Source organism: Geodermatophilus sp. SYSU D00814 (assembly GCF_054050055.1).
In genome coordinates this window covers 1-56,653 of sequence record NZ_JBJGYP010000022.1, presented here as the reverse complement: position 1 = coordinate 56,653, position 56,653 = coordinate 1, and the positions used below count along the sequence as shown (strand labels likewise).

Annotated in this window: 54 protein-coding genes and 1 pseudogene (1 of these 55 cut by a window edge); 33 read left to right on the top strand and 22 right to left on the bottom strand. The window is 76.5% G+C overall.

Going from position 1 to position 56,653, the window contains the following annotated elements; translation table 11 throughout:
- Positions 1 to 1,053 carry the 5' portion of a HupE/UreJ family protein gene (locus ACI780_RS17550; RefSeq protein ID WP_457004546.1) on the bottom strand. It extends 219 nt beyond the left edge of the window, so only the first 1,053 of its 1,272 coding nucleotides appear in the window; the start codon lies at positions 1,051 to 1,053; the stop codon falls past the left edge of the window.
- A gap of 174 nt (positions 1,054 to 1,227) precedes the next feature.
- On the opposite strand from ACI780_RS17550, the gene ACI780_RS17545 reads away from it, so the two are divergent.
- Complete coding sequence (locus ACI780_RS17545; RefSeq protein WP_457004544.1) at positions 1,228 to 1,806, top strand: hypothetical protein; 579 nt, start codon at positions 1,228 to 1,230, stop codon at positions 1,804 to 1,806.
- A 31-nt stretch (positions 1,807 to 1,837) separates the two neighbouring features.
- Here the strand turns inward: ACI780_RS17545 and ACI780_RS17540 are convergent, their stop codons facing one another.
- From ACI780_RS17540 to ACI780_RS17530, 3 genes are all read right to left on the bottom strand, one after another.
- On the bottom strand, positions 1,838 to 3,103 hold the full coding sequence (locus tag ACI780_RS17540; RefSeq protein ID WP_457004542.1) for a multidrug effflux MFS transporter: 1,266 nt from the start codon (positions 3,101 to 3,103) through the stop codon (positions 1,838 to 1,840).
- Positions 3,104 to 3,541: 438 nt separating this feature from the next.
- Positions 3,542 to 3,994 carry a hypothetical protein gene (locus ACI780_RS17535; protein WP_457004540.1) on the bottom strand — a complete coding sequence of 151 codons (453 nt, stop codon included), beginning with the start codon at positions 3,992 to 3,994 and terminating at the stop codon, positions 3,542 to 3,544.
- 189 nt (positions 3,995 to 4,183) lie between these two features.
- On the bottom strand, positions 4,184 to 5,086 hold the full coding sequence (locus ACI780_RS17530) for an AraC family transcriptional regulator (protein WP_457004538.1): 903 nt from the start codon (positions 5,084 to 5,086) through the stop codon (positions 4,184 to 4,186).
- Positions 5,087 to 5,127: 41 nt separating this feature from the next.
- On the opposite strand from ACI780_RS17530, the gene ACI780_RS17525 reads away from it, so the two are divergent.
- Together ACI780_RS17525 and ftsH are read left to right on the top strand one after the other, a co-directional pair.
- Entirely contained in the window at positions 5,128 to 5,967 is an 840-nt protein-coding gene (locus ACI780_RS17525; protein WP_457004536.1) for a phytanoyl-CoA dioxygenase family protein, read from the top strand.
- Positions 5,968 to 6,239: 272 nt separating this feature from the next.
- Complete coding sequence (gene ftsH / locus ACI780_RS17520) at positions 6,240 to 8,330, top strand: ATP-dependent zinc metalloprotease FtsH (protein WP_457004534.1); 2,091 nt, start codon at positions 6,240 to 6,242, stop codon at positions 8,328 to 8,330.
- A 22-nt stretch (positions 8,331 to 8,352) separates the two neighbouring features.
- Here ftsH and ACI780_RS17515 read toward each other — a convergent pair whose 3' ends face one another.
- Positions 8,353 to 9,195, bottom strand: coding sequence for an ABC transporter permease (locus tag ACI780_RS17515; RefSeq protein WP_456871784.1), 843 nt, complete (start codon positions 9,193 to 9,195; stop codon positions 8,353 to 8,355).
- The gene (locus ACI780_RS17510; protein WP_456871783.1) at positions 9,192 to 10,187 is read right to left on the bottom strand and encodes an ATP-binding cassette domain-containing protein; all 996 of its coding nucleotides are present in this window, start codon (positions 10,185 to 10,187) and stop codon (positions 9,192 to 9,194) included. The genes ACI780_RS17515 and ACI780_RS17510 overlap by 4 nt, the downstream gene beginning before the upstream one ends.
- A gap of 190 nt (positions 10,188 to 10,377) precedes the next feature.
- On the opposite strand from ACI780_RS17510, the gene ACI780_RS17505 reads away from it, so the two are divergent.
- From ACI780_RS17505 to ACI780_RS17480, 6 genes are all read left to right on the top strand, one after another.
- Entirely contained in the window at positions 10,378 to 11,802 is a 1,425-nt protein-coding gene (locus ACI780_RS17505; protein WP_457004531.1) for a cytochrome ubiquinol oxidase subunit I, read from the top strand.
- A 2-nt stretch (positions 11,803 to 11,804) separates the two neighbouring features.
- On the top strand, positions 11,805 to 12,839 hold the full coding sequence (gene cydB / locus ACI780_RS17500; RefSeq protein WP_456871781.1) for a cytochrome d ubiquinol oxidase subunit II: 1,035 nt from the start codon (positions 11,805 to 11,807) through the stop codon (positions 12,837 to 12,839).
- A complete protein-coding gene (gene cydD, locus ACI780_RS17495; protein WP_457004527.1) occupies positions 12,839 to 14,497 on the top strand; it encodes a thiol reductant ABC exporter subunit CydD in 1,659 nt (552 codons plus the stop codon). The genes cydB and cydD overlap by 1 nt, the downstream gene beginning before the upstream one ends.
- Positions 14,494 to 16,113, top strand: coding sequence for a thiol reductant ABC exporter subunit CydC (gene cydC, locus ACI780_RS17490; protein WP_457004525.1), 1,620 nt, complete (start codon positions 14,494 to 14,496; stop codon positions 16,111 to 16,113). The genes cydD and cydC overlap by 4 nt, the downstream gene beginning before the upstream one ends.
- A 47-nt stretch (positions 16,114 to 16,160) precedes the next feature.
- Positions 16,161 to 16,589, top strand: coding sequence for an ester cyclase (locus ACI780_RS17485; protein ID WP_456871778.1), 429 nt, complete (start codon positions 16,161 to 16,163; stop codon positions 16,587 to 16,589).
- A gap of 149 nt (positions 16,590 to 16,738) precedes the next feature.
- Positions 16,739 to 18,322 carry a M28 family peptidase gene (locus tag ACI780_RS17480; protein ID WP_457004523.1) on the top strand — a complete coding sequence of 528 codons (1,584 nt, stop codon included), beginning with the start codon at positions 16,739 to 16,741 and terminating at the stop codon, positions 18,320 to 18,322.
- 111 nt (positions 18,323 to 18,433) lie between these two features.
- On the opposite strand, the gene ACI780_RS17475 is transcribed toward ACI780_RS17480, so the two are convergent.
- Positions 18,434 to 18,862: an ATP-binding protein gene (locus ACI780_RS17475; protein ID WP_456871776.1), complete on the bottom strand. Its 429-nt coding sequence runs from the start codon at positions 18,860 to 18,862 to the stop codon at positions 18,434 to 18,436.
- 97 nt (positions 18,863 to 18,959) lie between these two features.
- Entirely contained in the window at positions 18,960 to 19,922 is a 963-nt protein-coding gene (locus tag ACI780_RS17470; RefSeq protein ID WP_456871775.1) for an anti-sigma factor RsbA family regulatory protein, read from the bottom strand.
- A gap of 205 nt (positions 19,923 to 20,127) precedes the next feature.
- Between ACI780_RS17470 and ACI780_RS17465 the strand changes: the two genes are divergently transcribed.
- A complete protein-coding gene (locus tag ACI780_RS17465; RefSeq protein WP_457004520.1) occupies positions 20,128 to 20,964 on the top strand; it encodes an MEDS domain-containing protein in 837 nt (278 codons plus the stop codon).
- A gap of 5 nt (positions 20,965 to 20,969) precedes the next feature.
- Entirely contained in the window at positions 20,970 to 21,896 is a 927-nt protein-coding gene (locus ACI780_RS17460) for an anti-sigma factor RsbA family regulatory protein (protein ID WP_456871773.1), read from the top strand.
- 24 nt (positions 21,897 to 21,920) lie between these two features.
- Here the strand turns inward: ACI780_RS17460 and ACI780_RS17455 are convergent, their stop codons facing one another.
- The 7 genes from ACI780_RS17455 to ACI780_RS17425 form a co-directional block, all read right to left on the bottom strand.
- A complete protein-coding gene (locus tag ACI780_RS17455) occupies positions 21,921 to 22,763 on the bottom strand; it encodes an ABC transporter permease subunit (RefSeq protein ID WP_456871772.1) in 843 nt (280 codons plus the stop codon).
- Positions 22,760 to 23,656 carry an ABC transporter ATP-binding protein gene (locus ACI780_RS17450; RefSeq protein ID WP_457004517.1) on the bottom strand — a complete coding sequence of 299 codons (897 nt, stop codon included), beginning with the start codon at positions 23,654 to 23,656 and terminating at the stop codon, positions 22,760 to 22,762. The genes ACI780_RS17455 and ACI780_RS17450 overlap by 4 nt, the downstream gene beginning before the upstream one ends.
- Before the next feature lie 89 nt (positions 23,657 to 23,745).
- Complete coding sequence (locus tag ACI780_RS17445; RefSeq protein WP_457004515.1) at positions 23,746 to 24,846, bottom strand: hypothetical protein; 1,101 nt, start codon at positions 24,844 to 24,846, stop codon at positions 23,746 to 23,748.
- Entirely contained in the window at positions 24,830 to 25,342 is a 513-nt protein-coding gene (locus ACI780_RS17440; protein WP_457004513.1) for a sigma-70 family RNA polymerase sigma factor, read from the bottom strand. Before ACI780_RS17440 ends, ACI780_RS17445 begins: the two co-directional genes overlap by 17 nt.
- Positions 25,343 to 25,504: 162 nt before the next feature.
- Positions 25,505 to 27,064 carry a multicopper oxidase family protein gene (locus ACI780_RS17435; RefSeq protein WP_457004511.1) on the bottom strand — a complete coding sequence of 520 codons (1,560 nt, stop codon included), beginning with the start codon at positions 27,062 to 27,064 and terminating at the stop codon, positions 25,505 to 25,507.
- Positions 27,065 to 27,255: 191 nt separating this feature from the next.
- Positions 27,256 to 27,636: a hypothetical protein gene (locus ACI780_RS17430; RefSeq protein WP_456871767.1), complete on the bottom strand. Its 381-nt coding sequence runs from the start codon at positions 27,634 to 27,636 to the stop codon at positions 27,256 to 27,258.
- A 37-nt stretch (positions 27,637 to 27,673) separates the two neighbouring features.
- Complete coding sequence (locus ACI780_RS17425; RefSeq protein WP_456871766.1) at positions 27,674 to 29,272, bottom strand: fatty acyl-CoA synthetase; 1,599 nt, start codon at positions 29,270 to 29,272, stop codon at positions 27,674 to 27,676.
- Positions 29,273 to 29,537: 265 nt separating this feature from the next.
- On the opposite strand from ACI780_RS17425, the gene ACI780_RS17420 reads away from it, so the two are divergent.
- The 5 genes from ACI780_RS17420 to ACI780_RS17400 are packed head-to-tail and all read left to right on the top strand — an operon-like array spanning position 29,538 to position 34,599.
- The gene (locus ACI780_RS17420; RefSeq protein WP_457004508.1) at positions 29,538 to 30,329 is read left to right on the top strand and encodes an ABC transporter ATP-binding protein; all 792 of its coding nucleotides are present in this window, start codon (positions 29,538 to 29,540) and stop codon (positions 30,327 to 30,329) included.
- Entirely contained in the window at positions 30,317 to 31,210 is an 894-nt protein-coding gene (locus tag ACI780_RS17415; RefSeq protein ID WP_456871764.1) for an ABC transporter ATP-binding protein, read from the top strand. The genes ACI780_RS17420 and ACI780_RS17415 overlap by 13 nt, the downstream gene beginning before the upstream one ends.
- Positions 31,207 to 32,097 carry a branched-chain amino acid ABC transporter permease gene (locus ACI780_RS17410; protein WP_456871763.1) on the top strand — a complete coding sequence of 297 codons (891 nt, stop codon included), beginning with the start codon at positions 31,207 to 31,209 and terminating at the stop codon, positions 32,095 to 32,097. Before ACI780_RS17415 ends, ACI780_RS17410 begins: the two co-directional genes overlap by 4 nt.
- Positions 32,090 to 33,346 carry a branched-chain amino acid ABC transporter permease gene (locus tag ACI780_RS17405; RefSeq protein ID WP_456871762.1) on the top strand — a complete coding sequence of 419 codons (1,257 nt, stop codon included), beginning with the start codon at positions 32,090 to 32,092 and terminating at the stop codon, positions 33,344 to 33,346. The genes ACI780_RS17410 and ACI780_RS17405 overlap by 8 nt, the downstream gene beginning before the upstream one ends.
- Entirely contained in the window at positions 33,343 to 34,599 is a 1,257-nt protein-coding gene (locus ACI780_RS17400; protein WP_456871761.1) for an ABC transporter substrate-binding protein, read from the top strand. Before ACI780_RS17405 ends, ACI780_RS17400 begins: the two co-directional genes overlap by 4 nt.
- Positions 34,600 to 34,727: 128 nt before the next feature.
- Here the strand turns inward: ACI780_RS17400 and ACI780_RS17395 are convergent, their stop codons facing one another.
- Together ACI780_RS17395 and ACI780_RS17390 are read right to left on the bottom strand one after the other, a co-directional pair.
- Complete coding sequence (locus tag ACI780_RS17395) at positions 34,728 to 36,422, bottom strand: CocE/NonD family hydrolase (RefSeq protein ID WP_457004504.1); 1,695 nt, start codon at positions 36,420 to 36,422, stop codon at positions 34,728 to 34,730.
- Between the two features lie 74 nt (positions 36,423 to 36,496).
- Positions 36,497 to 36,679: a hypothetical protein gene (locus ACI780_RS17390; RefSeq protein WP_456871759.1), complete on the bottom strand. Its 183-nt coding sequence runs from the start codon at positions 36,677 to 36,679 to the stop codon at positions 36,497 to 36,499.
- 107 nt (positions 36,680 to 36,786) lie between these two features.
- Between ACI780_RS17390 and ACI780_RS17385 the strand changes: the two genes are divergently transcribed.
- The gene (locus tag ACI780_RS17385) at positions 36,787 to 37,671 is read left to right on the top strand and encodes an alpha/beta fold hydrolase (RefSeq protein WP_457004502.1); all 885 of its coding nucleotides are present in this window, start codon (positions 36,787 to 36,789) and stop codon (positions 37,669 to 37,671) included.
- Between the two features lie 95 nt (positions 37,672 to 37,766).
- On the opposite strand, the gene ACI780_RS17380 is transcribed toward ACI780_RS17385, so the two are convergent.
- From ACI780_RS17380 to ACI780_RS17370, 3 genes are all read right to left on the bottom strand, one after another.
- Positions 37,767 to 38,468: a PadR family transcriptional regulator gene (locus ACI780_RS17380; RefSeq protein WP_457004500.1), complete on the bottom strand. Its 702-nt coding sequence runs from the start codon at positions 38,466 to 38,468 to the stop codon at positions 37,767 to 37,769.
- Between the two features lie 64 nt (positions 38,469 to 38,532).
- A complete protein-coding gene (locus tag ACI780_RS17375) occupies positions 38,533 to 39,003 on the bottom strand; it encodes a hypothetical protein (RefSeq protein WP_457004498.1) in 471 nt (156 codons plus the stop codon).
- 64 nt (positions 39,004 to 39,067) lie between these two features.
- Positions 39,068 to 39,988: a serine hydrolase gene (locus ACI780_RS17370; protein WP_457004496.1), complete on the bottom strand. Its 921-nt coding sequence runs from the start codon at positions 39,986 to 39,988 to the stop codon at positions 39,068 to 39,070.
- Between the two features lie 225 nt (positions 39,989 to 40,213).
- On the opposite strand from ACI780_RS17370, the gene ACI780_RS17365 reads away from it, so the two are divergent.
- The 3 genes from ACI780_RS17365 to ACI780_RS17355 all read left to right on the top strand — a co-directional run bounded on the left by ACI780_RS17365 (position 40,214) and on the right by ACI780_RS17355 (position 41,999).
- Entirely contained in the window at positions 40,214 to 40,411 is a 198-nt protein-coding gene (locus ACI780_RS17365; RefSeq protein WP_456873160.1) for a DUF1918 domain-containing protein, read from the top strand.
- 122 nt (positions 40,412 to 40,533) lie between these two features.
- Positions 40,534 to 41,169: a hypothetical protein gene (locus tag ACI780_RS17360; protein ID WP_457004494.1), complete on the top strand. Its 636-nt coding sequence runs from the start codon at positions 40,534 to 40,536 to the stop codon at positions 41,167 to 41,169.
- A gap of 200 nt (positions 41,170 to 41,369) precedes the next feature.
- Positions 41,370 to 41,999, top strand: coding sequence for an AAA family ATPase (locus ACI780_RS17355; RefSeq protein WP_457004492.1), 630 nt, complete (start codon positions 41,370 to 41,372; stop codon positions 41,997 to 41,999).
- Here the strand turns inward: ACI780_RS17355 and ACI780_RS17350 are convergent.
- Positions 41,920 to 44,514 (bottom strand): HAD-IC family P-type ATPase, encoded by a 2,595-nt coding sequence (locus tag ACI780_RS17350; RefSeq protein WP_457004490.1) that lies wholly within the window; start codon positions 44,512 to 44,514, stop codon positions 41,920 to 41,922. The genes ACI780_RS17355 and ACI780_RS17350 overlap by 80 nt on opposite strands.
- Before the next feature lie 110 nt (positions 44,515 to 44,624).
- Here ACI780_RS17350 and ACI780_RS17345 point away from each other — a divergent pair, with 110 nt between their 5' ends.
- Complete coding sequence (locus ACI780_RS17345; RefSeq protein WP_456873164.1) at positions 44,625 to 46,139, top strand: sensor histidine kinase; 1,515 nt, start codon at positions 44,625 to 44,627, stop codon at positions 46,137 to 46,139.
- A gap of 108 nt (positions 46,140 to 46,247) precedes the next feature.
- Here ACI780_RS17345 and ACI780_RS17340 read toward each other — a convergent pair whose 3' ends face one another.
- The gene (locus tag ACI780_RS17340; RefSeq protein ID WP_457004488.1) at positions 46,248 to 46,457 is read right to left on the bottom strand and encodes a hypothetical protein; all 210 of its coding nucleotides are present in this window, start codon (positions 46,455 to 46,457) and stop codon (positions 46,248 to 46,250) included.
- Positions 46,458 to 46,643: 186 nt separating this feature from the next.
- Here ACI780_RS17340 and ACI780_RS17335 point away from each other — a divergent pair, with 186 nt between their 5' ends.
- The 12 genes and pseudogenes from ACI780_RS17335 to ACI780_RS17280 all read left to right on the top strand — a co-directional run bounded on the left by ACI780_RS17335 (position 46,644) and on the right by ACI780_RS17280 (position 56,540).
- Positions 46,644 to 47,624 (top strand): zinc metalloprotease, encoded by a 981-nt coding sequence (locus ACI780_RS17335; RefSeq protein WP_457004486.1) that lies wholly within the window; start codon positions 46,644 to 46,646, stop codon positions 47,622 to 47,624.
- A 214-nt stretch (positions 47,625 to 47,838) separates the two neighbouring features.
- On the top strand, positions 47,839 to 49,908 hold the full coding sequence (locus ACI780_RS17330) for an elongation factor G-like protein EF-G2 (RefSeq protein ID WP_456872814.1): 2,070 nt from the start codon (positions 47,839 to 47,841) through the stop codon (positions 49,906 to 49,908).
- 219 nt (positions 49,909 to 50,127) lie between these two features.
- Complete coding sequence (locus tag ACI780_RS17325; RefSeq protein WP_457004484.1) at positions 50,128 to 50,805, top strand: CDP-alcohol phosphatidyltransferase family protein; 678 nt, start codon at positions 50,128 to 50,130, stop codon at positions 50,803 to 50,805.
- Complete coding sequence (locus tag ACI780_RS17320) at positions 50,802 to 51,701, top strand: DUF881 domain-containing protein (protein WP_456872816.1); 900 nt, start codon at positions 50,802 to 50,804, stop codon at positions 51,699 to 51,701. The genes ACI780_RS17325 and ACI780_RS17320 overlap by 4 nt, the downstream gene beginning before the upstream one ends.
- Positions 51,702 to 51,704: 3 nt before the next feature.
- Complete coding sequence (locus ACI780_RS17315; RefSeq protein ID WP_456872817.1) at positions 51,705 to 52,037, top strand: small basic family protein; 333 nt, start codon at positions 51,705 to 51,707, stop codon at positions 52,035 to 52,037.
- Entirely contained in the window at positions 52,034 to 52,930 is an 897-nt protein-coding gene (locus ACI780_RS17310) for a DUF881 domain-containing protein (protein ID WP_457004481.1), read from the top strand. Before ACI780_RS17315 ends, ACI780_RS17310 begins: the two co-directional genes overlap by 4 nt.
- Before the next feature lie 52 nt (positions 52,931 to 52,982).
- Positions 52,983 to 53,387 carry a glycine cleavage system protein GcvH gene (gcvH, locus tag ACI780_RS17305; RefSeq protein ID WP_457004479.1) on the top strand — a complete coding sequence of 135 codons (405 nt, stop codon included), beginning with the start codon at positions 52,983 to 52,985 and terminating at the stop codon, positions 53,385 to 53,387.
- Positions 53,388 to 53,647: 260 nt separating this feature from the next.
- Positions 53,648 to 54,166 (top strand): oxoglutarate dehydrogenase inhibitor Odhl, encoded by a 519-nt coding sequence (odhI, locus tag ACI780_RS17300; protein ID WP_176449933.1) that lies wholly within the window; start codon positions 53,648 to 53,650, stop codon positions 54,164 to 54,166.
- A gap of 18 nt (positions 54,167 to 54,184) precedes the next feature.
- Positions 54,185 to 54,487 (top strand): annotated as a pseudogene (gene ftsR, locus ACI780_RS17295) (transcriptional regulator FtsR); the annotation flags it as partial.
- Positions 54,488 to 54,673: 186 nt separating this feature from the next.
- Positions 54,674 to 55,129, top strand: a complete 456-nt coding sequence (locus ACI780_RS17290) for a hypothetical protein (protein ID WP_457004573.1) — start codon at positions 54,674 to 54,676, stop codon at positions 55,127 to 55,129.
- Between the two features lie 92 nt (positions 55,130 to 55,221).
- The gene (locus ACI780_RS17285) at positions 55,222 to 55,707 is read left to right on the top strand and encodes a bifunctional nuclease family protein (RefSeq protein ID WP_456872820.1); all 486 of its coding nucleotides are present in this window, start codon (positions 55,222 to 55,224) and stop codon (positions 55,705 to 55,707) included.
- Positions 55,708 to 55,964: 257 nt separating this feature from the next.
- Positions 55,965 to 56,540, top strand: coding sequence for a MerR family transcriptional regulator (locus ACI780_RS17280; protein ID WP_456872821.1), 576 nt, complete (start codon positions 55,965 to 55,967; stop codon positions 56,538 to 56,540).
- Positions 56,541 to 56,653: the final 113 nt, after the last annotated feature.

Sequence of the window (56,653 nt, the reverse complement as noted above, 5' to 3'; positions counted from 1 at the left end):
CGCCGCGCCGGCCAGGCGCAGCGCCGGGTACCAGCGGGTCCGCGACACCAGGTACAGCGACGGGAACACCACCGCGACGGTGAGCAGCTGGGCCAGCTCCACGCCGACGTTGAACGCGAGCAGCGCGGGCACCGAGGCCGACCCGTCGAGGCCGAGGCCGGTGAGGATCCCGGCGAACGCCAGCCCGTGCACGAGGCCGAACCCGCCGGCGAGCAGCACCTCGCCGCCGCGGGCGAGCGGGCGCACGGCGTGCACCGCGGCCGCCCCCACCGAAGCGGCGACGAGCACCTCGACCGGCGCGGCCGGCACCGACACCCAGCCGAGCGCGGAGGCCACCAGCGTCAGCGAGTGGCCCGCGGTGAACGCCGTGACGACGCCGAGGACCCGGCGCAGCGTCGGGACCAGCCCCTCGCGCCGCCGCCAGCGCCCGGCCACCGCGACCAGCGGTGCCGCCAGCAGCAGGGTCAGCAGGAACAGCAGGTGGTCGGCGCCGGCGAGCACGTGGTGCAGGCCGTACCCCACCATGTCGGCGATCCCGGTGGCGGCGACGTCGCCGACCCGCAGGCTGTCGTCGGAGGCGGTGAGCACGCCGGCGGTGGAGACGTCCCCGGCGGCGTCGGTGAGGACGACGACGGCCTCGTGGGTGGGGTCGGCCTCGACGACCCCGTCGTAGGCGAGGGTGAACGCCGACGGGTCGGCGCCCCCGGGGTCCAGCGTCACCGCCACGCTCAGCGAGTCGATGCCCTCGACGGACTCCCGGACGACGTCGGTCCAGGTCTCGGCCCACGCCGTCCCGTCGGCGCCGGTGACGGTCAGGTGCTCGTCGAGGTAGGCGACGACGGCGTCGGCGGAGGAGCCGGCGTCGGTGCCCAGCGCCCGGCCGAGGGTCGCCGTCGCGACGCTGACGGTGACGTCCACGGCGTCCTCGCCGACCCGCACCGACAGGGTGCTGCTGTCCAGGCTGTGCGCGCTCGCGGCGGTCGGGGTGAGCAGGACCAGGCCGGAGGCCAGGGCGGCACCGGCGGCGAGCCGGCGGGGGAGGCGGGAGGGCATGGCGCCCGACCGTGCCGACCGTTCCTGGAGGCCCGCCGGGAGCCGGCTGGGAACTCGTCACCCAGCGCCACGGACTCGTCTCCCAGCGTTCTCGCAGTGGCCGTCCAGCCGGACCGGAGACGCGCTCCGCACCGTGGAGTCCGACCGACTCCCCCGAGCACGAGAGAAGTTCCCGTGACGCTCCGCAGGACCCTCGCCACCCTCCTCCTGACCGCCGTGGTCCCGATCGCCGCGGCGTGCGGCACGACGGCCGAGGCGGCCTCCACCACCACCAGCAGCACGGTGTCCACCGACAGCAGCGCCGACGCCGGCCCCGGCGGCAGCACCGACGCCGGCCCCGGCGGCGGGGGACCGGGCGGTGTCGACGTCGCCTCCGTCAGCACCGAGGAGCAGCTCGTCGCGCTGGTCCAGGAGGCCTACGGCGACGCCGGTCTCGGCCTGCACCGCGGCCACCAGCCCGTCGAGGACGTGCTCGACGAGGTGCTGACCATCAGCCACGACGAGCTGCACGTCCGCATGGACGCCGGGCAGAACCTGGCCGCCGTCGCGGAGGACCTCGGCGTCGACCCGCAGGACCTCGTCGACGCCCTCGTCGCGGAGTACGGCCCCGCGATCGACGCCGTCCTGGCGTCGGGGGAGATCACCGAGGACGAGGCCGGGCAGTACCGCGCGGCACTCGAGGAGGCGTTCACCTTCCGCGTGACCTGGGACGGCGAGGAGGCCACGCCCACGTTCGCCGGCCTCGACGCCTGACGGGCCGCCGGGCCGCCGGCCGAGCCGCCGCTCAGTGGGCGACGGCGACCGCCGGCGCCCCGCCGGCCTCGGTGAGCTGCCACGGCCGGACGACGCTGCCGAGCACCCCGATGGCCAGCACCAGGCCGGCCACCATGGTGAGCGCCATCGCGGTGGCGTCGTTGCCGAGCACGCCGACGAGCGGGGAGACCGCGGCACCGATGCCAAACTGCACCGCGCCGAGGAGGGCGGCCGCGGAGCCGGCGGTCTCGCCGTGCGCGGCCAGCGCCAGCGCCGGGGCGTTGGGCAGGGCCAGCCCGACGGCGGCGAGCACCGCCCACAGCGGGACGACCACGCCGGCGAGCCCGCCGGTGCCGGTGGCCGACAGCGCCAGCAGCACCAGCGCCGCGACGGCGCCGGCCAGCATGGCGGTCGACAGCAGCTGCGCCGGGGACCACCGGCGCAGCAGCACCGGGTTGAGCTGGGTGGCGCCGATCAGGAAGAAGGCGCCGGCGCCGAACAGCATGCCGAACTGCTGCTCGTCGAGGCCGAACTCGCGCTGGTAGACGAACGACGACCCCGACACGTAGCTGAACAGCGCGGCCATGGTCAGCCCGGCCACCAGCACCAGGCCGACGTAGACCCGGTCGCGCAGCAGCCCCCGGTAGGTGCGCAGGACGCCGGCGACGCCGCCGGTCGCGCGGCGGCCCGGCGGCAGGGTCTCCGGGACGACGAGCGCGCCGACGACGAGCAGCAGCAGCCCGTAGCCGGCGAGGACGAGGAACACCCCGCGCCACGAGGTGATCCGCAGCAGCTCCCCGCCGATCGTCGGGGCGAGCACCGGGGCGGCGCCCATGACGAGGAACAGCCGCGACAGCATCGCGGCGGCCGCCCGTCCCTCGAAGAGGTCCCGCACGATCGCCATGGCGACCACGCCGCCGGCGGCGCTGCCCACGCCCTGCAGGACGCGCAGCACGCCGAGCACCTCCACGGTCGGCGCGACCAGGACCAGCAGCGAGGCCACCACGTGCAGCGCGGTCCCCGCCAGCATCGGGCGGCGCCGGCCGAGGGCGTCGGCCAGCGGGCCGATCACCAGCTGCCCGAGCGCCAGCCCGACCAGCGTGCCGGTCAGGGTCAGCTGCACCATCGCCGGACCGGTGCGCAGGTCGGTGGCGATGGCGGGCAGGGCGGGCAGGTACATGTCGATGGTGAAGGCGCCGACGGCGACGAAGGCGCCGAGGACGAGCGCCAGCACCGCCCGGTGCGGCGTCTTGACCTGCTCGGGCACGGCGGTACTGCGGTCCTGGGTGACGGTCACGGACTTCCCCCTGGGCGCGCGGCAGCGCCCCGTCTCGGAACTGTGGTTGCAGACGACAAGCATTCCCGCCCGCCGGCTGTTCCACGCGCGAGCGCGCCGACGATCGATCCCGTCGCAGATCACACCGGCGGCCCCGGGGAGGACCGTCCCGGTGGACGCGACCCGACCGAGGAGCGGGAGGCAGCGTGCCGGCCGTGGTCGTCGAACGCACCGGTGGACCCGAGGTGCGGCAGGTCCGCGACCTCCCCGACCCCGAGCCGGGGGAGGGGCGGGCCTCGTCGACGTCCTCCGGCGGGCTCGACGTGCGCGTCGGCGGTCGCTACCCGCTGGGTGAGGCCCGCCGCGCCCACGAGGACCTCGAGGCGCGGCGGACCACGGGCGAGCTCCTGCTGCTGCCGTGGCGGCGGTCGGCCCGCCCGGCAGCCCGCGGTCGGTCGGTCAGGGGGCCAGGCGGGCGCAGACCCGGTCGGTGGACTCCGGCCGACCCCCCTGGAACACGACCTCACCCGTCTCCAGGTCGTACCGGACGACGCCGTTGTAGTCGAAGGGCACCTGGCCGCTCACCTGCACGTAGCCGGTGCCGTCGGGCTCGATCCGGACGAGGTCGGCCCCGACGTCGCGGAAGCGGACGGACCCGTACTCGGAGGTCGCCACCAGGCCGACGTTGATGGTGAACACCGACACCACCCCCGATGCCCGCTGGAACTCCCGGAGCCGGGCCTGACCGGTGGCGGTGGTGGTGACGGGGACCCCGCACTCCTCGGTGAGGAAGTCGTCGGCGAACTCGTCCTCGATCGGGAAGACCTGCGGCGGGGCCGCGAGCGCGGGCGCCGCGGGGACGGCGACCAGCGCGAGGACGGCAGCGGCGACGGCGGTGCTCGAACGCTTCACGGGGATCCTCCCAGCGACGTCGGGGGACGGGTTCCGCACGGTGGGGGACGGTCGGGGCGCGGGTCGGGACGGTCAACCGGTCCGGCCACGTCCGGTGGAGGAGGACGCCGTCCCTACCAGCGGGTACGGCGCGTCCTGCCCGGCCGCACCCGCCCCGACACGCCCGGGGCCGCCGCCGCGGGCGGCGTCTCAGACGAGGTCGCGACGCGCCAGCCGGCGCCGCCGCCAGGCCGCGGGCGGCTCGCCCACCTCCCGGGTGAAGGCCGCGTAGAAGCTGCTCGTCGACCCGAAGCCGGCCCGGCGGGCGACGGCGTCGACGTCGGCGGTGGTGACCAGCAGCAGCCGCTGGGCCTCGGCGAGCCGGCAGCGCAGCAGGGACGCGCCGGGCGTGGTGCCGGTGACCGCGCGGAAGGCGGCGGTCGCCGTGGCCGGGTGCAGGTGCGCGGCCGCGGCGACCTCGGCGACGCCGACCGGCTCGCGGAACCGCGCCGCGACGAAGGCCGCCATCTGCGCCACCCGCCGGGCGTGCCGGTCACCGGCGGTCTCGGGCGCCGCGTCGTCGTCCCCGACGTCGTCGTCGACCGGGACCGGGGCGGCGACCGAGAGTCGCTCCAGCAGCGCCCGCGCCTCCAGCCGGGCCGCCCGGGCCTGCGCGGGCACGCCACCGGCCAGGTCGGCCGCCCAGCCGGCGAACCGCGCGGCGTCCGCGGAGCGGCCGGGCAGCACCCGCCGCTCGCCGCGCAGCAGCGCCGCGGTCAGCCGGCCCTCGACGTCCCACTCGAGCGCGTCGGCCAGCGGCACGGTCAGCCACCGCACCGCCGCGCCGTCGGCGGCCGCGCTGACCCGGTGCGGCAGCGCGCCCCAGGCCACGACCAGCGTCCCGTCCTCCACCCGCACCCGCCGGCCGGCGTGCTCGTGCTCCACCCAGCCGCCCACGGCCAGCGCGAGCTCGACGTCGTCGTGCCGGTGCGCGCGGCGCATCACCGGCCGGGTGCTCAGCCGGCAGGCCAGCCCGTGCTCCTCGTGCACCGGGCCGGCGAGCAGGGTCTCGGCCGGGGACCCGGCGAGGATCCGGGAAGCACCGCCGTCCATGCCGGGAGTCTCCCGCGCCGGTGCGGCCGAGCATCGGGGGCATGACGCCGCTGTCCCTGACGCCCGAGCAGGTCGCCCGCTTCGACGCCGAGGGGTTCCTCGTCCTGCGGAACCGCGTCCTCGCCGACCTGCTCGCCCGGCTGCGCGCCGCCGCCGACCGGTGGACGGCGATGCCGCCCACCGGTGACCACCTGTTCTCCAACGGAGTGCTGTGGCGGGTGGACTACCTGCACGACAAGGGCGAGGACGCCTCGCTCGAGCTGCTCGGCAGCCCGGAGGTGCTCGGCATCGCCGAGTCGCTGGCCGGGCCGGACCTGGTGCCCACCTACGAGTCGCTGGTGGTCAAGGCCGAGGGCGCCGGCGCGCCCGTGCCCTGGCACCAGGACGCCGTCCACGCCCGGCGGCACCGGCTGTTCAACGTCGACGTCTACCTCGACGCCGCGCTGCCCGGGCAGGGCGCGCTGCGGGTGGTGCCCGGCTCCCAGCGGGCGCGCACCGACGCCTGCGGGCTGCGCGACGAGCACGGCTGGGACGTGCCCGGCGCGGTGGAGGTGCCGATGGCGCCGGGGGACGTGCTCGTCCACGACGACATGGTGGTGCACGGCTCGCCGCCCACCGCCGGCTCGCCGCTGCGGCGCACCGTCTACCTGGAGTTCCGGCCCGCCGCCTCGGTGGTGGAGGACGGTCCCTGGGACGGCGAGTGGCTGGCCGCGCGGATGCGGCTGCTGCCCGCCGCGCTGGCCGCGCACGCCGCCGCCCGGCCCACCGCGCCGCGGCACGACTGGCGGCCCTCGCCGCACCTGGTGCCCGGCGACGACGGCGTCGACCTGCGGGTGGCCCACGGCGTGCACACGCCGGGGGAGTGGTGCAGCGCCGGGTGACGGCGGCCCCCGCGTCCCGTCGTCGACCCGGTGTCGTCTCCGGAGCGCACGAGGCAGCGCCAGGTCGACATCCGGCGCCCCCTGCCGTCGAGATGCGGGTGGGTGCGGTCACGAGGCAGCGGTGACCGCGCTGGGCCGCATCTCGCCGGCCGGGCGGCGCCGCCAGGGCACGGGCCAGGGGCACTCCCTGGCGCGACGGGCCCCGGCGGGGCACGACGGTGGTGCGCAGCCGCGGCGGACGAGGCTGCGCCGGACACCCCGGGAGGACCCCGATGGCCAGTGCCACCACGCCGGGGGAGCCGGTCGCCCCGCAGGACGACGGCGGGCGGCGGCGCGGGCTCTGGGCCCGGCTGCGCGGGCGCGACGACGCCACCCCGCACCGCCCGGCGCCCTGGCGCGTCGAGGGCATGCCCGAGCAACCGGGCAGGACCGAGGGGCAGCGGCCGCGGTGGGGCGGCTTCTGGTGGCTGGTGCTCGCCGCGCTGGTCGTCAACTGGATCGTCGCCGCGGTGGTGATGGGACCGGCGCCGCGGGCCGAGGTCCCCTACACCTTCTTCACCGCCCAGGTCAGCGCCGGGAACGTCGCCTCGGTGACCTCGACCGACGAGACCATCGACGGCCGCTTCGAGGACGCCGTCGACCCGCCGGGACCGGAGGACTCGGCGGAGCGCTTCACCACGCAGCGACCCTCCTTCGCCACCGACGACCTGCTGTCGGCGCTGGAGGCGCAGAACGTCACCGTCGACGCGCGTCCCCCCGACGCCGGGCCGCCGCTGTGGGTGCAGGTGGTCGTCGGCTTCGGCCCGACGCTGCTGCTGGTCGGGCTGCTGCTGTGGTTCCTGCGGCGCCGCGCGGCCTCGGGCGCGGCCGGAGCGCTCGGCGGCTTCGGCCGGTCCCGGGCGACCCTCTACCGGCCCGACACCGGCCGGCGGACGACGTTCGCCGACGTCGCCGGCATCGACGAGGTCGAGCACGAGGTCAGCGAGATCGTCGACTTCCTGCGCGACCCCGGCCGCTACAGCCGCCTCGGGGCCCGCATCCCGCGGGGCGTGCTGCTGTCCGGCCCGCCCGGCACCGGCAAGACGCTGCTCGCCCGCGCCGTGGCCGGGGAGGCGGGGGTGCCGTTCTTCTCCATCTCGGCCTCGGAGTTCATCGAGGCGATCGTGGGGGTCGGTGCCAGCCGCGTGCGCGACCTGTTCACCCAGGCCAAGAAGGTGGCCCCGGCGATCGTGTTCATCGACGAGCTCGACGCCATCGGCCGGGCGCGCGGCGGCGCGGGCGTCACCGGCGGCGTCGACGAGCGGGAGCAGACGCTCAACCAGGTCCTCACCGAGATGGACGGCTTCCAGGGCAACGAGGGCGTCGTCGTGCTGGCCGCCACCAACCGCCCCGAGATCCTCGACCCCGCCCTGCTGCGGCCGGGCCGCTTCGACCGGCGGGTGACCGTCGGCGCCCCCGACCGCGCCGGGCGGCTGGCGATCCTGCGGGTGCACACCCGCGGGGTGCCGCTGGACCCCGACGTCGACCTCGCGGCGGTGGCCGCCTCGACGCCGGGCATGGTGGGCGCCGACCTGGCCAACCTCGTGAACGAGGCCGCGCTGCTGGCCGCCAAGCACCGCCGCGACAAGGTCACCGCCGCGGACCTCGGCGACGCGCTGGAGAAGACCGTCCTCGGCACCGTGCGCGGCATCGTGCTCTCCCCGGAGGAGAAGCTCAGCACCGCCTACCACGAGTCCGGGCACGCGCTGCTCGGCATGCTCACGCCGGGGGCCGACCCGGTGCGCCGGGTGACGATCATCCCGCGGGGGCAGGCGCTCGGGGTGACCGTGCAGACGCCGGAGGGCGACCGGTACGGCTACTCGGCGCGGTACCTGCGCGGCCGGATCGTCGGCGCACTCGGCGGGCGGGCCGCCGAGGAGGTCGTCTACGGCGACGTCACCACCGGCGCGGAGAACGACCTCGAGCAGGTCACCCGCATCGCCCGCCAGATGGTCGGCCGGTGGGGCATGTCCGCCGCGGTCGGCCCGGTCGCGGTGCTGCCGGCCTCCGGCGAGCAGCCCTTCGGCCTCGACGGCGTTGCCCCGGCGACCCGGGAGCTCGTCGACGTCGAGGTCCGCCGGCTGGTCGAGGAGTGCTACGCCGAGGCGGTGGCCACCCTGCGCGGCCACCGCGAGCGCCTCGACCGGCTCGCGCACGTCCTCCTCGAGCGGGAGACGCTGGAGGCCGACGAGGCCTACGCCGCCGCGGGCCTTCCCCGGGCGACCACCCCGGAGACGACCGCGGCGGCGGCCCGGGGCGAGGCGCCGCCCGCGCCCCGCGCGCCGGGCCCGCCACCGGACGTCGCCGCCGCGCCGGCCCGCTGAGCGGCGGGCCGGCGCGCCCCGGTCAGTCCCGGGAGCGGCGGCGGAACGCCGACACCGCCAGCGGCGCGAACACCGCGGTGAGCAGCAGCGACCAGGCGATGGACACCGGGACGGCGTGCTGCAGCGGCCAGGCGGCGTCGGCCGGTGCCGGCAGCCCGTTGCCCCACAGGTCCCGGCAGGCCTGGGTGAGCGCCGAGACGGGGTTCCACTCGGCGATGGTGCGCAGCCACGCGGGCATGCTCTCCGTCGGGGCGAAGGTGTTGGCCACGAACGTCAGCGGGAACATGACGGTGAACATGAACCCCTGCACGGCCTCCACGGTCCGCATCAGCGAGCCGACCCAGATGCCGAGCCAGATCATCGCGAAGCCGAACAGCAGCAGCAGGCCGAACCCCAGGACGCCGTCGACGACGCCGTCGCGGATCCGCCAGCCGATGAGCAGCCCGGTCACCGCCATGACCGCGACGCCGATGCTGGAGTGGATCAGGCTGGACATGCTCCGCCCGACGAGCACCGCCGGCCGCGGCACCGGCAGCGACTTGAAGCGGTCGACGAACCCCTTCTGCAGGTCGTTGGTCAGCCCCATCGCCACGATGGCGGAGGAGAAGACCATCGTCTGCACCATGATCCCGGGCAGCAGGAACTCCCGGTAGTTCGAGCCCGCCACCGCGATCGCGCCGCCGAAGACGTAGGCGAACAGCAGCACGAACATCACCGACTGCACGGTGACGTCGAGCAGCATCTCCGGCATCCGCCGGATGTGGATCAGGTTGCGCCAGACGATCGTGGCCGACGCCCGCAGCAGCGACGGCGGGTCGATCTGCGGCCGGGTCGCGGCCCGGGGCGGGGACTGGGTGGCGGTCACGGCGCGGCTCCCTCGGTCGGGGTCCCGGTGGCGGTCTGCTCGGCGCCGGCCGACTCGGCGCGGTGCCCGGTCAGGTGCAGGAAGACGTCGTCGAGGCTGGGCCGGGCCAGCCCCAGGTCGTCGAGCTCGATCCCGCTGTGCTCGAAGACGGTGGCGATGCGGGTCATGTCGCCCAGCCCGCCGGCCTGCGCCGTCAGCCGCCGGCTGCCCGCCTCGACGTGCACCTCGGGGGAGTGGTCGCGCAGCAGCGCGGCGGCCGCGTCCAGGTCGGCGGCGGAGGTCAGGGTGACCACGACGCTGGCCTGCCCCGCCTGGTCCTTGAGCTGGGTCGGGGTGCCGGCGGCGATGACCCGGCCCCGGTCGACGACGACGATCTCGTCGGCGAGGTGGTCGGCCTCCTCCAGGTACTGGGTGGTGAGCACCAGCGTGGTGCCCTCCTGCACCAGCTCCCGGAGCACCTCCCACAGCCCCGACCGGCTCTGCGGGTCCAGGCCGGTGGTGGGCTCGTCGAGGAACAGGATCGGCGGCGCGGCGAGCAGGCTGACGGCGAGGTCGAGCCGGCGGCGCATGCCCCCCGAGTAGGACTTCGCCGGGCGGTCGGCGGCCGCGGCGAGGTCGAAGCGCTCCAGCAGCTCCTCCGACGCCCGCCGCACGTAGCCGCGGGACAGGCCGTAGAGGCTGCCGATCAGCCGCAGGTTCTCCCGGCCGGTGAGGATCTCGTCGACCGTCGCCGCCTGGCCGGTCAGGCCGATGCTGCGGCGGACCGCCTGGGGCTCGGCGACCACGTCGAACCCGGCCACCCGGCCGGTGCCGCTGGTGGGCACGCTCAGGGTGGTCAGCATCCGCACCAGCGTGGTCTTGCCCGCGCCGTTGGGGCCGAGCAGGCCGAGGACGGTGCCGGTGGGGACGACGAAGCTGACGCCGTCGACGGCGCGGTGGTCGCCGAAGTGCTTGGCCAGGTCGATCGCCTCGACCGCGGGGGAGCCGTTCACGCCGTCAGCATGCGACCTGCAGTGCACGTGAGGGCAACGCTTTTCCGCCCGCGCCGGTCGGCGCCGGTCAGCGACCCGTGCTGCACCCCAGCCGGTTGCGTGCAATGGTCGTGCCCGGACGGCCGGCTCCCCCTGGCGTGACCCCCCGCGCTCCCTCCTCCGGCCGGGCCCCGGACCGAGGTGGTGCCCCGTGGACGTGGTCGATCTCTCCCGTTTCCAATTCGCCTCGACCAGCATCTTCCACTTCTTCTTCGTGTCGCTGACCGTCGGCCTGGCGTTCCTCATCGCGGTGATGGAGACGATCGCCTACCGCCGGTCGGACCGGCGCGAGGTGTACGGGAAGATGACCAACTTCTTCGGTCACCTGTTCCTCATCAACTTCGCCGTCGGCGTCGTGACCGGCATCGTGCAGGAGTTCCAGTTCGGGATGAACTGGAGCCGGTTCTCCTCCTTCGTCGGCAACATCTTCGGGGTCCCGCTGGCCCTCGAGGTGCTCATGGCGTTCTTCCTCGAGAGCACGTTCATCGGGCTGTGGTGGTTCGGCAAGGACCGGCTCCGGCCGTGGATGCGGCTGGGCAGCATCTGGCTGGTGGCGATCGGCACGCAGATCAGCGCGTTCTGGATCGTGCTGGCCAACGCCTGGATGCACCACCCGGTCGGCTACGAGGTGGTCGACGGGCAGGCCCGGCTCACCGACTTCACCGCCGTCGTCCTCAACTACAAGGCCTGGCTGTACTTCGCCCACGTGCAGGGCAGCGCCTGGGTCGTCGCCGGCTTCCTGGTCCTCGGCGTCAGCGCGTACCACCTGCTGAAGCGGCAGGACTCCGACGTGTTCTCCCGGTCGCTGCGCATCGGGCTGGTCTTCGCCGCCATCGGCACCCTGTTCTCCATCGTCAGCGGGCACACCGCCGCGCAGGTGTCCCGCGAGGACCAGCCGATGAAGTTCGCGGCGATGGAGGCGCAGTGGGAGACCTCGGACTCGCCGGCGCCGTGGTCGCTGGTGGCGGTCATCGACCAGGAGAACCGGGAGAACACCTTCAGCCTGGAGATCCCCTACGTCGGCTCGATCCTGGCCTACAACAGCCTCGAGGGCCGCTACGAGGGTCTCAACCCGCTCAACGAGGCGTACCAGGAGCGTTACGGCGAGGGCGACTACATCCCGCCGGTGGCCTGGGTGTACTGGTCGTTCCGGATCATGGTCGCCATCGGGTCGCTGCTGCTGGCGACGGCGTTCCTCGGGCTGTTCCTGTGGTGGCGGCGCAAGCGCGGGCTGGACACCACCCGCTGGTACCTGCGGGCGCTGGTGCTGTTCATCCCGCTGCCCTGGATCGCCAACTTCACCGGCTGGATCGTCACCGAGATGGGCCGCCAGCCGTTCATGGTCTACGGCGAGCTCACCGTGACCGAGGGGGTGAGCGCGAACACCGCCGGGGAGGTCCTCGCCGGCCTGATCGGCCTGTGGGTGGTCTACCTCGCCCTCATCGGCCTCGACGTCTACCTGCTCACCGTGACCGCGCGGGCCGGCATCCACCGCAAGCCCGAGGCCCAGCTGGTCGCCGCGCCCGCGCCCGACTACGAGGGCGCCGGGTTCCAGGGGTACGAGAAGAGGGACTGACGGTGGACCTCGTCACGCTGTGGTTCTGGCTGATCGCGCTGACGTTCACCCTCTACTTCTTCCTGGAGGGCTTCGACTTCGGCGTGGACGTGCTGCGCCCGACGCTGGCGCGCACCGAGGCCGAGGAGCGCGCGCTCACCGGCACCATCGGCCCGTTCTGGGACGGCAACGAGGTCTGGGTGATCGCCGCCGCCGGGCTGATGTTCTCCACCTTCCCGGTCTGGTACGGCGCGGTGTTCAGCGGCATGTACCCGCTGTTCGTGCTCATCCTGCTGGCGCTGCTGCTGCGCGGGGTCTCCTTCGAGTACCGCAACCAGGTCGACAGCGAGCGGTGGCGCGCGCTCTGGGACTGGATGTCCTTCGGCGGCAGCGTCGTGCCGTCGTTCCTGTGGGGCGTGATCATGGCCAAGCTCATCGAGGGCCTGCCGGTCGATGCCGACGGCCGCGTCGAGGGCGGCTTCGCCGTGATGTTCACGCCGTTCTCCGTCGTCGGCGGCCTCACCACGCTGCTGCTGTTCGTGCTGCACGGCGCGAACTTCCTGCTGCTGCGGCTGCACACCGACACCGTGCTGTACCGGCGTGCCCGGAAGGCGGCGCTGCGCTGGGGGGCGCTGGCCACCGTGGCGATCGTGGCCTTCGTCGTCATGGGGTACGTGACCGAGGACCTGTTCGAGGACTTCGGCGTCGTGCCGTGGGCGTTCCCGATCGCCGCCTTCCTCACCCTGGCCAGCATCTGGCTGGCGCTGGTGCGCCGCCGCGACACCCTGGCGTTCACGATGAGCGGCCTGACCGTCCTGTTCGCCACCGTCACCGTGTTCATCGCGCTGTTCACCCGCGGCGAGGTGCTGCCCTCCACCCTGCGCGCGGAGTACGGGCTGACGCTGCAGGAGTCCGCCGCCCAGCACTACACGCTGGTGCTCATGACCTGGGTGGGCGCGGTCTTCCTGCCGCTGATCATCGGCTACCAGATCTGGAACTACTACGTCTTCCGGGAACGCGTGCGTCCCGACGAGGGCGCGCTCAGCCACGGCTACTGATGGACCGGGGACCGACGGGCCGCCTGCTGGCGCTGCCCGCCGCGCGCCGGCTGGTCGTGCTGTGCGGCCTGCTCGGCGTGCTGGTGTGGGCGCTGCTGGTGGTGCAGTGGGCGCTGGTCGCCGCCGTCGTCAGCGCGGTGGTCACCGGCGCGGCGACGCCGTCGGCGCTGTCGGGCGCCCTCGCCGGGGTGCTGGCCGCCTGGGCGCTGCGCGCGGGCCTGCTCGGCCTGCGCGACCGCGCCGCCGCGCGCACCTCCGCGCGGGTGCGCCGCGAGCTGCGGGAGGCCCTGCTCCGGACGCTGGTGTCCCTCGGTCCCGCGCACGCCGCCGGGGAGCGCGCCGGCGAGCTGGTCACCACGGTCACCGAGGGCGTCGGGAGGCTCGACGGCGTCCTGGGCCGCTACCTGCCCGGCGCGGCGACGGCGGCCGTCGTCCCCCCGCTGGTCGCCCTCACCGTGCTGGTCCTCGACCCGGCCAGCGGCGGCCTGCTGCTGCTGACCGGGCCGCTGGTGCTGGTCTTCCTGTGGCTGACCGGCACGCTCGCCGCGCGCTCGGCCCGCGCCTCCTGGGAGACCCTCGCCCAGCTCGGCGCGGTGCTGGTCGACACCCTGCGGGTGCTGCCCACCCTGGTCGCCTACGGCCGGGCCCGCGGCAGCGCCCGCTGGCTGACCGGGGTCAGCGAGGCCCACCGCCGCACCACGATGCGGGTGCTGCGCACCGCCTTCCTCTCCGGGTTCGTCCTCGAGCTCGGCGCCGTGCTGTGCACCGCGCTGGTGGCCGTCACCGTGGGCGTGCGGCTGTTCCAGGGCGGGCTGGAGCTCGAGCGGGCGCTGCTGGTGCTGCTGCTCACCCCGGAGTTCTTCGCGCCGCTGCGCGCCCTGGGCGCCGACCGGCACGCGAGCCTGGAGGGCCGCCCGGCCGCCGAGCGGGTGTTCGCCCTGCTCGACACCCCGCAGCCGGCCCGCGGCGGCCGCCCGGTGCCCGCCGGCGTCCCGCACGTCGAGCTGCGCGGCGTCACCGTGCGGTACGGCGAGCGGGCCGCCCTCGACGGCGTCGACCTCGACCTGCCGCCGCTGTCGCGGACCGCGCTGGTCGGGCCCAGCGGCGCGGGCAAGACCACCGCCGTCCGGCTGCTGCTGGGCTTCGCCGCCCCCGACGCCGGCGCCGTGCTCGTCGACGGCGTCCCGCTGGGCGACCGGGACCCCGACGGCTGGCGGGCGCGGGTCGCCTACGTGCCCGAGCGGCCGTTCCTCGCGCCGGGCACCGTCGCCGACAACGTGCGGCTGGGCCGTCCCGGCGCCACCGACGCCGAGGTCGAGCAGGCGCTGGCCCGCGCCGGGCTGCTCGACCTGGTCCGCCGGCTGCCGCAGGGCACCGCCACGCCGCTGGGCGAGGACGCCGCGCGGCTGTCCGGCGGCGAGCGGGTGCGGCTGGCGCTGGCCCGCGCGTTCGTCAAGGACGCCCCCCTCCTGGTGCTCGACGAGCCGACCGGCCAGCTCGACGCCGCCACCGAGGCGGAGGTGCTCGCCGCCCTCGACGGCCTCGCGCGGGGGCGCACCGTCCTCACCGTCACCCACCGGACGGCGCCGCTGGCGCTGCACGAGCGGGTGGTGAGCCTGCAGGACGGGCGGGTGCGGGCGCCGGCGGTGCCGCGGTGAGGGAGACGCTGGCGCTGCTGCACGGGCCGCGGACCGCGCTCGCCGTCGTCCTCGGCGCGCTCACGGTGCTGTGCGGCGCGGCGCTGCTGGCCGTCTCCGGGGCGCTGATCACCGGCGCGGCGCAGCGGCCCTCGACCCTGCTGGTCCTCATGCCGCTGATCACCGGGGTCCGCCTGTTCGGCCTGTCGCGGGCCGCGCTGCGCTACACCGAGCGGCTGCTCACCCACGACGTCACGCTGCGGGCGGTCACCCGGGTGCGCGCCCGGGTGCTGGAGCGGCTGGTCCCGCTCGCCCCGGCCGCGCTCACCGGCGCCCGCGGCGGGCAGCTGCTGTCGCGGGTGCGCACCGACGTCGACGAGCTGCAGGGCGTCGTCGTCCGGCTGGTGGCCCCCGCCGGGGTCGCGCTCCTCGCCGGCGGGGTCGCGGTGGGCCTCACCGCCCTGGTCTCCCCGGCCACGGCCGCCGTCCTCGCGGTCCTGCTGGCCGTGCTGGGCGTCGCCGTCCCCGCGGCCGCCGCGCGGGCCGGGCGGCGGGCGGCGGTGGCCGCCGCCCGCGCCGACGCCGACGTCGCCGCCGACACCCTCGACCTGGTGCGCGGCCTGCCCGACCACCTCAGCGGTGACGGCGGCGCCACGGCGCTGCGCGCGCTCGGGGAGCACCTCGACCGGCAGGAGGAGGCGCAGCGGGCCGCGGCCCGGCTGACCGCGGTCACCACGCTCTGCCGGGAGGGCGTGCCGGGCCTGGGCCTGGTCGCGGCGCTGTGGCTGGTCGGCACCGACGTCGCCGCGGGCCGGACCGGCCCGCTGCTGCTGGCCGGCTGCGCCCTCGGCGTCCTCGGGGCCTTCGAGGCCGTCGGCGGCGTGGGCGCGGCCTGGAGCGCCGCCGGCGGGATCCGCGCGGCCGCCGGGCGGGTGCACGACCTGGCCACCGCGCGCCCGGCGGTCACCGACCCCGCCGAGCCGCTGCCGCTGCCCGCGGGCTCCGCGCTGCGGTTCGAGGGCGTCACGCTCACCCACCCCGGCGCGGTGCGCCCCGCGCTGCGCGGGCTCGACCTCGCCGTCCCCGACGGCGCCAAGGTGGCCCTCACCGGCGGCAGCGGAGCCGGCAAGAGCACCGTGCTCGCCCTCGCCCTGCGCGCCCGCGACCCCGACGCCGGCCGGGTCACCCTCGGCGGCACCGACCTGCGCCGGCTGCCGCTCGACGCCGTCCGGTCCCGCCTGGCCTGGAGCGCGCAGGCCCCGCAGGTGCTCGGCGCCACCCTGGCCGCCAACCTGCGCCTGGGCCGGCACGACGCCACCGACGACGAGCTGCGCGCCGTGCTCGCCGGCGTCGGCCTCGACGGCGTGGCGGCGACCCCGGGCCTCGACGGCTGGGTGGGGGAGGGCGGCGAGCGCCTCTCGGCCGGCGAGCGGGCCCGGGTCGGGCTGGCGCGGGCGCTGCTCTCCCGCGCCGACGTGCTGCTCCTCGACGAGCCCACCGCCCACCTCGACCCCGCGCTCACCGGGCGGGTCCTCGACCTCCTCGCCCGCGACCGGCGCACCGTGCTGCTCGTGACGCACGACCCCGGCGCCCTCGACGGCCGCTGGCAGGTCGTCCGCCTCGACGCGCCGGCCTGACCGGCTCCCCCCTGGTGCCGGCCGCGACCGCGGACCACCATGGCGGGATGGCGTTCGACGTCGACCGGCTGCTGCGCCTGTGGACCGACCCGTTCCCCGACGGGCCGGCCGCGGAGGAGGCCTTCCGCGCCGTCTACACCGACCCGGTCACCGTCAACGGGGCCACGCTGACCGCCGCCGACCTCGCCGCCCGGGCCCGGGCGGTGCAGGCGACCTTCGCCGACGCCGAGCGGGAGGTCGTGTCCGTCGTCGAGGACGGCGACCGGGTCGCGGTGGCCTTCCGGATGCGCGGGCGGCACGTGGGCACGCTCCACACCGCGGCGGGGCCGGTCGCGGCGACCGGCGGGCACCTGGAGCTGCGGGTGATCGACGTGCTCACCCTGCGCGGGGGCCGCATCGGCGAGGTGTTCATGGTCGCCGACGAGCTCGGTGCGCTCGCCGCCGTCGGCGCGGTCCACCTGGCTCCGGCCGGCTGACCCCGGACCCGGCGACACGCCGGGCGCCCCGGCCGGACTCGCCGCCGGGGGCTTCCCCCACTGTGACCTGCACCTCTAGGTTCCGCCTGCCTCACCGCGCCGCGGCGCTGACCGCGGCCGGCTTCGACGACGAAGGAGGAACCTCCCGGATGACCCGTTCCCGCATGGTGGCCGGAGGACTCGCCACCGTGACCGCGCTCGGCGTGACCACGGTGCTCGGCATGTCCTCGGCAGCCGCCGTCCCGAACAACAACACAGCCGCCAAGCTGACCAAGGCCGTCACCGCCGAGGGGGTGCTCGACCACCTCGAGGCCCTGCAGGCCATCGCGGACGCCAACGGCGGCGACCGCGCCGCGGGCCGGGCCGGGTACGACGACAGCGTCGCCTACGTCGTCGACCAGCTGCGCGCGGCCGGGTACACCCCCGAGGTCCAGCCCTTCACGTTCACCTACGCCGAGGAGAACTCGCAGCTGGTGCGGACCTCGCCGTCGCCGCGCACCTTCGTCGAGGGCACCGACTTCCTGCGCAACACCTTCGACACCGGCAGCCCCGAGGGCACCGCGACCGGCACCCTGGTCCCCGTCGAGCCCGGCGGGGCGACCCCCGGCTGCGAGGCGACCGACTTCGCCGGCTTCGCCGCGGGCTCCATCGCGCTCATCCAGCGCGGCGGGTGCCCGTTCGCCACCAAGGCGCTCAACGCCCAGGCCGCCGGGGCCGGCGGCGTGGTCATCTGGAACAACACCACCGGCCTGATCAACATGATCGGCGCCGCCCCCGGCCTCACCATCCCCGCGGTCTTCGCCACCATCGAGGCCGGCACCGACCTCGCGGCCACCCCCGGCGCCACCGTGACCGTCACCGTCGACTACGCGGCCGAGGAGCGCACCACCTACAACGTCATCGCCCAGACCCGCACCGGCAACACCGACAACGTCGTGATGGCCGGCGCGCACCTGGACTCGGTGCAGGAGGGCGCGGGCATCAACGACAACGGCTCGGGCAGCGCGGCGCTGCTGGAGACCGCGATCCAGATGCAGAAGGTCAAGCCCAACAACGCCGTCCGGTTCGCCTGGTGGGGCGCCGAGGAGGAGGGCCTGCTCGGGTCGGAGTACTACGTCGGGCAGCTCAGCGACGACGAGATCGCCGACATCGGGCTGTACCTGAACTTCGACATGATCGCCTCGCCGAACTACACGACCGGCATCTACGACGGCGACAACTCCGGCGGCACCGCGGCTCCCGGCTTCATCCCCGAGGGCTCGGCGGAGATCGAGGACGTCTTCGAGGGCTTCTACGCCTCGCGCGGCCTGCCCTACGTCGACTCGGAGTTCTCCGGCCGGTCGGACTACGGGCCGTTCATCGCCGTGGGCATCCCCTCGGGCGGCCTGTTCACCGGCGCGGAGGTCCCCAAGACCGCCGCGGAGGCCGCCGTCTTCGGCGGCGTGGCCGGCGCGTCGCTGGACCCGTGCTACCACTCGGAGTGCGACAACCTGACCGGTGAGGGACAGGACGCCGCCCTGTACGCGGCCCTGGCCGAGGACTACACGCTGGTGGGCAACGTCAACGTCGACGCCCTCGACCAGAACTCCGACGCCCTGGCGACGGCGATCATCACCTTCGCCTACGACACCTCGACGGTGAACGACGTGCCGCGGGCGCCCGGTCGCTCGCACGGTGCCGGCAACAGCGCGGACGCCGGCCGGCACGACCACGGGGCCGACGCCGCCGCCTGACGGCGTCCCTCCGCCGGTCCACCGGCACGCACGGCGCAGGCCCCCGGCGCGACCCGCAGCGGTCCCGCCGGGGGCCTCGTCGTGCGGCGGGTGCCCCGGCGGGGACGGGGCTCAGCGGGTGTGCAGGCAGGCCCACACGTGCTTGCGGCGGCCCGCGACGGTCCAGCCCCGCTCGCCGGTGAGCCGGGCGACCACGTGCAGCCCCATCCCCCCGAGCGCGGGGTCGCGGTCGATCGCCGGCTGCGGGCCGTGGTCGGGGTCGTCGTCGCTCACGTCGAGCAGCAGGCCGGCCGAGGTCGGCGCGGCGCGGACGCACACCGAGCCGGCGCCGTGCCGCAGCCCGTTGGACGCCAGCTCGTCGACGGCGAGCAGCAGCGACTCGAGGACGCCGTCCTCGTCGGCCCCGTCGAGGACCTGCGGCAGCCAGGACCGCAGCCCGGCGCGCACCGCCCGCAGCTGCGCCGCACGGGTGATCTCGTACTCGTAGGGAGGTCCCGTGGTCTCGGGAGGGGGCCGTCGCGGCCAGGAGTCCGGCTGCATGTGCTCGTTCCGGTCGGGGCTGTTCTGCTTCCAGTTCCCCGCCGTGGCCCTGCCGAACCGGCGACCCGCCCGCCGGGCGGGTCGGGCCCCCCGGTGGTCACTCCAGCCGGGTCACCAGCCGCACCGACGTGCCCTCGGCGGTGCGGTCGACGTGCACGTGGTCGCACAGCTGCCGGGCCAGCCACAGCCCCATGCCGCCGCGGGAGAGGTCCTCGCCGTGGGCGGGCCCGTACCCGGCGAAGGGGTCCGCGGGACCGGGACCGCGGTCGGTGATCCGGCAGGCCACCCGCCCGGCGCCGGCCCACAGCTCCAGGTCGACGGGCGGCCGGCCGTGCCGGACCGCGTTGGAGGTCATCTCGTCGACGGCGAGCAGGAGGTCCTCGACGGCGTCGCGCGAGCCCGGCAGGGCGGCCAGCACCGCGGCGACGGCGTGCCGCAGCCCGATGAAGTCGGTGACGTCCCGGGCGGTCAGCCGCGGCGTGCCCCGCTCGAGCGGTTCGGGCGGCGCGGGCAGGTCGCGCAGGAAGACCGCCGGGTCGACGTAGCCGGGGTTGGCCACCCGGCGCCCCGGGGTCACCAGGTGCGGGTGGGTGCGGCGGGCCGACTCGAGCACCGGCTCGGGCAGCCGCCGGGTGTCGAAGACGCACAGGCCCCACAGCGGCCGGTCGGCGAGCGCGACGTTGACCACCGCCTCGTAGCGCTGCCACTCGTAGCGCTCCTGCTCGGTGGTGCCGAAGTCGGTCTCGCCGACGACCCGCACCCGGGGGACGCCCGCGGCTGCGTGCCGGTCGGCCAGGCGGCGGAAACCGGTGATGGCGGCCGGGGTCCGCCCCCGGTAGGCCTCGGACCGGTCGACGACCAGCAGCCGCGGGTCGTCGTCGAGGGCGTCCCGGACGACGCCGGCGGTGCGGGGGCCGGTGGCCAGGACCGCGGCCTCACCGGCGGCCAGCCCCTCGCGCAGGAAGGGCACGACGACGTCGACGAGCCGGCCCGGGTCGTCGTAGAGCAGCGCGTCGTGCACGTAGCCGACGGCGGATCCCGGTCCTCCGCCCGTGCACACCGCAGACACCTGGAGACTCCCGAACGGTCGACCTCTGGAGAGCACGCGCCCGGCCGTCGCCGACGCGGTCCCCGCCCCCTCGGGTGCCCGGCACGAGCGCGATCCAGAACGGTACCCGGTCGTCCGCAGCAGGCGGGGGACCGGCGCCCGGTCCCCGGGTCGCAGGGGCCTGACAGCGGGTGCCCGCCCGCGTAGCGTCGCATCGGTGACGGTTCCTCGGGGACTGCCCTCCCTGACCGGCCTCCGGCCGGGTGACCACGTGTGCCGGAGCTTCGCCGACGACGCCGACCTGGCCCGCGCGGTCGTGCCCTACCTCGACGAGGGTCGCCGGCGCGACGAGCAGCTGCTGGTGGTGGGCTCCTCCCGGTCCGCCGCCCTGGCCGCCGTCGCCGGCCTGCCGCACCGCGACGAGCTCGTCGCCGCGGGCCGGCTCGAGGTGCTGGGCACCGGGGACACCTACGCGGCCGGGGGCGGGCTGGTGCCCGAGGACCAGGTGGAGCGCTACCGCAGCGCGGTGCACGCGGCGCTCGACCGCGGGCGCACGGGGCTCCGGGTGGCCGCCGACGTCACGCCCCTGCTGCGGGCCGGACCGGGCGGGCGGCGGCTGCTGCACGCCTACGAGCGGCTGGCCGACGGGCTCATGGCGACCGAGCCGATGACCGCGCTGTGCCTCTACGACGCCGCCCTGGGCGCCGAGGCCCTCGGGCCGGTCGCCCTGCTGCACCCGGTGCAGCACCTGGGCGACCGGGAGCCGCTGGCCCACCTCTCCGGCCGGGGACCGCGGCTGGCGCTGTCCGGGGAGGTGGACCTCACCGAGGCCGCCGCCGTGCGCACCGCGCTGGTCGACGTCGCCGGCGACGTCCCCGGTGTGCTGGAGCTCGACCTCTCCGACCTCGCCTTCCTCGACGTCGCCGGCGCGCGGGCGCTGACCCTCGCCGGGCGCGACCTCGCCGGCCGGGGCATCGCCCTGCGGCTGACCGGCGGGCGGCGGCACCTCCGCCGGCCCCTGGAGCTGTTCGACCTGGCGGTGTCCGGACGGTGACCCTGATGCGTCCCACCGGCGGCTGGGACGGGACCCACCTCGCCCACGAGGGCTTCGTCTTCTCCGACGACGCCTCGCTCGTCGAGCGGGTGGTGCCCTTCGTCCTGGAGGGCTTCCGCCGCGAGGAGCCGGTGCTGGTGGTGGCCGGCACCCGGGTCCGCTCGCTGCTCGCCGCGCACCTGGGCGCCGACCTGGGCCGCCTGGCGGCCTTCGACGCCGCGGAGACCTTCTGGCGTGGCGGCCACGGCACGCTGCACGCCTACGCCCGCGACCTGCGCGCGCTGCGCGCCCGCGCGCCGAGCTGGCGGCTGGCCGCCGAGCCGGTCTGGCTCGCCCGGGAGGAGGGGCGGGAGTGGAGCCGGTTCGAGGCGGTCGCCAACGACTGCCTGCACGACGTGCCGTACTACAGCCTGTGCCTGCACGACGCCCGGCAGGTGCCCGCCGACGTCCTGGCCGACGTGGCCCGCTCGCACCCGCTCACCTGGGACGGGACCGCGCCCGCGCCCCAGCCGGCCTACCAGGACCCGGCCGCCGTCGTCCGCGCGCTGCAGCCGCCGTGGACGGAGCGTCCCGGCGGGGCCGCCGTCACCCCGGTGACGGCGGCGGTGGCCGCCCGCCGCCGGCTGGCCGCGGCGGTCCCGGCCGGCCACAGCGCCCGGCGCGAGGACGTCGTGGCGGCCGGCCACGAGCTGGTGGTCAACGCGCTGCGGGTGGCGCCCGCCGCGGGGGTGGCGACCTGGACCGAGGGCGACGTGCTCGTCGTCGAGGTGTCCGACGACGGGCCGGGCCTGACCGACGAGACGCAGGGCTACGTGCCGCCCGACCCCGAGGAGGGGCCGCGGGGGATGTGGCTGGCGTGGAGCCTGGCCGACGACGCCGCCGTCCGCACCGGCCCGGCCGGCACCGCCGTGCGGCTGTTCTTCGGCCCCTGACCGGTCGTGCTCAGGTGTCGCGGCTCAGATGTCGCGGCGGGTGAACGACAGCGCGGCCAGCCCGCCGATGAGCAGCAGCCACACCACCACCCAGCCCAGGTAGGCCGGGCTCAGCGGGGCGATGGACAGGAACGGCGAGCCCTCGAAGCCGAACGCGCCGAGGGCCGTGGAGTCCTGGAAGGCGTGCATCGCGCCGCGCCACAGCCCGTCGGTGGGCAGCAGCACCCGCGACACCACCCCGACCCGGGCGACGCCGTCGTTGCCGATGACCTCCCCGACGCTGCCCACCACCCCGGCCACCCACGTGGCGCCGAACAGCCCGACGGCGACGATGCCCGACGCCATCGGCGAGATCGCGGTGGCCAGCAGCAGCGCCAGCGTCATCAGCACCGTCGTCTGCGCGGCGAGCAGCAGCAGCCCGGTGACCGGGTCCGGCGGCCAGTAGTCGACGGCCCACCGGACGACGAGGAACTGCGCGAACCCGGCGACGAGCACGTAGCCGGTGCCGAAGGCCACCAGCCCCAGCCACTTGCCGACCAGGACCGTGCTGCGGCGCACCGGGCGGGCGAGGATCGACAGCGCCTGGCCGGACTCGACCTCCCCGGACAGCGTCGGCCCGGCCAGGAAGGCGGTGCCGAGGGCGGCGATGAGGCTGTAGCCGAACATCACGAGGTTCAGCAGCTGGGAGGCGAACAGCCGGGCCTCGCCGCTGGTCAGCGCGCCGAACTCCGGGTCGACGGTGGCCAGCCGGGAGAAGCCCCACGCCGAGAGCGCCAGCAGCGCGACGGTGAGCGCCCCGAGGGCGCGCAGCACCTTGCGGCGGGCGGCCTCCCGCAGGGTCAGCCCGGCGAGCGTCAGGACCGTCACGCGTGCTCCTCCCTCAGGATGCCCAGCAGCCGCTCCTCGAGGCTGATCCGCACCGGCTCGACCGCGTGCACCTGCACGCCCAGGCCCACCAGGTCGGCGACCAGCCGGGGCACGGTGGCGCCGTCGTCGTCGGCGGGGAGGGCCACGGTGACCTCCGCGCCGGTGCGGCTGGTGGCGCCGGTGGCGGCCAGCCGGGCCTCGGCGGCGGGGGTGAGCCCGGTCAGGCGCAGCTTGAGCTCCCGCTGGCCGAGCAGCTCGGCCAGCGTGCCGGCGGCGGCGACCCGGCCGCGGTCGAGGATGACCACCCGGTCGCAGACCCGCTCGACCTCGCCGATCAGGTGCGAGTTGAGCAGCACCGCGACGCCGCGCTCGCGCAGCGACAGGACGGTGTCGCGGACGTCGACCCGCCCCAGCGGGTCCAGCGCGCTGGTCGGCTCGTCGAGCACGACCAGCTCGGGCCGGGCCACCAGCGCCACGGCCAGCCCCAGCCGCTGCTGCATGCCCTTGGAGAAGCCGCCCACCCGGTCACCGGCGCGCTCGGCGAGCCCGACGCGGGCCAGCACCTCGCGCTGCTCGGCGCCGGGGACGGCCGCGCCGGCCAGCCGCACGTGCAGCGCCAGCACCTCCGCCGCGCTCAGCCACGGCTGGTAGCGGAACAGCTCGGGCAGGTAGCCGACCCGCTCGCGGGCCCGCGGGTCGCGGCCGGGCCGGCCCAGCAGCAGCACCTCGCCGGCGTCGGGCCGCACCAGCCCGAGCAGCATCTTGATGACGCTGGTCTTGCCGGCGCCGTTGGGCCCGAGCAGGCCCACGACCTCGCCGCGGCCCACGGTGAACGAGACGCCGTCGACGGCGGTGCGCCGGCCGTACCGCTTGCGCAGTCCCGAGCACCACACCGCCGGGGACGGCGGCAGCTGCGCGAGCAGCTCCCGGCCGGCCCCAGCGACGTCCGTGGCGCTCCCGGTGCTCCTGGCGCTCCCGGTGCTCAGCTCAGCCCCCGCGCGACGGCGAGGACCTCGTCCTCGCCCAGCGAGCCGGCGACCGCGGTGACGACGCCGTCCTCGACCCACACGACGCCGGTCAGGGCGCCGTCGCGGCTGGCCAGCACCGTGGCCTCGGAGCCGTCGACGTCGGCGGTCGACGTCGTGGCCAGCTCGGCGGGCACGGGCAGGGGCAGGGTCGTGCCGTCGCCGCTGAAGCCCTGCAGCTGCGCGGCGAGGTCGGCGGGGAAGCCGGGCAGGGACAGCAGGTAGTCGCGGGCGGTGTCGAACGGGACGCCGGAGGCGTAGGCGGTGGGCGCGGTGGCCCGGCCGACGACGAGCGCGGGCACCCCGCGGGCCTCGGCCCAGACCGCCGCCACCCCGGGACCGGCCTGCAGCCGGAACGTGGCGCCGTCGAGACCGGGCGGCGGGGGCGGGAGCGTCTCGCCGGCCGCGGCGGCGGCCTGCGCGGCCCGGTCGGTGGAGAAGGTGAACTCCGCGACGGCCTGGCCGCCGACGGTGTAGCGCGGCCCGCCGGTCACGCCGGCGGGCAGCGCGTCGACCTGCGGCACGTCGAGGCCGGTGGCCTGCTCCGCGGCGTTGGCGTCGGGGACCTCGCGGACGTCGGGGTCGGAGACGACCACCAGCTCGCCGTAGGCCGACAGGTCCGGCAGCGCGACCAGGTCGGTGCTGGTCACCGGGACGGCGGCGACCTCCTCGGTGCGGAACACCTGCAGCCAGTCGGCGGCCGCGGCCGCGCCGGCGCCGCCGAGGACGACGACCACGCCGAACGCGGCGACGACGGGGCTGCGCAGCGCGGCGCGCCAGCGGCCGGGCCGGGCCGGGGCGGGCGCGGGTGCGCGGCCGCGGGTGTCGGCGTCGACGGCGGCCGACAGCCGCCGCCAGGCACCGTCGACGTCGGGGGCGGTCGCCGGGGTGAGGGCGGCACCGGCGGTGGCGGCGTCGGCGCGGGCCCCGGCCAGGCCGTCGAGGCACACCGCGCAGCCTGCGACGTGCGCGCGGTCGGCGTCGGGGACCCCGGCGGGCTCGTCGACGAGCCGGCGCAGGGTGCCGGCGGTGGGGTGGCGGTCAGCGAACAGGGGCACGGCGGGTCAACTCCTCGCGAAGGGCGGACTCGGCGCGCCGCACGGTGGTGCCGACGCTGCCGGGGGAGAGGTCGAGGGCGGCGGCCACGTCGGCGTAGGACAGGCCGCTGTGGCGCAGGACGAGGGCGACGGCCTGCCGGCGGGGGAGCCGGGCGAGCGCGGCCCGCACCCGGCTGCGCTCCTCGCGGACCAGGACGTCGTCGGCGACGTCGGGGACGGGCCGGTGGCCGTCGGCGGCGGCCTCCTCCCGGGCGGCGCGGCGGCGGCCCGAGCGGAGGTGGTTGAGCGCGGTGTGCGCCGCGGCGACGGCGAGCCAGCCCGGTGCCTCCGCGGCCGGCACCGCCGAGCGGGCGAAGGAGAGGAACACCTCCTGGGCGACGTCCTCGGCCTCGTCCCGGGAGCCGAGCACGCGGGCGGCGACGGCGACCACCGCCGGGTAGCCGCTGCGGAAGACCTGCTCGAGGTCGGCCCGGACGGCGCCCCGCTCGCCTGCCACGGCACCGTCCCCCCGGCCCGGGCGCCCGCGTGCCGTCCCGCGCGTCACCGCGGTCCCGAGCGCGGCCACCGGTGCCTGCCTCACGACGTCCACACCCCTACAGCACCGCCGGGCCGGCGGATGTGACACCGGCGCCGCCGCGGGGTGGCCGCCGCCGTCGGCTCAGCCCGGCACGGCCTCGACGACGGCCATCATGCCGCCGTCCTCGTGGTCGCTGATGTGGCAGTGGGCCAGCGTGCGGCCCGGGAAGTCGGTGAAGGGGATGCGGACGGTCAGCTCACCGCCGGCGCGGACGAGCACGACGTCCTGCCGCTCGACCGCCGTCACCGGGCGGCCGTCCTCGGCGACCACCTGCACCGGCCACACGTGCAGGTGCATCGGGTGGTCCATGCCCGAACGGTTCACCCAGGTCCACTCCTCGACCGTGCCGAGCCGGACGACGTGGTCGGTGCGGGCCGGGTCGAAGGAGCGGCCGTCGATCGAGGCGATGGCGTGACCGGTGTCGCCGGCACCGCCGCCGGCGCCGCCGCCGGCGCCGTCGTGCCCCTCGTGCCCGTCGCCGGCCCGGCCGCCCGGTGCACCCATCGCGAGCACCAGCCGGCGGCGCGCCACCGGCTCGACCGCGCGCAGGTCCGCCGGCGGCGCGGCGGGCGGCACCGGGGGGAGGGCGGGGACGGCGGCACCGCCGACCTGCAGGGTGGCCAGCACGCCGGGGGCCGCCGACGGCCCGTCGCCGCGCCGCACCCGGGGGAAGGGCAGCCCGGTGAGCTGGCTGGTGCCCGCGGTGGTGGTGACCAGCAGGTCGGCCCGGCCGCCGGGGAGGACGTCGACCTGCTCGACCGGCCGCGGCTCGGGCAGGCGGCCGCCGTCGACGGCCAGCAGGGCCAGCTGCTGCCCGTCGAGCCGCAGCCGCAGGAAGCGCGACGCGCACGCGTTGACGACCCGCCACCGCTCCCGCGCCCCGGGCGGCGCGCTCAGCACCGGCCGCAGCTGCCCGTCGACCAGCACCAGCTCGCCCTCCCGGCCGCGGAAGCGCTCCGCCGTCGAGACGGCCACCGGGCGCCCGGACCCGTCGAGGGTGGTGTCGGACACGACGAGCACCCGGTCGCGGGTGACCGGCACCTCCTCGGGGTCCTCGACGACGACCGCGCCGAAGAGGCCGCCCCACAGCTGGTCGGTGACCAGGTGGTGCTCGTGCGGGTGGTACCAGTAGGTGCCCGGCGGGTGGTCGGCGGGCACCGCGATGTCGTAGTCGAAGGTCTCCCCGGGCAGCAGGTGCACGGTGAGGGTGTTGTCGGCGTTGCCCGAGGGCGAGACGTGCAGGCCGTGGGTGTGCAGGTTGGTCGGCACGGCGAGGCGGTTGACCAGCTGGACCTGCAGCCGGTCGCCGGGGCGCAGCCGCAGGGTCGGCCCGGGCACGGTGCCGGCGTAGGTGAGCAGTCGCGCCCGCCGGCCGGCCACGGTCACCGTGGTCTCGGCGACCTCCAGCCGGGTGCGCAGCACCCCGTTCTCGCTGGCCAGCGTCGGCGGCTCGGCCAGCGGGTCCCCGTCGGCGGGCGCCGGGCCGCCGGGGTTGGTGGGGCGCGCCCAGGCGGTGCCGCCCAGCGAGGCGCCGAGCAGGCCGAGGCCGCCGAGCTGCAGGGCGCGGCGGCGGGTCAGCCGCAGGGGGCCGCCCGGCGGCGCGAGGGCGGGGGCGGGACGGCCCTGGGGAGTGTCGGTCATGGCCGCGCCCTCCGGGTGGTCGCGGAGGCGTCCCGGCCGGGCCGGGACGCGGCGGGACCCGGTGCGCGGGGGACCGCCGGGGCCCCGCCGGCGCCGGTGGCCGTCGGCTTCGGCGTGGTGCCGGATGCTAGCCCCGGGGACGGCCGTCCGGCAGGCGCCGCCGCCCCGGGAGCGGGGTCAGCGGAGCCGGGTCAGCGGGGCTCGAACAGGACCACCTCGTCGGGCCGGGTCGTGAACGGGTTGGCCCACGCCGAGGCCGTGCCGGTGATCGGCTGGGCGTCGGTGACCACCACGTGCGGCGGGCCGGGGTAGATGGCGAGCACCCGGGCGGGGTCGGTGAGCGTCTCGGTGCGCTCGACGAGCTCGCCGCGCCGCAGCGACGACGTCGTGCGCTCCCCGCGCAGCTCCTCGCCGACCCGCGCCACCCACCGGGCGCCGTCCTGGGTGAACCCGATCGACCGCACCCGCGCACCCGGGGGCGCGGGCTCGCAGCCGGCGAACTCGGCCAGCGCCTCGTACAGCCGCTCGGCCTGGTCGTCGTCGGTGGCGCGGGGGAGGAAGAAGGTGGTCACGCCGGCGATCCTGCCCGCCGGCACCGACGGTCCCGGGTCAGCCCGCCCGCTCGGCGGCCAGGCCGGCGAAGGTGGTCCGCAGCTCGCGCTTGAGGATCTTCCCGCTGGCGTTCTTGGGCAGGGCGTCGACGACGGTCACGTGCCGCGGCGTCTTGAAGCCCGCCAGCCGCTCCCGGCAGAAGGCGACGAGCTCGTCGGGGTCGGCCCGCTGCCCCTCCCGCACGACGACGGCGGCGGCCACGGCCTCGATCCACCGCGGGTGCGGGATGCCGAAGACGGCGACCTCCGCGACCGCGGGGTGCTGGTAGAGCACCTCCTCGACCTCCCGGCTGGCGACGTTCTCCCCGCCGGTCTTGATGACGTCCTTCTTGCGGTCGACGATCGTGGTGTAGCCGTCGGCGTCCATGACGCCGAGGTCGCCGCTGTGGAACCAGCCGTCGCGGAAGGCCTCGGCGGTCTTGTCCGGGTCGTTCCAGTAGCCGGCGGTGGCGTGCGGGCTGCGGTGCACGATCTCGCCCTCGACGCCGGGGCCCACCGGCTCGCCGAGGTCGTCGACGATCCGCGTCTCGCTGTTGATCACCGCGGTGCCGGCCGAGCCGGGCTTGCGCAGCTGGTCCTCCGGGGACAGCACCAGCGCCAGCGCCGACATCTCCGTCTGCCCGTAGAAGTTGAACAGCGCCATGCCCGGCAGCCGGCGGCGCAGCTCCTCCACCACGGCCACCGGCATGATCGACGCGCCGTAGTAGCCCTTGGCCAGCGAGGACAGGTCGCGGCGGTCGAGGTCGGGGGAGCGCAGCAGCCCGATCCACACCGTCGGCGGGCAGAACAGGCTGGTGATCCGCTCCCGCTCGATCGCGGCCAGGACGGCGGCGGGGTCGGGGCCCTCGAGGACGACGTTGGTGCCGCCCAGGTACAGGTTGGGGTTGAGGAAGCAGTGCTGGGCGGCGACGTGGAACAGCGGCAGCGCGTGCAGGGCGACGTCGTCGGCCGCGTACCGGCCGCCCACGATGCAGCTGACGTACTGGGTGATCAGGCTGCGGCTGGTCATCGCCACGCCCTTGGGGCGGGACTCGGTGCCGCTGGTGTACATCAGCTGCAGGACGTCGTCGTCGGCCACCGGCACCTGCGGGGGAGTGTCGTCGGGGTGCGCCGCCCAGGTCTCGTACGCCTCCCAGCCCTCGGGCGGCTGCCCGCCGCCCAGGACGCCGCGGACCCGCACCCCGTCGGCCCGCCCGGCAAGGTCGATCGCCTCCCGCGCGACCGGCAGCAGCGCGGCCTCGGCGACCACGCCGACGGCCTCGGCGTGCCCGAGGATGTAGGCCACCTCGGCGGCCTGCAGCATGAAGTTCACCGGGACGGCGACGGCGCCGAGGCGGGCCAGGGCGAAGGTCAGCACGACGTAGCCGTCGTCGTTGTGCGACAGCAGCGCCACCCGGTCGCCCCGGCCGATCCCGCGCGCGGTCAGGGCGTTGGCGGTGCGGTCGACGACGGTGTCGAGCTCGGCGTAGGTGTGGCTGCGGTCGCGGAAGCGCAGCGCCGTCTTCCCCGGGGTGCGCGCGGCCGAGCGGTGCAGCAGGTCGCCCAGGGCGTGCCGGCGGGCCCGCGCGATGGTGCCGGTGAGGTCGTCGTCGAACACGGGAGCTCCTTGTGTCCGGGTGGTGTCCGGGGTGGGTCCGGGGTCGGTCCGGGTCGGTCCGGGGTGCCGGGTGTAGCAGCCGCCGGCACCCGGCGTCGAGAGGTCCCGGAGGCCCCCGCGGGAGTGGCGCCGGACCACCCGATCGAGCAGAACCGCGCCGACCCGTATCACCGAGTGGTCACGGTCGCGCCCGTCCGGGCGGCCCCGCCTTGACCTGCCGCCTATCGTTCCGCCGCATGTGGGACACATCACTCCCGGTAGCCCCGTGCTGAGCATCGACTCACTGCGCGTCACCTACGGCGGCGCGGTGGAGGCGGTCCGCGGCGTGTCCATGGAGGTCCGCGACGGCTCGGTCGTCGCCGTCCTGGGGAGCAACGGGGCCGGCAAGAGCACGCTGCTGCGCACGATCTCCGGCACGCTGCGGCTGCACAGGGGGCGCGTCGACGAGGGCACGGTGCGCTTCGAGGACTCCGACCTCACCCGCCGCGACGCGGGCCAGATCGTCCGCCGGGGCGTGGTGCAGGTCCCCGAGGGACGGCGGATCTTCGGGCGGCTCACCGTCGAGGAGAACCTGCGCGCCGGGGGGATGGGCAACCGCGACCGCGCCGCCAAGGCCAAGGCGGTCACCCGCGTGCACGACCTCTTCCCGGTGCTGCGCGAGCGGGCCGGGCAGCGCGCCGGGCTGCTCTCGGGCGGCGAGCAGCAGATGCTGGCCATCGGCCGGGCCCTCATGGCCAGCCCCCGGCTGCTGCTGCTCGACGAGCCCTCCCTGGGCCTGGCGCCCCGCGTCATCGGCCAGATCGGCGAGGTGGTCGCCGAGATCAACCGCCAGGGGACGGCGGTGCTGCTGGTGGAGCAGAACGCGACCATGGCCCTCGGCGTCGCCCACCACGCCTACGTCCTCGACGTCGGCCGGGTGTCGCTGTCCGGGGACGCGCGCGAGCTGGCCCAGACCGACGAGGTGCAGCGGCTCTACCTCGGCCACACCGGTGAGGACGGGCCGGTGCACCGCGCCGAGCAGGCGCCCCGGCGCACCCTGTCGCGGTGGACGGCGTGAGCGGCGCGCACCCGGCCGGCGCGCAGGCCCGCGACACCGCGACACGGTCCGACGTCCCGCCGGTCGAGGTCGACGGCGTCAGCGTCGCCTTCGGCGCCATCAAGGCCCTCAACGACGTCTCCTTCACCGTCGCCCCCGGCACCATCCACGCCGTCATCGGCCCCAACGGCGCGGGCAAGTCGACGCTGTTCAACGTGCTCTCCGGTGTCTACCGGGCCACCGCGGGGGAGGTCCGGTTCGGGGACGCGCGACTGAGCGCGATGCGGCCGTTCCAGATCGCCGGCGTCGGCGTGGCCCGCGCGTTCCAGAACATCGCGCTGTCCGGCGCGCAGACCGTCGCCGAGAACCTCATGCTCGGCCGCCACCACCTGACGAAGGCCGGCTTCCTCTCCTCCGGCCTGCGGCTGCCGCGCGCCACCCGCGAGGGGAGGGTGCACGGCGAGCGGATCCGCGAGATCGCCGAGTTCCTCGACCTCGGGGACAAGTTGCACACCCCGGTCGGCGTGCTGTCCTACGGCGACCAGAAGCGGGTCGAGGTCGCCCGCGCGCTGTGCATCGAGCCGCGGCTGCTGCTGCTCGACGAGCCGGTCGCCGGCATGAACGCCCAGGAGACCGACCGGATGGCCGACTCCATCCGCGAGATCCGCGCGGCCCTGGGCATCTCGGTGATCCTCGTCGAGCACGACATGGGGATGGTGATGTCGCTGGCCGACCGGGTGACCGTCCTCGACTTCGGCCGGCGCATCGCCGACGGCACCCCCGCGCAGGTGCAGTCCGACCCCGAGGTCATCCGCGCCTACCTCGGCTCGGGCACCGAGGACAACCCGGCCGACGCGGTCGCCGCAGCCCACACCCCCGAGCCGACGGAGCGCCAGCCGTGACCCAGTTCCTGTCCCTGCTGCTCAACGGCATCTCGCTGGGCGCGATCTACGCGCTCATCGCCCTGGGCTTCGTGATCATCTTCAAGGCCAGCGAGGTCGTCAGCTTCACCCACGGCTCGCTGCTGCTGCTCGCCGCCTACACGATGGCCCGGCTCGCCGACCCGATCGGCTTCTTCCCCGCCGTGCTCGTCGGGATCCTCGTCACCGCGCTCGCGGCGTTCCTCATCGAGCGGCTGGTCATCAACCGGCTGCGCGGCGCCCCGGTGATCAGCCTGGCCATCGTCACCATCGGCGTCGACATCATCCTGCTCACCGAGCTCATCCGGCGGATCGGCCCGGACATCCTCAACGTCCCGCACCCGTGGGGCGGGGACTCGGTGCGCATCGGCGGCGTCGGCATCAGCGAGAACCGGCTGATCGCGATGGGCGTCGCCGGGGTCCTGATCATCGCGTTCTTCGTCGCCTTCAAGTACTCCAGCTGGGGCGTGGCGATGCGCGCCTCGGCCGAGGACGGCGAGGCCGCCGCGCTCATGGGCATCCGGCAGGGCCGGGTCTCCGCGCTGGCCTGGATCGTCGCCGGCGTCCTCGCCGCCGTGGCCGCGCTGTTCCTCGTCGGCGCCCCCACCCCCGGGGTGAGCGCGGCGGCCTACACCGTCGCGCTGCGCGCCTTCCCCGCGGCGATCCTCGGCGGCCTGGACTCCACCGGCGGCGCCCTGGTGGGCGGCCTGCTCATCGGCATCACCGAGGCGATGGCGGCCGGCTACCAGGACCAGCTGTCCTTCCTCGGCCGCGGGTTCGGCGAGGTCGCCCCCTACGTCGTCATGATCATCGTGCTGCTGGTCCGCCCCTCCGGCCTGTTCGGGACCAAGGAGCTGACACGTGTCTGACACCCTCTCCGCCCCGGCCGGCGCCACCCGCAGGACACCCTCGGCGGACGCGTCCGGCCAGGCCCGCTCGCCGATGCGCTTCCTCAAGCCGCTGCTGCTCGTGGCCGCCCTCGTCGTCCTGCTGGTGCTCCCGCTCTACGTCGAGGAGTTCTGGCTGCGCACCGGGTTCGCCGTCGCGGGGGCCATCGTGGGCGCGATCGGGCTGAACCTGCTGGTCGGCACCACCGGCCAGCTGTCCTTGGCGCACGCATTCTTCCTCGCCGTCGGCGCGGTCAGCTACACCTACATCTCCGGGGAGTCCGGCGGTCTGGGCACCCGGGCGTCGCTGCGCGGGCTGGAGCTGCCGCCGATCGTCGGCATGGTCGTCGGCGTGCTGCTCGCCGGCGTCGCCGGGCTGCTGTTCAGCCCGATCGCGGCGCGGCTGCGCGGCATCTACCTCGGCGTCGCCTCGCTCGGCCTGGTGTTCATCGGCGTGCACGTGCTCAACACCTGGACCCCGGTCACCGGCGGGTTCAACGGCCGCTCGGTGCCGGAGTTCTCGCTGTTCGGGTTCACCTTCGGCAACAGCGACCCGCAGCTGTTCGTCCTCGGCGTCCCCTACCGGGAGGCCGAGCGGCTCTGGTACCTGGGCATCGTCCTGGCGCTGGCCGCCTACCTGTTCGCCCGCAACCTGCTGCGCAGCCGCCCGGGGCGGGCGCTGCAGACCCTGCGCGACAGCGAGGTCGCCGCCTCCGTCATGGGCGTCAACGTGCAGGCCTACAAGGCGCGGGTGTTCCTCGTCAGCTCCATGTACGCCGGGCTGTCGGGCGTCATGTACGCGCTGTCGATCGGCAGCATCGCGCCGGAGTCCTTCGGGCTGACCGTCTCGATCCTCTACCTGGCGATGATCGTCCTCGGGGGGCTCGGCTCGGTGGCCGGCGCGGCCCTGGGCGCGGCGTTCGTGACCGCCCTGCCGCTGGTGTTCCAGCAGTTCGCCGACGTCCTGCCGCTGGTCAGCGCCCCCGGCGAGGGCGGCATCTCCGCCGGCATCGCCGCGCGCTACCTGTTCGGCCTGGCGATCGTCCTGGTCATCCTCTTCGAGCCCGGCGGCCTGGCCGGGTTCGCCAACCGCTTCCGCCACCGGGGTCGCAGACCCGGCCGCGGATCACCGGGCGCCTCCCCGCGCTCGTCCGGCGGCCCCTCCCCGGGCGCCGGCCCCGGCACCACCGTCCCGTCCGATCCACCAGCGCAAGGGAGCAGCACCAGATGAGAGCAGGTAAGCGTCTGCGGGGGGCCACCGTCCTGGCCGCCGTCGCCGTGGTCGCGGTCAGCGGCTGCAGCACCCGGGCCGAGGACAGCGGCGGCGGCGGTGGCGGCGGCGGGGGCGGAGGCGGCGAGGACGTCGCCACCGACGTCGGCGTCGAGGGCACCACCATCCGGCTCGGCGTGCTGACCGACCTGACCGGCGTCTTCGCCGCGCTGGGCACGGACATCACCAACGGCAACACGCTGTACTGGCAGGACAACCAGGTCTGCGACACCTACGACGTCGAGCTCGACGTCCAGGACACGAACTACGTGCCGCAGAACGGCGTGCAGCTCTACAGCGCCATGGAGCCCAACGTCCTGGCGATGCAGCAGACCATCGGGTCGCCGATCAACACCGCGCTCGCGCCGGAGTACGAGGCCGACCAGATCGTCAACTTCCCGTCGGCGTGGGCGCGCACGCTCACCGAGATCCCCGGCACCGGCGTGCTGGGGGCCACCTACGACGTCGAGATCGCCAACGGCTACCAGTACCTCTTCGACCAGGGGCTGCTGCAGGACGGCGCCACCGTCGGGCACATCTACTTCGAGGGCGAGTACGGGGAGAACGGCCTGGCCGGCACCCGCGCGGTCGCGGAGGCCCGCGGGCTCAACGTGATCGAGGCGCAGATCAAGTCCACCGACCAGGACATGTCCGCGCAGGTCACCCAGTTCGCCGCCGAGGGCGTCGACGCGATCGTGCTGACCGTCGCGCCCGCCCAGACCGCCTCGGCGGCCGCGGTGGCGCAGGCGGCCGGCCTCGACGTGCCGATCCTGGGCAGCAACCCGGTGTTCGCGCCGGGTCTGCTGCAGGGCCCCTCGGCGCAGTGGCTCAAGGACCACCTGTACGTGGCCTCGCCGATCACCGCCTGGCAGGCCCAGCCCGAGCTGCTCGAGCAGTACGAGGCCGCCTACCCCAACACCACGCCCAGCCTGGGCGCGATCTTCGGGTACGCGATGGGCGACGTCATGAACCAGGTGCTCGACTCGGCCTGCGAGAGCGGCGACCTCACCCGCGAGGGCGTCACCGCCGCCTTCTCGGAGCTCTCCGACGTCGACACCGGTGGCCTGCTGGTGCCGATCAACGCGTTCGAGACGGGGGTGTCGCCGAGCACGGAGAGCTTCATCCTGCGCCCGGCCGACGCACCCGGCGGCGCCGAGGTCGTCCAGGAGGCCTTCGAGGGCGAGCTGGCCGCCGACCTCGCCGGCGGCGAGTAGCGAGAGGACCCCCCTGCCACCCGCCGTTCGCAGGCCCGCGGCGGGTCCCTGCAGGCGGGCCGTTCCAGCAGCTCACCACCGGCGCCCCTCTCTCCGGGGAGGGGCGCCGGTGGCGTGTCCGGGACCCGTCAGCGCAGGACGGGCAGCTCCAGCCGGGACGGGTGCGCCGCGTCGTGGAACACCGTGAACCCGCACGGCCGGCCGGTGGTCGCCGTGGCGAACGGCTCTCCGGTGCCGGGGTTGCGCGCGAACCGGGGGAACGCGCCCCCGGCGACCTGCACCCGCAGCCGGTGCCCGGCTCGGAAGCGGTAGGCGGTGGGGAACAGCTCGACGTCGACGGCGAGCACCCCGTCGGCCCCGACGGAGACGTCGGCGGCCGGGACGCTGCCCGGGTCCAGCCGGCGGATGCCGTCGACGACGTTGCGCGAGACCCCCGCCGGGTCGACGTCGCACAGCCGGACGACCAGGTCGGCGTGCGGCAGCTCGGGGCGCACGTGGACGCGGGCGCGCACGTGCCCGACGACGTCGACGTCGCCGTCGAGCACCGGGCCGGTGAAGACCAGCACGTCGTCGCGGGCCTCGACGGCGTGCTGGTCGGCCTGCTTGCCCGGCCGCTCGAGCAGCGGGCCGCCGGCGCTCGGCGTGGGGTCGGCGGGGTCGTGGGTGAACCGGCTGGGCGGCCCGTCACCCGTCTCGTCACCCGTCTCGTCGCCCGTCTCGTCGCCGGTGTCGGCGGTCAGCCCGCCGCCGGCGCGCAGGTGGTGGTGCACCGGCCGGCTGCCCGGCGGCGGCCAGGTCGGCGACTCCAGCCAGGTCCCGGCCTGCTGCAGGTACAGCCGCACCGGCGCCCCCCGCGGTGCCGGGCCGCCGTGGAGGTGGTGGTCGAGCCAGGTCACGTCGCTGCGCAGCGCCGCCCGCAGCTCGCCGGGCTCGCCGTGGATCCACGGGCCGACGACGACCCGCGCCGGGACGCCGGCGGCGTGCAGCCGGGTGACGTCGGCGAGCTGCGCGGCGGCGAAGAGGTCCCACCAGCCGGTGACCATGCTGACCGGGGGCATGCGGGTGAGGTCGGCGCGGTCGTGGTCGGCGACGTCCCAGAACGGGTCGCCGGGGGCGGCGTGCGCGGTGAAGTCGCGCCAGAAGGGCACCGGCGCGCCGACCGCGGCGGTGTCGGCGGCCTGCAGCGGCAGCAGCCGCAGCGCCCGCTCCACGCGGGCCCGCAGCAGGGGCCGCAGCAGCGGTGCGGGCAGCCCGCCGGTCTCCTGCCGGCCGATGGCCACCGACCACCGCAGCGCGTTCTCCAGGCCGGGGGCGCCGTGGTCGTAGAAGGCCGCCGTGATCCGCGCGGCGGTGACGTGCGGGGAGACGGCCACCAGCGGCGGGTCGGCGTAGGGCGCCACCGCCCACTGGGTGTGGCCGAAGTAGCTCGCGCCGGTCATCGCCACCCGGCCGTCGCACCACGGCTGCGCCCGCAGCCAGGCGAGGGTGGCCAGGCCGTCGTCGTGCTCGGTGGTGAACGGCCGGAAGTGCCCGCCGGAGCCGAAGGTGCCGCGGGTGGACTGCACGAACACCTGGAACCCGCGCCGGGCGTAGGGCGCGGCGAAGGCGTGCGCGAACACCCCCGCCCGGCCGTAGGGCAGCCGGACCAGCACGACCGGCAGCGGGCCGGCCGCGGCCGCGGGGCGGTAGTGGTCACCCAGCAGCGTCACCCCGTCGGGCATCGGGACGGCGACGTCGCGCTCCACGGTGTACGCCGTCGCCCGCAGCGGCAGGCCCAGCGCCGCGTCGGCCAGCAACCCGCCCAGCCTGCCCAGTGCGCCCACGCCCGTCCTCCCGCCGCCCGACCCGGTCACCGTGCCCTCGCTCACCGTGCCAGGGCCGCCCGGCGGGTGCCCGCTCACCGCATGGGGCGGGGCGGTGGCACCGGCTCCTCGATCCGGTCCCAGCTGTGGTGGCTGTAGACGGTCTTGTTGCCGCGGGCGTCGTAGACGACGAGGTGGCCGGTGGCGGTGAAGCTGAACCGGGCGGCGTCGTCGTAGCGGAGCACCTCGCCGTCGGTCCGGTGCAGGTCGAAGGCCATGCCGGAGCGTGGCACGACCGCCCGCGTCGCGCAGCGATGAGAACCGGCGCCGGCGGCGGTCTCCCTCCCCGACCCGCACGCGAGGACCGACCGCCCCGGAGGCCGCCATGACCACCCCCACCCGCGAGATCCGCACCCAGCTCCTCGACGTCCCCGGTGCGGAGCTCACCTACGACGTCCGGCCCGCCGCGCCGGGCAGCCCCGATGCGCCGGTCCTGCTGCTGGTCGGCTCGCCGATGGGCGCGGCCGGGTTCACCACGCTGGCCGAGTACTTCCCCGACCGCACGGTGGTCACCTACGACCCGCGCGGCGTGGAGCGCAGCCGGCGCACCGACGGCGCGGCGCAGAGCACGCCGGAGGAGCACGCCGACGACCTCGCCCGCGTGCTCGAGGCGGTCGGCGGCGGGCCGGCCGACGTGTTCGCCAGCAGCGGCGGGGCGGTCAACGCCCTCGAGCTCGTCGTCGCCCGCCCGGAGCTGGTGGGCACCCTGGTGGCGCACGAGCCGCCGTCGCTCGCGGTGCTGCCGGACCGGGCGGAGGCCTCCTCGGCCACCCGCGCGGTCGCCGAGGCCTACCGGCGCGACGGCTGGGCGGCGGGCATGGCGGGGTTCATCCGGCTGGTGGCCCACCGCGGCCTCGTCCCCGCCGACCTGGGGCCGCTCCCCGACCCCGCGACCTTCGGCCTGCCGGCCGGCGACGACGGCTCCCGCGACGACGTGCTGCTCGGGCAGAACCTGCTCACCTGCACCCACCACGAGCACGACGTCGCCGCGCTGCGGGCCGCGCCGACCCGGGTGGTCATCGCCGTCGGCGCCACGTCCGACGGCGAGCTCGCCCACCGGGCCGGGGAGGGCGTGGCGCAGCGGCTGGGGACGGCGCCGGTGGTCCTCCCGGGTGGCCACGACGGCTTCCTGGGCGGTGAGTACGGGCAGACCGGCGAGCCCGAGGCGTTCGCGGCGGCGCTGCGCCGGGTGCTCGACGCCGCGGCCTGACCGCCGTCGTCCCCAGGCGCGTTCCGTGCACGGAGCGCGCCGGCCGGGCGCGCCGGGTCGCGTCGCGTGCACACGACGCGACCCGGCGCGGCGGGTCACTCGGCCGCGGGCGGCGGCGGAGAGTCGGGGCCCTCGGCGAGCAGCAGGTACAGCGCGCGCCGGGCCTGGGCCAGCACGTCGGCCGCGGCGGTCAGCTGGGCCTCGGTGCCGGTGCGGGCCACCTGCCGGACCGCGCCGTGCAGCTCGTCGAGCAGCCCGCGCAGGTCGGCCCCGGGCGCACCGGCGGCGGCGCCGGCGAACGGGTCGGTGCCGGCGGTGCGCAGCTCCTCGACGGCGGCGCGGCCGGCGTCGGTGAGCGTGGCCAGCTTGCGGCCTGCCTCGGCGGTCACGGTGACCAGCCCCTCGTCCTCGAGCTGGGCGAGGGTCGGGTAGATCGCGCCCGGGCTGGGCGTCCAGCGCCCGCCGCTGCGCTCGCCGATGGCGTGCATGAGCTGGTAGCCGTGCATCGGCTGCTCGGCCAGCAGCAGCAGGACGGCGGCGCGGACGTCGCCGCGCGGCACCCGCCCGCGGCCCCAGCCGCGGCGGCGGTGACGGGCGGCCGGGTCGAAGCCTGGGCCGAACCCGAACCCGAAGCCGGGGCCGGGGCCGAACCCGGGGCCGAAGCCCGGACCGGGTCCGGGGCCGGGCCCGCCGGGGCCGGGTCCGAAGGCGGCGAAGGGGCCGTGGTGGCGGTGGGTGTGGCCGTGGCCGGAACGGGGGCCGGGTCGCCAGCCCTCGAAGCGGGGATCGTCGTGCACGGTCGGTCCTCTCGGTGGGTCGATGCGTCCTCCAGACGTATCGGATGACAGTAACGATACATCGCTATGCATCGGTCGTCACGGTGTCCAGGCTCGTCGCCGCGATGGCCTGCACCGCGGCCTCGCCCAGTGCGTCGACCTCGGCGGCCAGCGCGCGCAGCGCGACCGGCTCCCCGGAGCGCAGCAGCGCGGCGAGACGGTGGGCGACCAGGCCGACCCGGCCGGCGGCGGGGGTCCCGGCGTCGACGGCGGGCGGGGGGTCGAGCGACCAGGGCTCGGCGATCTCGGCGCTCAGCGCGGGCAGCCGGCGCAGCAGCGCGGCGCACCCGGCGGCCAGCCGCCACCAGGTGCCGATCCGCAGCGCCGCCGGCGCCGACCCGGCCGCGGCCGCCCAGCGCAGCAGGCGCACCACCTCGCCCCAGACGACGTCGGAGACCACGTCGCGCACCGGGCCGCCGCCGGGCGAGCGGCGGGCCAGCACCAGCGCGCGGGTGGTGTCGGGGTCGAACAGCCAGCGGTCGGTGGCGCCGTCCATGCCCGGACGCTGGCCGCCCGGGCTGTCGCCGGCCTGGGCGGCACCTGGGGGATCGCTGGACGGTTCAGTCGACCGCGGCGCGCACCGCGGCGGCGGCGGTGTCGAGCGCGGCCCGTGCCCGGCCCCAGGACGTCGCCGCCGGGAAGTCGCCGAGCAGCGCCACCACCTCCCCGCCGGGCAGGACCCCCGCCGAGTGCAGCTGCCGGCTGCGGTCCACGCAGCACATCCAGCCCTGCTTGGCCGCCACCGTCCCGGCCGCCCCGCCGGCCAGCAGCCCGAACCGCTGGTCGAACCCGTCGGTGCCGGTCGCGGAGGTGGCCCGCATCCACCCGAGCAGGGTGGCCGCCGGGCCCGGGCCGAGGGTGGTGGCCAGCCCGGACAGCAGGGCGGCGACGTCGGCCGCGCTGGTGGTCGCCTCGCCCCACCGCCCGGCGACGGCGGGAGGAGCGGTGGCTCCCAGGCCGGCCTCGGTCACGACCGCGCCGACCAGGGCCGCGCCGTCCCACCGGTCCCACAGCAGGCTGGTCGCGGCGTCGTCGGAGCGCACCACGGCCCGTTCCATCAGCGAGCGGTCGAGGTCGGTGAGCACGACCTCGCCCCGCGCCTGCAGCTCCAGCAGCCGCCCGACGACGAGCAGCTTCACCAGCGAGGCGCTGTAGACGGCGTCACCGGCGCCCGCCGAGGAGACCAGCGGGGTCCCGTCGGCCGCCACGACCACCAGGTCGATCGACCCGCCCGCGGCCGCGGCCGCCGCCTGCACCTCGGCCAGCAGCGCGGCGGCGTCCACCGCCGCCGGCGGCGGGGTCGGTGCGGCCGGGACGGGCGGCCCGGCCACCGCGACAGCCGGTCGGGCGGGCACCTCCGCGGCGGCTGCCACGGACGCGGGGTCACCGGCCCCGCCGTCCCGGACCCCCGCCGAGCCGATCGCCAGCACGAACGCCAGCACGACCGGCACCGCCGCGGTGACCAGGCGCGATCCGCTCACGCCACCAGCGTGCACCGCGCGGCGGGGATCCGGGTGGACGGCGCGGTGCGGCCTCCACCGATGCGGTGACGCCCGTGCGTCGCGGGCCCTTGCCCGGCCGCCGGGTGGAGAGCACCCTCGGGGGGACGGCAGGGCCACGTCATCGGGAACACGTCATCGGGAACACGTCATCGGGAACACGCCGCCGGGAGCACGCCGCCGGGAGCACGCCGCTGGGAGGTCGCCGTGGAGGCACGCGTCGGGGACCGGATCGTCGTCCGGTCCACACACCAGGGAGAGCCGGAGCGCACCGGCCGGGTGCTGGAGGTCCGGGGCGAGCGCGGGGCGCCGCCCTACGTCGTCCAGTGGGACTCCGACGGCCACACCGGGGTGTTCATCCCCGCCGGGACCTGCTCGGTGGTGCCGGAGCCGGCGGCCGGCTGAGCGCCTCCCGGGAGCGGGCACACAGTCCCGCCACGGCCGGCTGACAGGCAGGTCACAGGAAACTGCCCGACGCTCGCAGGCGACGGCCGGAGGAGCCGGCCGCCCGAGGCGAGGAGTGTCCCGTGCGGAAGAAGCTCGTGATGGCGACCGCGGCCGGTGCCCTGGCCGTCGGTGGTCTGGCCTTCGCCGTCCCGGCCGTCGCCGACGACGACCCGACCACCGGCACCGCCAGTCCCGCCGAGGACCGCATCCGCGACGCGCTGTCCGGGCTGGTCGAGGACGGGACGATCACCCAGGAGCAGGCCGACCGGGTCGCCACCACCGTCGGTGACGGCGACTGGCACGACGGCTGGCACGGCGGCTGGGGCTGGGGTTGGGGCTGGGGCGGTTCCACCGCGCTGACCGACACGCTGGGCCTGTCCGAGGAGGAGCTGCGCACCGCGCTCGAGGCCGACGGCGCCAGCCTCGCCTCCGTCGCCGAGGCGCAGGGCGTGGCGGTCGAGGACCTCGTCGCCGCCCTGGTCCAGGAGGCGCGGGAGGGCATCGCCACCGCCGTCGAGGACGGCCGGCTCACCCAGGAGCAGGCCGACGAGTGGCTGGCCGACCTGGAGAGCGGCATCACCGAGTGGGTGCAGGCCACCGGCCCGTGGGACGGCGACTGGGAGGGTCCCTGGGACGTCGACGGGGACGGCGACGGCGACCCCGACGGCTGGGACGGCTGGGGCGGCTGGCACGGCGGCTGGGGCCACGGCGACTGAACAAGGACCTCCTCGCCCCCCACGCCTCGCTCCGCTCGGCGCGGGCCCCTGCGAGGGGGCCGTTCCCGCACGTCACCTCGCCCGGAGCGGGTCCCCGCGGCGGGGTGACGGCGCGTGCCGACGGCGGCCACGGGGCCGTGCCGCGGGGTAGCGTCCGCCGCCAGCCCGCCCGCCGCGCGGGGGAGACCGAGGAGACAGCCGTGCCGACCGCGACGATGCCGCTGCCGGGACCCGTGCCCGGGCAGGTGCCGGCGCCCGCAGGGGACGCCGCGCGCGCCCTGGTCGTCGTCGGCGGGCTGCCCGGCAGCGGCAAGACGACCATGGTGCGCCGGCTGCTCCGCGACGGCGTCCCGGGGGTGCGCTCCGTGGACTCCGAGCAGGTCGCCGCCCGCTGGCGCACCGGCTCGGTGCTGCCCTACCCACTGGTGCGCCCCCTGGTGCACGCCCAGCACCGGCTGCGGGTGCTGGCCGCGCTCGCCGGCAGCGACCCGGTCGTCGTGCTCGCCGACCCGTGGACCAGCCGCTGGTGGCGGCCGGTCGTGCTGGGCACCGCGCGGGCCGCCGGCCGGGCCGTCCGCCTGGTGCTGCTCGACGTCTCACCCGAGGACGCCGCCGACGGCCAGCGGATCCGCGGCCGCCGCATCCCCGACGGGCGGATGCACCGGCACGGCCTGCGCTGGGCACGGCTGATGCGGACCGCCTCCGCCGGACCCGACGTGGTCGTCCTCGACCGCCCCCGGGCGGCCCGGCTCACGCTCGCCGAGCTCCTCGGCCCCGCCCTGCCCGCCGCTCGGCGCGCGGATCCCGGTCCGGACCGGGCGCGGGGCTGAGCGGGCCGGTCAGGCCCAGCGCCCGCTCCAGCAGCCGGAACCGGTAGGCCACCGTCAGCAGGCCGAACCACAGCACCAGGCTCGGCAGCACCGTCTGGAACACCGGCTCGGCGGCCTCGGTCAGCCCGAAGTAGTCGCTGAACGCCGGCCAGAACAGCCCGGCCGAGAACACGACGACCAGCACCGCCACCAGCAGCGCCGGGCGGCGGTCGCCGTCGGGGCGGGTCCAGGCGGCGAACCACCGGTTCGGCGGCTTGAGGAACAGGATCAGCAGGAACGCCGCGTAGGAGACGAACGTCGACAGCGCCGTCTGCGCGCCGATCGTGGCCACCGCCTCGGCGAAGCCGACGTCGTCGGAGGACACCCCGGTCCAGCGCTCGAAGTCGGCGACGACCTCCGCGGGACCGTCGCCGCCGGCGTTCACGGCGTCCAGCAGCACCCGGTAGTGCCGGGCGTACACGGCCACCCCGCCCGCGGCGGTCACCAGCACCGCCGGCAGCACGAAGCGCCACAGCGTCGTCAGCAGGTGCGGGTCCGGCGCGCTCGGCCGCGCCCAGGCGGTGAGGAACAGCGTCGGCACCCCGACGGTCAGCAGCGTCAGCCCGACGTTGGCGGGGGAGTAGGGGAACCCCAGCCCGAGCATGGTGACGGCGAGGATCACCAGCCCCTGCGTGCCGACCCGGGCGAGGAACACCTGCATCGAGGTGCTGATCCCGGTGATGATCCGGCGGCCCTCGTGCGCGGCGGGCAGCAGCGCGCCCAGCGAGTCCCCGGTCAGCACGATGTCGGCGACGTCGCGGGTGACCGCGCTGCCGCTGGCCATCGCCACGCCCACCTGCGCCCGCTTGAGCGCGCGGGCGTCGTTGACCCCGTCGCCGACCATCGCCACGTAGGCACCGCGGCGGCGCAGCGCGTCGACCAGCCGCTCCTTCTGCTCCGGGGCGATCCGGCCGAACACCGTCGTCCGCTCGACCAGCGCGTCGAGCCGGTCCTCCGGCAGGTCCCGCAGCGCGGGGCCGGCCACCGGCTCGCCCGGCTCCAGCCCGGCCTGCCGGGCCAGCGCCGCGACCGTGGCCGGGTCGTCGCCGGAGACCACCTTGACGGCGATGCCGTCGGCGGTGAGCCGGGCGAGGGTGTCGACGACGTCGGGGCGCAGCTCGTCGGCCAGCGCGACGAGCGCCAGCGGCTCCAGCGGCGGCAGCGCGGCGCGCCCGGCGGCGTCGCGCAGCGGGGCTTCGGCGGCGGCGCGGGCGAACACCAGCACCCGCAGCCCCCGCCCGGTCAGCTCGCGCACCGGGGCGCCCAGCGGCGGGCCGGTCAGCCGCGGGGCGAGCGCGTCGGGCGCGCCGAGCACCAGCACCGCGTCGGCGGTGCGCAGCGCGCTCCACCGCAGCGAGGAGGAGAACGGCACCTCCTCGCGCACCTCGGCCGGCGCCGGCGCCGGCAGCGCCGCGGCCAGCGCGGCGCTGGTCAGGTTGGGCGCGCCGACGCCGGCGGCCATGGTCCCCAGCAGCCGGCGCACCGCGGCGTCGCCGAGCGGGCCCACCGGGGTGAGCGCGGCCAGCGACAGCCGGCCGGTGGTGAGCGTGCCGGTCTTGTCGGTGCAGACGACGTCGACGTTGCTCACCGACTCCACCGCGTTGACCTGCTGCACCAGCGCGCCCCGGCCGGCGCTCCTGGCCGCGCCCACCGTGTAGGCGACCGCGACGAGGAAGAACAGGCCGTAGGGCACCAGGCCGGAGAGCACCGCGGTGGTCTGCACCGTCCGCACCAACGTGAAGCCCTCGAGGGCGGCCTGCGCCAGGATCGTGACGCTCATCAGCAGGACCAGCAGCATCACCAGCCGGACGACGAAGTCGATCCGCCGCTGCAGCGGCGTCGTGTCGGTGGAGGCGCGGCGGGCCTCGGCGGTCAGCCGGCCGGCGTAGGAGGCCGCGCCCACGTCGCGGGCCAGCTGCAGGCCCTCGCCGCCGACGACGAACGACCCCGACAGCAGGTCCTCCCCGTCGGCCTTCGGCAGCGCCTCGGACTCGCCGGTCAGCAGCGACTCGTCGACCTCCAGCCGGCCGGAGAGCACCGGCCCGTCGACGACGACCTGCGCGCCGGGCCGCAGCCGCAGCACGTCGCCGCGCACCACCTCCTCCGGCGACACCTCGGTGCCGGCGCCGTCGCGGACCACGGTGACCGTGCCGCGGGCCAGCAGCTGCAGCCGGTCGAGCTTGCGCTTGGCGCGGATCTCCTGCACCGCGCTGATCGCGGCGTTGACCAGGCCCAGGCCGACGCTGGTGAACGCGTCGCTGTAGCGGCCCAGCGCCAGCAGCGCCGCGCCGATGGTGAACAGGATGACGTTGAAGAAGGAGAAGACGTTGGTCCGCAGGATGCGCCCGTAGCTGCGCGAGGACGCGCTGACCGCGACGTTGCCCTCGCCCCTGCGGTGGCGCTCCCGCGCCTCGGCCGCGGACAACCCGGGCGGCGGCCCGGTGCGGCGGGCGTCGTCCTGCGTACCGGTCTGCACCCGCCGACTCTGACAGCCCCCGCCGCGCCCGGCACGACGCGCCGGGCGCCCCCAGCCGACTCCCCACCGACGTCCAGGCAACGTGCAGGTCCACCGCGCAGCGTGGTCGCATGAGCACGCGCGCCCGGCGGTGGTCCCTGCGCACCCGGCTGCTGTGCGCCTTCCTCGTGCCGCTGGCCGTGGTCCTCGCCGTCGTCGGGGGAGCGGCGACCACCGCCGTCCGCGGGGAGCTGCTCGGCCAGGTCGACCACCGGCTCTCGGCCGCCGTCGACCGCTCCGCGCAGGCCGACGAGGGTCCCGGCGGGCCGGGGTACCCCGGCTGGCCCGGCTGGGAGGGCTGGGACGGTCAGGGCCCGGACTTCCTCGTGGTGCCCGGTCAGGGCGACGGGACGCTGGGCGCCCGGGTCGAGGACGGCACCGTCACCGAGGCCGCCGTCATCGGCCGGGAGGGCGAGGGGGAGGCGCTGACCGAGGCCGAGGCCGCGCAGCTCGCCCGGGTCGACGCCGACGGGCAGCCGCGGACGGTCTCCCTCGGCCCGCTGGGCTCCTACCGCGTCGTGGCCACCGCGGCCGGCGACGGCGAGGTCATCGTCACCGGCCTGCCGCTGGACTCGGTCGACGCCGCGGTGCTGCGGCTGGTCGTCGTCGAGGTCGCCGTCGGCCTGCTCGGGCTGCTGGCCGCCGGGCTGGTCGGCTCGGCGGTGATCGGGCGCACGCTGCGCCCGCTGCACCGGGTCGCGGCCACCGCCGGCCGGGTCGCGCAGCTGCCGCTGTCCAGCGGCGAGGTGCGGCTGCCCGACCGGGTGCCGGCCGCCGACACCGACCCGCACACCGAGGTCGGCCGGGTGGGCGCCGCGCTCAACCGGCTGCTGGACTCGGTGGAGTCCGGCATCGCCGCCCGGCAGGCCTCGGAGACCCGGCTGCGGCGCTTCGTCGCCGACGCGAGTCACGAGCTGCGCACCCCGGTCACCTCCATCCGCGGCTACACCGAGCTGGTCCGCCGCCGCGGCGGGCTACCCGAGGACGCCGACGTCTCGCTGCGCCGGGTGGAGGCCGAGGCGGTGCGCATGTCCGGGCTGGTCGACGACCTGCTGCTGCTCGCCCGCCTCGACGCCGGCCGCGAGCTGGCCGTCGCCGACGTCGACCTCACCGGCCTGGTGCTCGACGTCGTCAGCGACGCCCACGCCGCCGGCCCCGGCCACCGCTGGCGCGTCGACCTGCCGCCGGCGGCGGTGCTGGTGCCCGGCGACGCCGCCCGGCTGCACCAGGTGCTGGCCAACCTCCTGGCCAACGTCCGCACGCACACCCCGCCGGGGACGACGGCGACCACCCGGTTGCGCGCCGAGGGCGGCGAGGCGGTCCTGGAGGTCGTCGACGACGGCCCGGGCATCCCCGCCGAGCAGCAGCCGGGGGTGTTCGAGCGCTTCGCCCGCGGGGACTCCTCGCGCTCGCGGGCCAGCGGCAGCACGGGCCTCGGCCTGGCGATCGTGGCCGCCGTCGTCGCCGGGCACGGGGGCACCGTGGCCGTCGGCAGCGTCCCGGGCCGCACGGTGTTCACGGTGCGGCTGCCCGGCGCGACCGTGGCCGAGCCCGACGCCGAGGAGGTCGCGGCCCTCTCGGCATGATCAGGTGACCTGATCGTGCGGCGTCCTCCCGCACGGTGGGACGTGCGGGAGGACGCGCCCGGGTGAGGGAGGACGGCCGGTCGCGTCGGGGTGAGCCAGGACAGCGGTTCAGGCCGGGGCGAGGCGGCGGCAGTCGGGGCACACGTCCTCGGAGCCCAGCCCGCGGCGGCCCGCCCACGAACCCTGGATGACGGCGACCGGCGTCCCGCAGGCGGCCACCCACGGCGGCGGCCCGTCGGCGGCCTCCCGGGGCACCGCGTGCGCCCGGCTGCTCTCCTGGTCCCGGCCGGCGGCGTACCCGCCCGCTGGGCTCGTCACCGCCGCAGTCTCGCCGACCCCGCCGGGACCCCGCCCCGGGGCGGCCGCCAGCGGGCGCGCCGGAGCGCCGGACGTGACCTGCGACACGCCCGACGAGACCGCCCGGTACCGGTGTGTGGTTGGCTCCGCGCACCCCGCCCCCAGCAGGCGGGGGCCCGTCCGACCGAGCTCCCTGCGGAGGCACCCATGACCCGGCTGCGCCGGACCGCCCTCACCCTCGGCGCCGCGGCGGCGCTGGCCCTGACGACCGCCCCGGCGGCCGGCACGGTCGACGCCGCCGCTCCGTCCGCCGGCGCCGCGGAGGCGTGCACCGACGTGCACACCGACGACGTCGGCTCCGGCACCGAGGAGGCCCGCGTCCGCCCCGGGGCCACCCGCGCCGAGCCCAACGCCGTCTCCACCCACCAGGCCGCCGCGCTGGGCAACCCGAAGACCCGCCCGGTGCTCGAGGCCGGCTCGGTCACCGTCCCCACGGTCTTCCACGTCATCAGCGCCGAGCCCGTCGACGAGGCCCGCTTCGACGCGCTCATCGCCGCGCAGGTCGACGTCCTCAACGACGCCTACGCCGGCGAGGGCGCCGCGGCGGGCTCGCCGGCGACGCCGTTCGTCTTCACCTACGACCCCGAGCAGACGACGTACACCGTCGACGCCGCGTGGGCGAGCCTGGTGCCGGGCAGCAAGGAGGAGCGGGCCGCCAAGTCCGCGCTGCGCGTGGGCGGCCCGGAGACGCTCAACGTCTACGTCGCCTCCATCGGCGGCGGGCTGCTCGGCTACGCGACCTTCCCGCAGAAGGCCAAGGGCGGGCAGCTGTGGGCCGACGGCGTGGTGATCCTCGACGAGTCGATGCCCGGCGGCACCGCCGAGCTCTACGACCAGGGCGACACCCTCACCCACGAGGTCGGCCACTGGCTGGGGCTGTTCCACACCTTCCAGGGCGGCTGCTCCGGCCCCGGCGACTACGTGCCCGACACCCCGGCCGAGGCCCTGCCCGCCTTCGAGTGCGAGGCCGACGCCGGCCGCGACAGCTGCCCGCGCGACCCCGGGACCGACCCGATCACCAACTTCATGGACTACACCGAGGACTTCTGCATGAACACGTTCTCGGCCGGCCAGGTCGCCCGGATGAGCAACGCCTGGGAGGCCTACCGGGCGCCGTCGGCGGCCTGACCGCCGCACCGCCTCCTCTCACCGGCACGCCGCCCGCGGGGTCCCCCCGCGGGCGGCGTGCGTCGTCCGGGCCCCGTCGTGCTCCCGGCCGCCGGGGGTCTTGCCGTGCGGTGACGTCGCGGGGCAGGGTTGTGACCGAGACCACACCCCTGACGACCCCGGGAGGTCCCCGTGCCCGAACCCGACCAGGACGGCCACCGCGCGGGAGCCCGCCGTGGGTAGGGAGGTGTCCCCGGCGCCCGCCCCGCGCGAGGCGAGCCGGGTCCGCAACGTGGCGCTGGTCGGCCGCTCGGGCGCCGGCAAGACCACCCTCGCCGAGGCGCTGCTGGCCGCGACCGGCACCCTGCCGCGCGCCGGCCGCATCGAGGACGGCACCACCTGTCTCGACAGCGACGAGGTCGAGGTCCGCCAGCAGCGCTCGGTGACCCTCGGGGTGGCCACCGTCGAGCACGACGGCGCCCGGATCACCCTGCTCGACACCCCCGGCAGCCCCGACTTCGTCGGCGAGCTGCGCGCCGGGCTGCGCGCCGCCGACGCCGCCCTGTTCGTCGTCTCGGCAGTCGGCGGGGTCGACGCGGCGACCGTGCAGCTGTGGGAGGAGTGCGCCGCGGTCGGCATGCCGCGCGCCGTCGTCGTCACCCAGCTCGACCGGCCGCGCGCCGACGTCGAGGAGACCGTGCGGCTGTGCCAGACCGTCCTCGGCGCCGGCGTCTACCCGGTCCACCTCGTCGACCGCGGTCCCGACGGCTCGGTGCAGGGGGTGGTCAACCTGCTCGAGCCCGGCGCGCAGGCCCCCGACGCCGACCGGCTCCGCAGCGAGCTCATCGAGGGGATCATCGGCGAGAGCGAGGACGAGGCGCTCATGGAGCGCTACCTCGCCGGCGACGAGCTGGTGCAGGGCGACCTGGTGAACGACCTCGAGACCGCCGTCGCCCGCGGCCACTTCCACCCCGTGCTGTGCGCCGCCCCGCTGCAGGGCATCGGCCTCGACGCGCTGCTCTACCTGATCGTCAACGGCTTCCCGTGCCCGATGGAGCACGGCTGCCCGCCGGTGTCGCGCCCCGACGGCTCCCCGGCCCCGGCGCTGGCCTGCGACCCCGACGGCCCGCTGGTCGCCGAGGTCGTCAAGACCACCACCGACCCCTACCTGGGCCGGGTCTCCCTGCTGCGCGTGTTCTCCGGCACCCTCACCCCCGACACCCCGGTGCACGTCTCCGGGCACGGCGGCGCCGACCGGGGCCACCCCGACCACGACGTCGACGAGCGGATCGGCGCCATCTCCTCCCCGCTGGGGTCGACGCTGCGCCCGGTCGCGTCCTGCCCGGCCGGCGACGTGTGCGCGGTGACCCGGCTGACCTCCGCCGAGACCGGCGACACCCTCTCCGCACCCGGCGACCCGCGGCTGGTCCCGCCGTGGGACCTGCCGGTGCCCCAGCACCCGGTCGCCGTCGAGGCCGCCTCCCGCGCCGACGAGGACCGGCTCGGCCCGGCGCTGGCCCGGCTGGCCGCCGAGGACCCGACGCTGCGCGTCGAGCGCTCCCGCGACACCGGCCAGCTGCTGCTGTGGTGCGTCGGGGAGGCGCACGGCGAGGTGCTGCTCGAGCGGCTGCGCACCCGCCACGGCGTCGCGGTGACCACCGTCCCGGTGCGGGTGCCCATGGTGGAGACGCTGGCGGGGCCGGCGAAGGCCACCGGCCGGCTGGTCAAGCAGTCCGGCGGGCACGGGCAGTACGCCGTCGTCGTGGTGGAGGCCGAGCCCGGCCCGCCCGGGTCGGGCATCACCTTCGCGCAGCGCGTCGTCGGCGGGGCGGTGCCCAGCCAGTACCACGGCAGCGTGGAGAAGGGGATCCGCACGCAGGCGGCCAAGGGGGTGCACGACGACCGGCCGCTGGTCGACGTCGCTTTCGTGCTCGTCGACGGCAAGGCCCACTCGGTCGACTCCTCCGACGCCGCCTTCCAGTCCGCCGGCGCGCTGGCCGTGCGCGAGCTGGCGGCCGCGGCCGGCACCAAGGTGCTCGAGCCGTGGTGCGAGGTGGCGGTCGTCGTCCCCGGCGAGCACGTCGGCGCGGTGATGAGCGACCTGTCCTCCCGCCGCGCCCGGGTCACCGGCAGCGACGCCGACCCCGACCGCGACCGCACCACCGTCCGCGCCGAGGTACCCGAGATCGAGCTGCTCGGCTACGCCGGGGCGCTGCGCTCGGTCAGCCACGGCACCGGCTCGTTCAGCCGCCGTCCGCTCGGCCACGAGCCGGCACCGGCGTCCCTGGTCGCCGTCCCCGCCTAGTCGTCGGGCCCCCGCCGCGAGGGTGTGAGTGGCGGGGGGCAGGGGAGGTGCTGGAACGGCCCCGCTGCAGGGGCCCGCCGCGAGGGTGTGAGTGGCGGGGGGCAGGGGAGGTGCTGGAACGGCCCCGCTGCAGGGGCCCGCCGCGAGGGTGTGAGTGGCGGGGGGCAGCGGGGTCCTTCGACTAGCCTCGGGCACGGTGTGCAGCGGGGTGGAGGAGCAGTGACGTCGTCGCAGGGGTCGTCGGCCGCGGTCCCGGCGTCCCCCGGCCGGACGGCGCCGGGGACCCCGGGAGCCGACCGCAACGAGCTGCCCGACCGCGTGTGGACCCTCCCCAACCTCCTGTCGGTGCTGCGGCTGCTCGGCGTGCCGCTGTTCCTGTACCTGCTGCTGGGGCCCGAGGCCGACGGGTGGGCCGTCGTCGTGCTCATGGTCTCCGGGGTCACCGACTGGGCCGACGGCAAGCTCGCCCGCCTGCTCGGCCAGTCCAGCCGGCTCGGCGCGCTGCTGGACCCGGCCGCCGACCGCCTCTACATCGTCGCCACGCTGATCGCCTTCGTGCTGCGCGACGTCGTCCCGCTGTGGGTGGTCGCCGTGCTCGTCGGCCGCGAGGTCGTCCTCGGCGTCATGCTGCTGGTGCTGCGCCGCCACGGGTACCCGCCGCTGCAGGTGCACTACCTGGGCAAGGCGGCGACCTTCATCCTGCTCTACGCCTTCCCGCTGCTGCTGCTGGCCGACGGCGGCGGTGCCTGGGCGTGGGTGCAGCCGGTCGCGTGGGCGCTGACCATCTGGGGCGGGGTCCTCTACGTGCTGGCCGGCGTGCTCTACGTCGTGCAGGTGGTCGGGCTGGTGCGCGCCGAGCGGGAGGCGGCGGGCGCGGAGGCCCGTCCCGCGCCGTGACCACCGCCCGGCGCGCGGGCGGCCCGCGCTCGATGGGCGCCTCGCTGCTCGACCAGGTGCTCGCCGAGACCCTCGACCCCGCCTACGCCCGCGCGGCCGAGGCCCGCCGGGCGCGCGCGGCGGCCGGGGCGCCCGACCGGCCGGCCCGGCGCCGCGTCGGCCCGCTCGCCGTCGCCGCCACCATGGCGGTCGCCGGCCTGCTGGCGGCGGTCACCTACGACCAGGCCGCCACCGGCGCCGAGGGCCGCGAGCAGGTCCGCGCGGAGCTGGTCGACGAGATCCAGGTGCAGTCGGCCACCGCCGACGACCTCACCGCCGAGCTCGAGCGGCTGCGCGACGAGGTCACCGGGGCCCGAGCGGACGCGCTGGCGGCCAGCGCCGGCGGCCAGCGCGCCATCGACGACCTGCACGCCGCCGAGCTCGCCGCCGGGCTGGTCGCCGTCAGCGGCCCCGGCCTGGTGGTCACCCTCGCCAACGCCGAGCCCGACGCCGACGCCGACCCGGTGGGCGGTGGCACCCAGGACGACGCCCGCGGTCGGGTCCAGGACGGCGACCTGCAGCTGGTGGTCAACGCGCTGTGGGCCGCCGGCGCGGAGGCGGTCGCCATCAACGGCCAGCGGCTCGGGCCGACGTCGGCGATCCGCTTCGCCGGGGAGGCGGTCCTCGTCGACTTCCGCCCGGTCACCAACCCCTACCTCGTCAGCGCGATCGGCGACCCGGACGACCTCCGGTCGCAGTTCCTGGCCAGCCCGGAGGTCGGCGCGCTCGCCGCCATCTCCGAGGTCTACGGCCTGCGCTTCGAGTTCGCCCAGGAGGACGAGCTGTCCGTGCCCGCCGGGGGGACCCCCGAACTGCGCTCCGCCACCCCCGCCGACGACGGTGCGACGGGGGACTGACCGGTGATCCCCGTCATCGGGCTGGCCGTCGGCATCGTCCTCGGCCTCGTCCTCGACCCGACCGTCCCGCTGTGGCTGCAGCCCTACCTGCCGATCGCGGTGGTCGCCGCGCTCGACGCGGTGTTCGGCGGCGCCCGCGCCTCCCTCGACGGGATCTTCGACGCCAAGGTGTTCGTCATCTCGTTCGTGTCCAACGTCGTCGTCGCCGCGCTGATCGTCTTCCTCGGCGACCAGCTGGGGGTGGGCGCGCAGCTGTCGACGGCCGTGGTGGTCGTGCTCGGCATCCGCATCTTCGGCAACGCCGCGGCCATCCGCCGGCACCTGTTCCGGGCATGACCGGCACCCCGCCCCCCGACGCCGCCGTCCCCGACGACGGCGCGCCCGACGACGTGCCGCGGCGCGCTCCCGCCGACGCACCGCCCGCGGACCCCGCCCCTGACGCCCCGGCACCCGAGGTCCCGGCTGCCGAGGTCCCGGCACCCGACGCCCCGGCTGCCGACGTCCCGGCTCCCGCTGTCCCTCCGCCGGCCGACGGCGCGCGGCGGCGCCGGTCGCTGGTCGCGGGGTCCCTCATCGCCGTGCTCACCGCGCTGCTCGGCTTCGCGATCGCCGTCCAGGTGCGCAGCACCGACACCGGGCAGGCGCTCGAGGGCGCCCGCGAGGAGGAGCTGGTCGCCATCCTCGACGACCTCGACAGCGAGGAGGACCGGCTGCGCGCCCAGATCGCCGACCAGCGCGGCGCGCTGCGCGAGCTGTCCGACACCGACAGCCGGTCGGCCGCCGCCCTCGAGGACGCCCGCTCCCGCGCGGACGCCCTCGCCGTCCTCAACGGCACCGTCGCCGCCGAGGGGCCGGGGCTGGTGATCACCGTCCGCGACCCGGAGGGCCGGGTGCGGGTCGCCGACCTGCTCGACGCCGTCCAGGAGCTGCGCGGCGCGGGCGCGGAGACCATGCAGATCGACGGCGTCCGGGTGGGCGTGTCCACCGCCGTCACCGGCACCCCGGGCGACCTGCGCGTCGACGGCCGGCCGGTGACCGCGCCCTACGAGATCGTCGTCATCGGCTCGGCGGCCGACCTGCGGACGGCGATGAGCATCCCCGGCGGCGTGGTCGACCGGGTCGGCCGGCAGGGCGGCAGCGTGGACATCGAGCAGCGCGACCGGGTCGTCGTCGACGCGTTGCGGCCCCTCGACGAGCCTCAATACGCTCAGCCCGACCCCGGCGACTAGAGCCCCGCGGCCCCGCGGCGCCGGCACCCCACCCGATCGGAGACGACGCCGCATGACCACCCCTGACGACCGCCGCTACACCGACCAGCACGAGTGGGCGCTCGTGCAGGGGAGCGGAGGTGCGGGGACCGTCGTCCGGGTCGGCATCACCGACCACGCGCAGGACGCCCTGGGCGACATCGTGTTCGTCCAGCTGCCCGCGGTGGGGGAGGAGGTGGGCCCCGGCAACCCGATCGGCGAGGTGGAGTCCACCAAGTCCGTCTCCGACGTGTACTCGCCGGTGGCCGGCACCGTCTCGGCGGTCAACGAGGCGCTCACCGACGCCCCGGAGACGGTCAACGCCGACCCCTACGGGGACGGCTGGCTGGTCGAGATCACCGTCGCCGGGGACGGCGGCGACCCCACCGCCGACCTGCTCGACGCGGCCTCCTACCAGGCGCTGGTCGACGCGTCCTGACCGCCCCCCACCGCCGTCGGCCGCCCCGGGACGATCACTAGACTGCCCCCGGAGCCGGCCCCCGGCCGGGCCGATGGGGCTGCTGTGACGACACCTCGACGTCCGGTTGACCCTCGGGACGACCGCTGGTTCCATGACCAACGGCCCGCCGTGCGACGCGCGGCGGCCGACCCACGACGGCACCGACCGGACCGTCGTCCGCCGGCCGCCCGCGGCAGGAACGCTCGCGGCGGTGCCCCCTGCACCGGAGGAGAACAGACGTGCACTGCACTCGTTGTGGCCACGACAACCCCGAGGGCAGTCGCTTCTGTGCGCAGTGCGGCGCCGCCCTCTCCCAGGAGCGGGTCGGCGAGTCGACCAGCGTCATCCCGAAGGTGGGCGGCGAGGACACCGGCGACGTCCCCGAGGTCGTCGAGCCCGGCGCCGACGCCCACGCGGGCGCCGTGGAGTCCCTGCCGGCCGGGTCGGCCCTGCTGGTGGTCAAGCGCGGCCCGAACGCCGGCAGCCGCTTCCTGCTCGACCAGGACGTCACCACCGCCGGGCGGCACCCCGACAGCGACATCTTCCTCGACGACGTGACCGTCAGCCGCCGCCACGTCGAGTTCCACCGCGAGGGCGGCGGTTTCTCGGTGCACGACGTCGGCAGCCTCAACGGCACCTACGTCAACCGCGAGCCGGTCGACGTCGCGACCCTGGCCGGCGGTGACGAGGTGCAGATCGGCAAGTTCCGCCTCGTCTACCTGACCGGCCCGCGCACCGGCGAGCCCGCCGGCCGCTGACGCGGGCGCGCTGATCCGGTGCCGGGAGCGCCTGCCGGCGCGTCCGGGGACGGCGTCGCCGACGTCCGGACCCCGCGCCTGACGATCGGGGCGGTGCTGACCGCGCTGCGCGACGACTTCCCCGACGTGACCATCAGCAAGATCCGGTTCCTCGAGAGCGAGGGGCTGGTCGCTCCGCAGCGGACGCCGTCGGGGTACCGGAAGTTCTCCCGGGCCGACGTCGACCGGCTGCGGTACGTGCTCACCGCGCAGCGGGACCACTACCTCCCGCTGCGGGTGATCAAGGAGCACCTCGACGCGCTCGACCGGGGGCTGCCGGTGCCCGGCACCGGCACCCCCGCGGTGCAGGCCCCCCGGCCCTCGCCGGCGGCCGCGGGGGGGCCCGGCCCCCCCCCGCCCCCCCGCCCCCCCCCCCCCGCCCCCCCCCCCCCCCCCCCCCCCCCCCCCCCCCCCCCCCCCCCCCCCCCCCCCCCCCCCCCCCCCCCCCCCCCCCCCCCCCCCCCCGCGGTGCAGGCCCCCGGGCCGTCGCCGGCGGCCGCGTCGGTCCCGGACGCCCCGGCGGACGCCGGGACCGACGCCGGGACCGACGCCGACGCGCCCCTGGACGCCGCCGAGTTCGCCCGCGCCGCCGGTCTCGAGCCAGGGCAGCTGGCCGACTGCGTGCAGTTCGGCCTGCTCGCCCCCGACGCCGACGGGCGGCACCCGGCCGGCGACCTGCCCATCGCCCGCGCCGCCGCCGGGCTGGCCCGGCACGGCATCGAGCCGCGGCACCTGCGGGTGTTCCGCACCGGCGCGGAGCGGGAGGCCGGGCTGGTCGAGCAGCTGGTCGCCCCGGTGCTGCGCTCGCGCGCCGAGGACGCCCGCGCGCGGGCCGCCGACAAGCTCGCCGAGCTGTCGGCGCTGTCGGCGCAGCTGCACCGCGCCCTGCTCGAGGCGCGCCTCCGGGACCTCCTGCGCCCGTGACTCCGGGCGTACGGTGGACACCGCCGCCGGGCCCGCCCGCTCCGGTGCGCACCGGTGTCCACCCGTACCGCCGCAGCTGAGGGAGCAACACCGTGCAGGAACTCAGAGTCGTCGGGGTCCGGGTCGAGCTGCCCGGCAACCAGCCGATCCTGCTGCTCAAGGAGACGGAGGGGGAGCGGTACCTCCCCATCTGGATCGGTGCGGTGGAGGCCGCGGCCATCGCCTTCGAGCAGCAGGGGGTCCGGCCTGCGCGGCCGATGACCCACGACCTGCTGCGCGAGGTGGTGCGCGCGCTCGGCGCCACCCTCGAGGCGGTCAACATCACCGAGATGCGCGACGGCATCTACATCGCCGAGCTCGTCTTCGGCGACGACCGCGTGGTCAGCGCCCGCCCGTCGGACGCCGTCGCCCTGGCCGTGCGCACCGGGGCGCCGATCTTCGGCGCCGAGGAGCTGCTCGACGAGGTGGGGATCGAGATCCCCGACGAGCAGGAGGACGAGGTCGAGAAGTTCCGCGAGTTCCTCGACCAGATCTCGCCGGAGGACTTCGGCGCGGGCTCGGGCTCCGGCGGGGCCTGACCGTCGCGTGGCGGGTGGGACCCCACCCGTCCCGTTCGTCACACGCGTCCCGTGCGTCGTGCGCCGACTGGAGTCCGGCGCCGGTCCTGCCGATACCACCCGGTCGGGGTGAGTGCTGCGACACGCCGCCCGCGTCAGTTGACCGCCCTGGGGGCCCGGCTTACGGTCGCGGACAACACCGGTGTGATCCGAGGGGAAGCGGATCGGACCGGGACGGCCGTCGCGCCCGCGACGGCACGCGAAGGAGGACCGCTGACGTGAGCGACCAGAGCGAGGGCTCCCAGGGTCAGCTCTTCAGCGACGCCGCCGTGGGGGCGACGGACTACGACGAGGTCGACACCGACCTCGTCGGGTACCGCGGCCCGACGGCGTGTGCCGCCGCCGGGATCACCTACCGCCAGCTGGACTACTGGGCCCGTACCGGCCTGGTCGCCCCCTCGGTCCGCAGTGCGACCGGCTCGGGCACCCAGCGGCTGTACTCGTTCCGCGACATCCTGGTGCTGAAGGTGGTCAAGCGGCTGCTCGACACGGGGGTGTCGCTGCAGAACATCCGCAGGGCCGTCGACCACCTGCGCAACCGCGGGATCAAGGACCTCGCCAACGTCACGCTGTTCTCCGACGGGGCCACGGTCTACGAGTGCACGTCGGCCGAGGAGGTCGTCGACCTGCTCGCCGGCGGGCAGGGCGTCTTCGGCATCGCCGTCTCCGGTGCGCTGCGCGAGCTGTCCGGTGAGCTCGCCGAGCTGCCCGCCGAGCGGCTCGACGGCGCCCCGCTGCACGCCGCCGACGACGAGCTGGCGATGCGCCGCGCACGCCGCGCCCAGCCCGCCTGACCGCAGCCGCCGTCCGCCGATGATCAGGTGACCTGGTCGTCGGGCGTCCTCCCTCACGGTGGGACGTGCGGGAGGACGCCGCACGATCAGGGACCCTGATCATCGCCCGCCCC

What these genes read in the sequence shown, in the direction of transcription:
- ftsH (WP_457004534.1), top strand. Translation starts at nt 6,240, where the DNA reads ATGGCCAGTGCCACCACGCCGGGGGAGCCGGTCGCCCCGCAGGACGAC.
- gcvH (WP_457004479.1), top strand. Translation starts at nt 52,983, where the DNA reads ATGACCACCCCTGACGACCGCCGCTACACCGACCAGCACGAGTGGGCG.
- ACI780_RS17485 (WP_456871778.1), top strand. Translation starts at nt 16,161, where the DNA reads ATGGCGTTCGACGTCGACCGGCTGCTGCGCCTGTGGACCGACCCGTTC.
- cydD (WP_457004527.1), top strand. Translation starts at nt 12,839, where the DNA reads ATGGACCGGGGACCGACGGGCCGCCTGCTGGCGCTGCCCGCCGCGCGC.
- ACI780_RS17530 (WP_457004538.1), bottom strand. Translation starts at nt 5,086, where the DNA reads ATGGACGGCGGTGCTTCCCGGATCCTCGCCGGGTCCCCGGCCGAGACC.
- ACI780_RS17385 (WP_457004502.1), top strand. Translation starts at nt 36,787, where the DNA reads ATGACCACCCCCACCCGCGAGATCCGCACCCAGCTCCTCGACGTCCCC.
- ACI780_RS17435 (WP_457004511.1), bottom strand. Translation starts at nt 27,064, where the DNA reads ATGACCGACACTCCCCAGGGCCGTCCCGCCCCCGCCCTCGCGCCGCCG.
- ACI780_RS17525 (WP_457004536.1), top strand. Translation starts at nt 5,128, where the DNA reads ATGACGCCGCTGTCCCTGACGCCCGAGCAGGTCGCCCGCTTCGACGCC.
- ACI780_RS17460 (WP_456871773.1), top strand. Translation starts at nt 20,970, where the DNA reads ATGCGTCCCACCGGCGGCTGGGACGGGACCCACCTCGCCCACGAGGGC.
- ACI780_RS17345 (WP_456873164.1), top strand. Translation starts at nt 44,625, where the DNA reads ATGAGCACGCGCGCCCGGCGGTGGTCCCTGCGCACCCGGCTGCTGTGC.
- ACI780_RS17475 (WP_456871776.1), bottom strand. Translation starts at nt 18,862, where the DNA reads ATGCAGCCGGACTCCTGGCCGCGACGGCCCCCTCCCGAGACCACGGGA.
- ACI780_RS17375 (WP_457004498.1), bottom strand. Translation starts at nt 39,003, where the DNA reads ATGGACGGCGCCACCGACCGCTGGCTGTTCGACCCCGACACCACCCGC.
- ACI780_RS17310 (WP_457004481.1), top strand. Translation starts at nt 52,034, where the DNA reads ATGACCGGCACCCCGCCCCCCGACGCCGCCGTCCCCGACGACGGCGCG.
- ACI780_RS17335 (WP_457004486.1), top strand. Translation starts at nt 46,644, where the DNA reads ATGACCCGGCTGCGCCGGACCGCCCTCACCCTCGGCGCCGCGGCGGCG.
- ACI780_RS17400 (WP_456871761.1), top strand. Translation starts at nt 33,343, where the DNA reads ATGAGAGCAGGTAAGCGTCTGCGGGGGGCCACCGTCCTGGCCGCCGTC.
- ACI780_RS17390 (WP_456871759.1), bottom strand. Translation starts at nt 36,679, where the DNA reads ATGGCCTTCGACCTGCACCGGACCGACGGCGAGGTGCTCCGCTACGAC.
- ACI780_RS17480 (WP_457004523.1), top strand. Translation starts at nt 16,739, where the DNA reads ATGACCCGTTCCCGCATGGTGGCCGGAGGACTCGCCACCGTGACCGCG.